This window comes from Allobosea sp. TND4EK4 (assembly GCF_900156025.1).
GTDB lineage: Bacteria > Pseudomonadota > Alphaproteobacteria > Rhizobiales > Beijerinckiaceae > Allobosea.
This window is the reverse complement of the sequence record NZ_FTMO01000023.1, coordinates 1-47,970: the sequence shown is the minus strand read 5'-3', so window position 1 is coordinate 47,970 and position 47,970 is coordinate 1. Positions and strand designations below refer to the sequence as shown.

Here is a 47,970-nt window from a genome sequence, read left to right as displayed (position 1 = left end):
ACGGCCACCCGCAAAGCGGCGTCGAAGATCTCATGCCGTGGCGCTTCCGGAAATCCTCAACCCCTAATCCATAGGGTGCTGGCGGGGCGCTTACGTTGCAGCGCAGCATGAAGCATCAGATCGGCGCATGGCTGGACAAAGCTTGAGCATCAAGATGCAACTCCATGATTAAAGACGTTCGGTTGCACCGAATAGACGCTTATGATACTGGAGAGAGCGGCTATTTGGAGATAAGCGTATGAGCGCGCGCAACGGGACGTTGGCGGCTGCGGCATTGGCTTTTGCGGCGACGTTCGGCAGTGCACAAGCCGCATGCGTGTCGCCATCTCCAGCCTCTCCGGCTGCGATCGAGGCTTTCAAGGCAAATCCGCAGGCGTTCCTGGCACGTTTCCCCGAGGCCGGCGGAGCGCTGGTTTCGGAGGTTCGGAATCTCGCCACCTCGGACGCCTCCGTTATCGCGGCACTCGCAGGGATGAGCCGCGGCAGCACGCCTGGACAGGCGGGAAGCATTGGAACGGGCCTCGCTCAAGCAGCAGCCATATGCGCTTCCCGCGAGCCGCAGACAGCGCAACTCATTCAGACCAGTGCGCTGGGCACAGACAGCGCGTCGCTGATCCTCGCCTTCCAGGCTGCTGCCGGCGATGTGCGCACGACGGCAGTGGGTGCGGGTGCTGGCGGTGCCGCGGGTGGCGGCGGCTCCCTGGGTGGAGCAGGACTTGGCCAGGGCGGCGGAAGCTCGGGCGGAGGCGGCGGGTTTACGCGAACCTCCGATTCCAGCACGGTTGCGGGCTCCGCTTTTTCTTTCAGCACCGGCTCCGGAATTGCGCCGACTCTCACAACACGACGGGCTGTGACTTCGGTCAGTCCATGAGTCTGCATCCGGCGCGATGGGGCGGCGAAGCGGCCCAGCGAAGAATGACGGATAGGGGCGCATGCTGACACGCAATCCGGACGCGTACGGAAAAGGCGATGCCGAATTCCGCGTCGATCCGATCCTGGCGTTGTTCGACATCGGCGCGGTCATCGGTACGCTGCGCCGGCAGTGGCCGCTGATCGCGGGTTCTGTCGCCCTGTTTCTGTTGCTCGGCGTCGGCTATCTTTTCACCGCCGCCCCGAAATTCACCGCGACGACCACGGTGATGATCGACGCGCGCAAGAACCAGTTGCTGCAGACGCAGCAGGTGGTAGGCGACCTGCAGATCGATGCCAGCGCGATCGAGAGCCAGACAGAGATCCTCAAATCGGAATCCGTGGCCCTGTCCGTCATCAAGGATCTCAAACTGACCTCGGATCCGGAATTCAACGGTCAGGGGGGCAAAGGGCTTGTCCGGACGGTCCTAGGCGCGCTCCTTCCCTCCGGCCCGCCGCCCTCCGACTATCACGTCGAGCGGCAGGCCATCGGCTATTTCCTGCGCAATTTGACGATCAAGCGTGTCGGAACCAGCTACGCGATCGACATCTCCTACACATCGTTGAATCCGGCTCGCGCCGCGGAAATCGCCAATGCCATCGCGGATGCGTACATGGTCGGCGAGCTCGATGCCAAATATCAGGCCACGAAGCGGGCAAGCCGCTGGCTTCAGGATCGGATGACCGAGCTCAGAACGCAGGCCAGCCAGGCCGATTCGGCGGTACAGGCGTTCAAGGCTGAGAACAACATCGTCGATACAGGCCGAGGCCTGATGAGCGACCAGCAACTGACCGATGTGAACACACAGATCGTGGCGTCCCGGGCTGCAACGGCGGAAGCCAAAGCCAGGCTCGACAGGATCGATCAGATCGCAGCCAGTGGCGTGCCGGACGCCACGGTCGCCGACGCTTTGAAGAACGACGTCATCACGCGGCTGCGGGCGCAGTTTCTCGATCTGTCGGCGCGTGAGGCGGACTGGTCAGCCCGTTATGGCAGCGCGCATACGGCAACGGTCAACCTCCGCAACCAGATGCGCGAGATTCAGCGTTCCATCGCAGACGAGGTCCGGCGGATCGCGCAGACCTATCGCAGCGACTACGAGATTGCGCGGGCAAGGGAAGCATCGCTCGACATGAGCCTGGCGTCTCTCGTCGGCCAGGCGACCTTGACTGGACAGGCCCAGATCAAGCTGCGCGACCTGGAGAGCACCTCGCAATCCTATCGCAATCTGTACGACAACTTCCTTCAGCGCTTCATGGAGGCGACGCAGCAGCAGACCTTCCCGATCAGCGAAGCGCGCGTCATCACCGCCGCCACCGAGCCGCTCTCGAAGAGCGCTCCGAAATCGGCGCTCGTGCTCGGCGGCAGCCTTGTCCTGGGCCTGTTGATGGGCTGCGGGGCAGCGATCGCGCGCGAGCGTCTCGACAACGTCATCCGAACTTCCGCCCAGGTGCAGCAGTATGCCGGGGTCGAATGCCTCGGCGTCACGCCGGACCTGCCCAAGACCGCCGTGTCGGCGGGCGAGGCCAAAGCCGATACCGCCAATCGCCGGCTGGCCCCGTCGCTCGGCCTGCTGCGTTACGTCGTCGATGCCCCCTTCGCGCGCTTTACCGAAACGCTGCGGAGCGCAAAGGTGGCGGTCGACATCAAGCTTTTCGAGCGGCCTTCGCGCATTGTCGGCGTCACCTCTGCGGTCCCCAACGAGGGCAAGACGACGATTTCCAGCAATATCGCCCAGTTGATCGCGCATACCGGCCAGCGGGCGATCATCCTCGATGGAGACCTTCGCAACCCGTCGCTGACCCGGGCGCTCACGCCGGATGCCACAGAGGGATTGATCGAGGTCCTCACCGGCAAGCGCAAGCTGGAAGAGGTTCTGTGGACGGACCCCGTCACGGGGCTGCATGTTCTGCCGGTCGTCGCGAAAGGCCGTATCAGCCATACCGCTGAGCTGATTTCCTCGCAGGCCATGGCTGATCTGTTGGCGCGGCTGCGAACCCAGTATGCCTATGTCATTGTGGACCTGCCGCCTGTCGCGCCCGTCGTGGACGTCAAGGCCGTCAGCCACCTGATCGACGGGTTCGTCCTGGTGATCGAATGGGGACGGACCCGCAAGGAGATGATCGAGGAAGTCGTGGGAAGCCACGAAGCCCTTCACTCCCGAGCCGTGGGAGCGATCCTCAACAAGGCCAATGCCACCATGCTGCGGCGTATCGAGAACTATAAAGGGCGATATTACCGCAATTACTACCATGAAGACGCCTAGGTCCCGGCTGGCCGAACGATACGCCAGGACTATCGGTGTGACTGTCGGATTGCTCGCGCTAGGCGCTGCCGCAGCTTCCCTTCCCGAGACCTTGCGCGCCTCGCCTTTCGCGGCTTTGTCCCCCCGGCTGATGATGAAGGAGCCTTTTCGCGAAGAGGCCCTCAGGGATTTTGCCGACCGGGCGGACACATTCCAGGCGGATCGCTGGTGCTCGGTTGCCGCCCTGCAGGGCGCCGCACTTCTGCGGGCCGTCTCAGCGGAGCGGGCATTGTCGGCCGGCGCCGCTGATGCCGACGCGGGGCTCGAAGCTCTAAAGCGCTCCGCCTCGTCCCTGCTGGGATGCTCACCAACGCTGGGCTTCGCGTGGTTTGCGCTGTACTGGGTCGAGGTCAATCGGTTTGGCCCGACCGAGCGGGCCCTGTCTTATCTTGAAATGTCCTATTCAACGGCCCCGCGTGAGGCTTGGACCGCTCTGATGCGCAACGAAGCGGCTACACGCGTCCTTGCACTGGTTTCCTCCCAGGTCAGAGCGGAGATCCTGGAGGAATGGCGCGATCTGCTGAAAGCCGGACTGTTCGACCATGCGTCGCGCGTGCTGGCCAGAGCCGATGTCGCCCGGCGCGAAACGTTGGTCGCCGCACTGACGGGACTCGATCCGGACACATTGAAATGGTTCCCTTCCTATCTGGGGCGTGTGGGCTTGGAACTCGAACTACCCGGAATCCGGGATGATCCGTCGGCCGAACGGGACCGCGCTCGCCGTTTTCGCTAGCCGCGGCGCATGGGACGGACATGAGCAGCAGAGCCTCCACGTTCTTTCGGCATCGCGCATCGTCCTCTGGCCGGTCGCCGATACCGGTGCGGCCAAGCCCGCCCGGCGCGATAAGCGCCTTCTACCGCCGCATGCGCGGGCGCCCGCCCGCCAATCGCCCAGCGGAAGGTCAGGCTGCTCCCGCAAGGCTGTTACAGCCGCGCATTCCGGAAGGCGAACGCATCTACGCTATTGGGGACATTCACGGTCGCGCCGACCTGCTCCGCCAGAAATTCGCGGCGATCGACGCTGACATCGCTGCGCGGCCGGCACAGCGGCCGACCACGATCCTGCTTGGAGACTACGTCGACAGGGGCCCGCAATCGCGCGATGTTCTCGAATTGATTTTGCAGCGGCGCCAGACCTCCAGGGTCGTTGCGCTGGCAGGCAATCACGAGGCGATCCTGCTCGGCTTCCTGAGCGATCCGAAAACCTACGCCGATTGGAAGCGGCTCGGCGGAGCCGAGACGCTGATGTCCTACGGTATCCTTCCACCGTCGGGCGACGATCCCAGTCGGTTCCCCGCTTTGGCGGAGGCTTTTCGTCGCGCGATGCCGGATGCGCATCTCGACTTCTTGAAAACGCTGCCGCTCACGCAGATCTGTGGCGACTTTCTCTTCGTTCATGCCGGCGTGCGCCCCGGGGTGCCGCTGGATCAACAGGTTTCGGACGATATCCTATGGATCCGGGACGAGTTTCTTACCCATGGCGATGACTTTGGAGCGATGATCGTGCACGGCCATTCGCGCGTCGTCCAACCGGAAATCCACGCCAATCGCATCAACATCGACACCGGTGCCTACATCACCAGCCGCCTGACATGCCTGGTGATCGACGAGAGCGAGTTGTCTTTCATCTGACGGCCCGCTGCCTTGAGCGCGACGCCGAAAGCGAACGTCGCGTGCAGGGACCATCGCCATCGCGCAAAAGCGGGCTGCGATCTAGCGATCTCGCGTGACGCTCTCGTACAGCTGCGCCAGTCTCGGCAGCGCGGCTTCAGCACTGTAATGAGTCACGATGCGCTGGCGGGCCGCCTGGCCGATCGCTTTCCGGGCCTCTTCGTCCCGGCAGAGATCGACGATGGAGGCACGAAGCGCATCGATGTCTCCCGGCTCGATCAAAAGTCCGTCGACGCCGTCGGTGATCGCTTCGGGCAGGCCGCCGACGCGCGTGGTGACCGTGGCAATGCCATATGACATCGCCTCGAGGACGCTCATCGGGAGGCCTTCATTATGGGATGGCAGGACATAGATGGCAGCCTTCGACAGGAGCGCATGCTTCTCCTGTGGTCCGACCCAACCCGCCATGCGAACGCTATCTCCCAGCCCGAGCTCGTCGATGAGCCTCGACGCCTCCTCGATGTCACCGTTTCCACCGATGGTCAGGTGCATCGCGGGGAAGTCCTGCCGCGCCTTGGCGAAGGCGCGCAGCAGGTCGAATGTGCCCTTTCGCGGTCCGACGAGTCCGAGGAACAGAATCTCAACGGGCGCCACGGCGGGCTTGGCTTCCGGACCGACCTCGACATAGTTCGGCACGACGGTGACCCTCGCCCCCGGTGCCACGTCCGCGACGAAGTCAGCCCAGCTGTCGGACAGCACAACGACATGGCTGGCGCGGGTCAGGACGCGGCCGATGAGCCGCCTGCGCCAGGAAGGCTGCTGGCTGTAGAACAGCTTCATCTCGGAGCCGTGCAGATGGAAGATCACCGGCACGCGAAAAGCCGCGGCGAGGCGCGCGATCATCGCCTTCCGCCAGAAACTTCCGCGGGCAGCGGCGTGAATATGCGCAAGACTGGCCCGGCCGGATACGAAAGCGCGCAGGCAGGCCGCCAGCGCCTGGAGGAAGATCAGCTGACGGCGGAGGAACCCCGCATCGCGATAGGTCTGTATGAAGCGCGTATCGGCATCGGTGAAGCCGCTCGCGGCGTAGTTCTCGACGACGGTGAGGATTCCGCCGCGGGCCGCCGGATGGATCATCAACCTCACGTGACCTTGCCTCCCAGCCTGTTACCGTGCCTGGGCAAAGGACGGCTCCGGAGCGCAGTGCACGCTGAACAGGCTGCACGCATTGGCCGCACCTGTCTGCCCGGCGCCAGACGAGGCTTGCACCCCCCGAACCTTACGTTATGGTGCGAAGCAACATCGCACGCAAGGTCGCCTGCCATCTCTGCTGGCATCGCGGCGCTGTCGACCTTCCTGCCCGCCTATGGCCGCGACCGGGACCTGAGATCACGTGCAGCCCACTCTGACGTCCGACAGGTCGAGCAGCGCGGAGAATGCAGCCTCTGTGGCGGCCCATCCCGCCACGCAGGCGGAAGGCGGCACCAGGCCAGGACGGCAGATCTTCACCGGCATCGAGCTCGGCCGCGGCGTGGCGGCGGCCCTCGTCGTGCTTCATCATGCCGGAAACATCGTCGCACAGCCGCGCTTTTTCGGGCACGAGGCCTTCGGCAGCCATCTGGAGCGCTTTCATGTCGGGGTGGATTTCTTCTTCGTCCTGAGCGGCTTCATCATCTGCTGGATGCATTTCGACGATCTCGGACGCAGGAATCGATTGGGAAACTATGCGCAGAAGCGCTTCCTGAGGATCTATCCGCCCTATTGGGGCATCCTCTTGCCGCTTATCGTCCTGTATCAGCTCTTTCCCGCAGCCGGCATTCCCAGCCAGCGGGACGCCGCAAACGTCGTCATGTCGACGCTTCTGCTGCCCTATCCCCTGCCACCCGTTCTCGGCGTCGCCTGGACCCTCGTCCACGAGATCTTCTTCTACGCCATCTTCGGCGCGATCATCGTCGCCGGACGCGCCGCCTTGTGGCTGCTGCCGCTATGGACGATCGGCATCGTCGCAGCACAGGCCATCGGCGACCTGCCCTTCGCACTCTCCTTCGTCCTCAGCCCTTATAACCTCCAGTTCGTCATGGGCGTCGCCGTTGCGCTGCTGCTGCGGCGCTGGCGCGTTCCGGCTCCGCCATGGCTGTTTTGCGCCGGGATCGCGGTCTTCATGACGGCGATGCTGCTGCCGACCCCGATGTCCACCCATCCCTTCTGGGGCCGCGTCGTCTTCGGCGCGGCGTCAGCGGCGATGCTGGCGGCCATTGTCGAACATGAGAGGAAGCGCCCCATCATCCTGCCGCCCATGCTGCGCCTCTTCGGCCGCGCGTCCTATGCCGTCTATCTCGTGCACCCGGTTGCGCTGTCCCTCGCCGTGCATGGCGCCAGCCGCTTGCGGCCGGATGTTCCGTTGGAGGTGGTGGTGGTTGCCCTCGCCAGCGTCGCGATCCTGGCCGGCATCGCCTATCATGTCGCCGTCGAGGGGCGGCTCGTGACCCTGTTCCGGCATCTGCTCCGGGCAGCCTCGCCGAGAGGTATGTCGTGATGCCCCGAACCACCGCGGCATCGACAGCCGCCGGTTCCATGCCTGCGTCGGCACGCAAGGCCGCCCCGGCGAGGTCGAGCCGGGACACCGTGGGCTCTCTGGAGCATGCTTTCCTGCTCTTCCTGATCGTCTTCCCGGCCATGGGGACGCTCGTCCTGCCCGCCTCTTCTTTCAGCGAAGGCGGAGCCCCCTCTCCGCTCGCCGCGTTCGATATCGGAAAGCTCACCTTCTATCCCAGCGCCGCTGGGCTCGCGATGCTCTGCTTCGCGCGCTACAAGCCTGTGCTTGCGACGGTGATCAAGGCCCTGCCGATATTCGCCTTCATCATCTGGGCATTCGTGACGTGCCTGTGGGCGCCTACACCGACGGCTGCCTTCAATACGACCGGCCGGGTGTTCGTCATCGTTCTCGGCGCAGCCTATATCAGCGCCCGGATGAAGCCCGCGGAGATCATCAGCCTCCTGACGCAAGCCTTCGCGATATCGATCACCATCTCGCTCATCTGCATCGTTGCGTTTCCGCGCATCGGGTACAACAGCACTCTGATGGGCTACGAAAGCGCTTGGCGCGGCGCCATGATGCAGAAGAATTTTTTGGGCGCCCTGATGAATTATGGCTTCATCGTAGCATACTACTCTAATTTCTGGAAAACAAACTATAAACATATTCGACTATATTTATTATTCATGTCTCCCATAATGTTGGTGATGTCGCAATCCGCAACGGCGATGATTGCGACGATAAGCACGGCAGCATTTGTCATTCTTTTGGCGATGGTGAACAATTCTTCCAGTAAATTCGAGAAACTCGCCAGCCTGTGGGTATTTTTTGCCACAATGACCGCGATTTGCGTCGGTCTGGTATTTTCGGAGGATATCTTCGCTTTGATCGGGCGATCCACGACGTTGACCGGCCGATCCGAAATCTGGCCGATGATCATCGAGCTCATCAAGGAGCGACCGATCATAGGTTACGGCCACGCCTTCTGGAACGCTGATTCCGCGATAAGAGCGAATCTATGGGCACGAGGTGGCTGGCTGATTGCGCACGCGCACAACGCCTATCTCGACATCTGGTTCCAGACTGGGCTTGTTGGCTTCTGCATCGCGTTGTTCTTCATTGTGAAAGGGCTTTTCGACCCTCTTGCAATGGCGGTGCGCGGCATGCCCCCCTTGGGATTCTTCTGGACGGCCTTGTTCTTCGCGACTTTCGCCAGAAGCTTCACGGAAACGCAGTGGATCGACCCCAATGGCGGGACGCTGTTCTGGACGACGCTGGCCTATATCGGGATGCAGAACGTGAAGAGAGAGATCCAGAGAAGAGGAGGCGCTTCCTAGGAGGCGTCTTCCCGCAACTCGACCCATCCCCTGCTGGGAGCGTCAAGATCCGGCCGCTTGCCGGGGCGGCCATCAGCTTCCCATCGCTCTACTTCTGCGAAATTGCGCAACCGCCACGCCTTCATGGCGAGATCCTTCGCTAATGCCGGATAGGTCAACAGCGTTCCCTGCTTTTGCGCATCGGCCGGCTCTTCCCGGTCTCCCCACTGGATTCTGACGGAGCCGTCATCCTCTCCAGGGCCGATCCTCGAGATGGCGAGGATCTCATGAATCGTGGCCACCGTTCCAGGCCGGCCGGTAAAGCGCTCCATCTCGTCGAGGCGACGCTCCAGTTCATGGCGAGGTATGTCGCTCGTGAGAGCCGACGGCACGCGGTCTATGCGGCCGTGCATCGTAGAAGCGTCGATTACCCCGTTGCGGACTCCGGCAGCGAGCCAGGTTTGGTCCTTGTCCCGCCAGGCGATCATCTTGGCGATCGCGATGTCGTTGAGGTCAGGTACGATAGCGACCACATCGGGGCATCCCGTCCCATGATATTCCAAGGTTCGGGATGGCCAGTCGAAAGGCATCTTGCTCGTTGTGGGGCTGACGCCATCGATGTGGCATCGGTTCACATCGGCGAACACGGTCCCCTCACCCAGGAAAGCGGAAAGATCTTCCGACACCGCTTCGATATCCTCGGCGTCCGGCGCGTAGATGTCGATCTCGTTCGTCATCAGCATGACGGCCGGGATGTTCTTGGCGCGAACAAGGACCGCGGCCGAGCCGACGAGCACGAAACGGTTCTGCTTGGAGCGATGGGCCGCCGCCTTCAGGAGGAGGTCGAGTTTTGCCCGATTCATCGCCATGACGTCAGCTGTCCGAACCGTAGACGACGAGGCCTAGGACCTCCTGCCGGCGACGTTCAGCGATACAGGCGACGATCTCGGCTTCATCGAGGACGATGCCAGGAGGCATCGTGTCGCGCGCCAGTTCGCCATCTTCGTCGAGAGCAGTGATGCGCTGCACGACGGCGTCAGCCCCCTGCGCGAGGATGTCGTCCCAGACGCGAATGGTGAGCGCATCGCCCGGATCATCGCGCCAGGCATCGAGGTGGCGCCTGAGATGCAAGAGCGTGCTCGGGTCATTCTGGATCCGCCGCGCCGCGAGGTTCGCTTTGAGCCAGGACATGTGCTTGTTGCGGTCCCAGAACCGCAAGGGCATCTGCGTCATGGATGGAAGCAAGAATTCTCTCCCAGCGATCTGATTTTCGGCAGCGGTCGAGGCCGCTCCACCTTAAGTCCTTATACCACAGTTCGGCTCAACCGCGTGGTTTGGTGTGGCTGCCATGTGCCTGCCCGTAGGAGCTTTATCGGGGTCCCTGCAATCGGCGTGCAACGGCATCGCGAAAAGCGGCGCGATGCTGCTGTCAATCTTTCCGTAGCTGCCGGTAATACGATGCTAGCCGGCGCAGCGAGATCGGAGCGAGCAGGGCTGCGAAGGGCATGGCCACGGTCCAGAGCCCCAGTTGCTGCCAGAAGAGCCCGATCGCCGCTGCGCCCCCCCACACGGCGGCCAGGCGATAGTCCGGCGACCCGATTTCACGGGCGAGCGCCATGTGAACGGCGCCATAAGCGAGGATCGCGGCGATCTCGCCCATCCCGTAGCCGATCATGCCGTAGCGCGGGACCGCGAGATAAGCCACGGAGGCGAAGAGCGCGACATGGATCGCGAATGCGACGGCCAGCGCCTTGTTGCGGTTAAGGACAGAAAGCGCCGCCGAATGCATGTTGAACGGGGCCGCCGCGAGATAACCGACCGCAAGATACGGATAGACATCCATCACGGGCGCCCAGCGTGCCCCGAAGACCAGCGGCACGAGCACGCCACCCGTCCAACCGAACCCCAGCAGGATCGCGCCGACGGCCAGCACCTGCAGTTCCATGCCTTCCGTCACGGCCCTGCGCAGCTTGGCCGCGTCCTGCTGGAAGCGTCCGAGCATTGAGACGGACAGGCGCCACGCGATGGTCTTCACGATGCTGAGCATCTCCAGCAGGCCGATGGCCATGCCGATCAGACCGACGGCCTGTGCGCCGAGGGCCGGGCCGACGATCATCGGGTTCAGCAGCATGCGAAGCTGCCAGATCCAGTTCGCGGCAGAGAACGACACGGCGTATCGCAACATCTGCCGGGCGACAGACCGGTCGAAGGCAAAGCGTTGCCAGCCTCGCGTCGCGACATGGCTGAGCACGAGGACGATCGCGTTCTGGACGATCAGGGAGATGGCCAGCGCCTCCGGCCGGGCCTGGAACCACACAAGCAGCAGCGCGACGGCGTAGTAGCAAGCCTGTCCGACGATCTCGATCAGCGCGATCGGCTTGTAGTTCAGCGCCCTCTCGAGCCGCACATTGGCCGGGATGGTGAGCAGTTGCAGAGGCAGCGCAAAAGCGATGATGGCGGCCACGCTCTCGAACCCATCCACCCCCATCCAATGACCGAAGGCGCGCCGGCCCAACTCGATCGCGGCGAACAGGATGATGGCGAGGCCGGCGAGGAGGACATACATCGTCCCGTAGGCCGCCTCCCCGACCTCGCCCTGCATCCTCAGCAGATAGACGCCGATGCCGGCGGAGCCGAGTGCGATCGCGTACTGGTAGAGAGCGAAGGCCGCCACATAGGCGCCATAGGCCGATGGCCCGAGCGCGCGGGTTATCAGCAGCACGCCGATGAGCTTCAGGCAGACCGAGAGGACCTGTCGGCCCATCAGGTAGGCGCCGCCGGTCAGGACGACCCGGCGCAGGCTCGACGGGGCTGCGGAAGGGTTCTCGGGAGCAGTCAAGACAAAGCCTTATCAGGATATCGGCCGCAGAACACACTGCCGAACGTTTCGGCTCCTGCGAAAGCCGGCGCGCCCGTCATGCCCTCAGGCGTTGTTCAGCACATCGACGCGCCATGGCTTCGGAGCAAGCCGCTCATAGGCCCCGACGAAGCGCTGTGCCTCGCGACTCCAGTCGAAACGGGCATCCGCCAGAGCTTTCGCTTCCAGGCCTTTACGAGCGCGCAGCGCGTCGTCGTCGATCAAGGTTGCGCAGGCTCGCGCGAGACCGTCGCTGGTCGCGTCCTCGGCATAGGTCCCGGCCTCGCCCAGCAGCCGGCGGGTCTCCGTCAGGGCGTAGGACACCGGGGGGATCCCCAGTGCCGAATACTCGAACACCTTGTTCATGCTGATCTTGTCATTGTACTCGTTCACCGGGTCGGGAATGACGCCGATGTCGAAGCTGCTCATCGCCGCCAGCAGCGCGTCCCCCCTGAGATAGCCGGTGAAGGTGATGCGGTCCTCGACCTCGAGCTGGCGGGCGAGCTCGCGCACGCTGGCGAGGGCCGGCCCGTCGCCGACGATCACGGCGCGGATGTCCTCGCGGCCCTCGACTTTGGACAGCCGATGCATGCAGCGGATGAGATGATCGACCCCGTCCTGATCGCCGATAATGCCGATATAACCGAGCACCACGCGCGCGCCGGCGCGCAGGGCCTCATCCTGCGGGACACGACGGATGCGCGATCTGTCCGGAACGCTGTAGACGGTGACGACATCGCCGGGAGCCTTGCCGCCGCGCTCGATCGCCAGCTGGCGATAGGTCTCGTTGGCGCTGATCACCAGGTCGGCTGAGCGAAAGCTGCTCCGCTCCGCGAGAAGCAGGAGGCGGTTGAGCAGCCCGCGCCCGCCGAATTTTGCTTCGAAGAGCTCCGGGCAGACATCGTGATGATCGAACACGAACTTCTTGCCGAAGAGCTTGAACGGAGCCGCGACGAGAAAGATCAGGTCCGGCGGATTGCAGGCCTGGATGACGTCGAACCCTCTGCGCATTCGGATCTTGAGCAGCAGCCGCAGCTGGTGGAACAGCGCAGCGCTGTACTCCAGCAGGAAGCCGAGCTTGCCGCGCGCCTCGGTCGGCAGCGAGTGACGAAAGATTTCGATGCCGTCGATCTCGACGAAGCTTTCGGGATACTGCGCCGTCCGCGGACAGATCACCGACACCAGCCAGCCCGCATCGCGAAGCGCCAGCGCTTCCTGCCACACACGCCGGTCGAACGGCACTGGCAGGTTCTCGACGATGATCACGCAAGACCGGGTATTCCCGACCGCGTCACGGTCCACGCTCATGGCGTCTCGTTCCTAACCGTTGCGTCATCACGGCCCTGCCGCAGAAGAAGGAGGCTTATCGCCGGCCTTCCAACGCGAAACAGAAGACGAAATGATCAAAACCTTCGCCTGACCCGTCTACAGATGCTCGTCTGAAATGCTGAAGCCCGACACGCACACACTTTTCCGAGGAGCCTTTTCAAGGGGCGCTCGATCTATGTTGCACTGCAACCGCTTGTCTCGTCAAGGTAAGGACGCTATTGCGGAACAGTTACTCTCGACTGATGCCTCCACGCCACGGGAGGCATCGGCTTGATCTTGGGACGGCCGTGAAAATCTTCCAGATCCTTCCAAGACGGATGCGTTTCAGCCGCATCAGGGCATCTTCGGTCGAACTTTGCGTGTCCGAATGGGTCGGCGGGAGCCGGTTTCGCGATCAGACGACGGTGTTCGCCGAAGCCGGATCGGATCCCCTGGTCGATGTTGCAGTGCACAGATGGCAACCTGCTGAACGAGGTGTCAGCTGGCAGACGGCCCTGGAAATCCGCCGCGAAGCGGCGCGGCGGGGCTGCGATCTCATCATCGTTCAGCAACACATTGCGACGGCGGCCCGGATCGCCCGATTCAACTCCAATATTCCCGTCATCTTGAGCACCCACAATTACGTCGAACGCGCAGCCACGACATTCCCTCGAACGCTGCGTAATCTTCTTGTCCAGCAACGCCTGCGCCGCCTGGGCGGGATCACGCTGATCAGCGAGGCGACGCGGCAGGATTTTGCGGAGAACTGGCCGGGGGTGCAGATTCCCCGGGCGGTCGTCTCCAACGGGTTCGACTTTTCCGCCTGGCAGCCGAGGGCCCAGCGGGACCGCCTGATCCTCGTCGTCGGCCGTGCCACCGAGGAGAAGGGCCTGCTCGAAGCGGCCCAGGGTATCGCGACCTTCCTCGCTGACCACGCGGATTGGAAGGCTGCCCTCGTCCTCTCGGAAGCCGAGCGGAATCCCGCCTATTCGCAGGCCATCCGGGCGGCCCTCTCGCCTTGTGCGGAGAGGGCGGAGCTTTTGAGCGGTATCCCCTATGCGGAGGTCAGGAGCCTCTCCGAGCGCAGCGCCATCGCGATAGTCCCGTCGAAGTGGAACGAGCCGTTCGGCCGGACCGCTCTGGAGGCGCATGCGGGCGGGGCGGCGCTCATCTCCTCCGGCACGGGTGGCCTTCGCGAGATCAGCGGCGAAAGCGCCGTTTATCTTCGATCGGTCAACGGACCGGCGATCGACGAGGCCTTGCGCGTTCTCTCGGCGGACGAAGATCTGCGGCAGAGCCTCGCCCGCTCAGGAGCAGACCGCGTGCGCAACCTGTTCCGGATCTCCGGGCCGAGTGGCTCCACCGAAGCGGTTCCCAGCATCTGCGAGCGGCTCGACCGGTTTTGCGAGAGCGTCGTCGCGCGCAGCCATGGTTTTCCGCCTCGAGAAGAAGGCGGCTCGCCATGACATCGACGATGCGGCGACCCGCGCTCGCGATCTACCTGCCCGATCTCGGCGGAGGCGGCGCCGAGCGCCTCCACATCAACCTGGCACCGTCTTTTGTCGCCGCCGGCTACGACGTGACGTTTCTCCTCGACCGCCGCCGTGGCGAGTTGCTGAATCGCCTGCCGGAGGGCTGCTCGGTCGTCGCCCTCGACGCGCCGCGCCAGCTGAAGGCGGTCGTCGCGCTTGCCCGCTATCTGCGGACAACGCCGCCCGACATCCTCGTTGCGAACATGGAGCACATGAACCTCATGGCGCTCGCAGCCCGGGCCGCGGCTCGGGCGAAGACCCGCATCGTCGCGACCCAGCACAACACCGTGTCGGAGCAGGCCAAGCGACCGAGCTGGCAGTTTCGTATCCTGCGCCCGCTCTATCGCGCTTTCCTGCGTTTTTCGGATGCCATCGTCGCAGTGTCGGCGGGTGTGGCCGATGATCTGGCCCGCTTCGCACAGCTCGACCGCAGCCGCATCGAGGTGGTCTACAACGGCGTGATCGAGCCGAACCATGCCGAACGCGCGGCCCGCAAAGCGGTGCATCCCTGGTTCGCCGAGGGCGCACCGGTGGTCGTTGCGGCAGGCCGCCTGACGGGGCAGAAGGATTTTCAAACCCTCCTGAGGGCCATCGCACAGGTCGATCGTGCGCCGCCGGTCAAGCTGTTGTTGCTGGGCGAAGGCCCCCTGAGAGGCGAGCTGGAAACGCTCGCCAGTTCGCTTGGCCTCGCGGAACGCGTCGCGATGCCCGGCTTCGAGGCGGATATCCTGCCTTCCCTGCGCGCCGCCCGCATGCTGGTGCTGTCTTCGCGCTTCGAGGGCTTCGGCAACGTCGTTGCCGAAGCCCTCGGCTGCGGCACGCCGGTGGTCAGCACAGACTGTCCGCATGGTCCCGGCGAAATCCTCGACCATGGCCGTTACGGCCGGCTCGTTCCGGTGGGCGACAGCCAAGCCATGGCGCGTGCCATCGAGCAGGCACTTGGAGAAGAACCCGACCGGCAAGCCCTGATCGCCCGCAGCATGGATTTCACCGTCGAGACATGCGCGAACGCCTATCTTGCGATCTTCGACCGCCTGCGCGGCACCCACACCCAACCCTGATCGCAACGCCAGCGTCTTCAGCGACCACAGTCGCGTCCGGTGATCGCCCGGACGATAGCGGGGACCATCACCTCGGCTGCGGCGCCCGGCACGGGGTGGAGCCCGTCGGGGATGGCTGCCCGCAACTGCTGAGCCGGTAACGCCGCCCAGGCGGGTCGATGATCGATGAAGTGCCCTCCGGTCCGCAAGGCGAGCTTGCGGTGCAGGTTTTCGTAGCTGTCGAGGAACAGGCGATCCAATCCCCGCACACCGGAAACGGGGCTCATGGCCATGTTGAACACGCGCGGGGCCGGCTTCGCCGAAGCGAGCGCCTGGAAGATGAGGCTCATGTTCCGCCGGCTCGCGGACAACGAGATCATGCGATGCAAGGCAGCGTCATTGGCAGCCATTTCGACCAGCACGACATCTGGCCTGGCAGCCAGAACCCTGTCCAGCGCTCCGGCGGCCCAATCCGAGGTCGCTCCGGGCTGAGCAACGGTCACGACCGCGACCGAGCGATCGAGGCATTGCCGCAGCGCCGCCTGAAGCGCCTCGGGCCACCCTCCCCGCGCCGTCAGGCTCGTGCCGAACGCGACCACCGTCATGTCGGCGGCACCGGCGGAGGCGCCCGCCGAGCAGAGGCTCGCAGCCATGGCAATCGACAAGGCTCGGCCGGCGAGACGCTGCCGAGATGCAGGGGGCATCATCTCGTGATGGGCCTGGTCGCCTGGATGGGGGCGACCGGAGCGACATGTCCGTCGAGAGGCGTCCGGATACTGCGACCTAGCGCCGTATCGGGCCCAGCGTCTTGGGCGGGCCGGATCATCTGCTGGCGCAAGGTCTGCGCGCGGAGGGCCTCCTCCACCTCGTTCAGAACGTCGTCCCTGGACTTGTAGGACTTCTCGAATTCGCGAAGAAACGCGGGGTCGTTGTAGGATTTCGCCGTTCGCTCGATCATCCTTGCGGCGGCGGACTGCTGCTTCCGGTCACAGAGCTTGGCCGCAATGGCAAGCCCGCCGCCCGTTGCCTGCCGTTGCTCGACGTTGCCGGTTCGCACCAGGCGCATGATGATCGGGAGCGATGCCTTGCTGGAAGCCGCGATGACACTGACCCTGTAGCGCATGGCGTCGCCGCCGCGCGGAAATTCCCGCATCAGCGAATCCTGCTGGAACATGAAGTTCGTCACGAGCAACTGCGTTCGTTCGAACGATCCGATCGAGCAATCTGCCCGCGCGTGGTCGGCCGGGGCCATCGCCATGAGAGAACCGGCGAGAATCGCAGCACGACGAAGGACGCTCATGCGCGACAAGAACCCTCCACCCTCAGCTCGAGCCTGTCGGACCGTGCCGACGATGACCGCCACCTCTGCGTGGTGCAATGCCGGAGGCTCCGGCACGCCGCAACCCAGTATGCGCGAACGGATTGACCAGACCTCGACGGATATCGTCAGGCACGCGGATCAGTAGACCTGCTTGACATTGAACAGAGTGATGAACGTCCGCGCAATGATCCGAATGTCGAGCCAAACGCTCGCATTCTCGACATACCACAGATCGAGCCTGATCCGCTCGGCCATGCTCTCTGTCGTCGGCGTCTCGCCGCGGCTTCCGTTGACCTGCGCCCAGCCGGTCAAGCCCGGCTTCACATGCTGCCGATAGGGATAATCGCCGATCAGCTTCTCGTAATGGATGTCGTGGGCAAGCGCATGCGGACGCGGTCCAACGATGGACATCTCGCCGCGCAACACGTTCCAGAGCTGCGGCAGCTCGTCGATGCTCAGCTTGCGGATCCAGCGGCCGACCTTCGTGACCCTGTTGTCGTGGCGGGAGGCCTGGCGAATCTGTCCGCCGTCTTCCAGCACGCGCATGCTGCGGAATTTGAGGATCTGGAACGGCTGATTGTTGAACCCGTTCCGCATCTGCTTGAAGAGGATGGGGCCGCGGCTTTCGAGGCGGATCAATATCGCGACCATGATCATGAGCGGCGCGATGAGCAACAGCGTCGGACCAGCGATGGCAATATCGAGGGCCCGCTTGGCGCAGCGCTCTGCGAGCGTCATGGGCGCACGGTGCATTTCGACCGCGACGAGCCCGGGGCCGAAATGATGAATGGGCCGTCCGACGAGATCGACCAACCGCTTGTCCAGCATCAATTTGATCGGCAGGGGAAGAATCCTGAGGCCGGCAACGATGCGGTCGGCCAGCCCAAGCCGACCCGTTCCCAGCGCGACGACGATCTCCTCGATCTGGCTGCCCCGGATACCCGCGACGATATCGGCGATTGCCGCGGAGGTGGCAGCCTCATCGTCGATCCCGGGGGAAAGCCTCACCCGCGCGGCCACGGCCAGTCCGAAGGGCGCCAGCCGCTGTGTGAGCTGGCCCCTTTCGAGCCCATCATCATCCCCGATCACGACCACCCGCCGGCTGGCGAATTTCCCCTTCGCGAGCGCGCGCCTCATGAAGGCGTGCCAGAACACCCGAAGGCCGGCGACACAGACAAAACCGAGGAGAACGAATGAGATCGCGGCCCCGCGGGACACCGCTGCCCCAGCCTTCAGGGCGAACCCCATCACCGTAAGGAAACCTGCCACCACCAGCCAGACCACGATGGCATTCCACAACTGCCGCAGAGGCTGCAGCAATTCCAGGGGGCCGTACAAGCCACGCAGACGCGTGAGCATCACGAACAAAACGGCGAACAACGTTCCCAGTGCCGCAGACTCGTTGATGTTGAAGGAGCCGACCCTGAGAAAATCATAGGCGAAGCCGCAGATGATACTGGCGAAAACGATTACCAGAACGTCGGACGCCAGAACGATTGGGCCGGCAAGATCATAGCGGAACCAATGACCGCGCTGCTCGGTCATGTCGCCAGGCGCGATGAAGTCGATCGCCATGTGCAGATCCCAGCCTCTAATCCAGCGCAGCTTTTCGTAAGGTATTTTAAGAAATTTGCAACGATATTATGATATCTGCAAAGAATTGAGGCTGAATCGCGCTCCGCGCGCCGGCAGCTTGCACACTAGTTGAGCATCGCCGCGCAGGTTGGCCGGCATAATGATCCATCCGGGCATGCGACTGCTGACTGTAGCCAGCGAGCTTCTGTCGAGCGCAGGGGATTGATCGGGTTCGCCCTCCTCCCAGGAGGCGCTATACCACCGCGACAACAACGACATGTACCATGAGGTCACCATGTCGCGTGACACCCGTCCCGAAGCGGGATAGTGGCAGGCTTCCTCGCGAGCGCCCCGGCATGACCAGCTTGAAATTCGGAACCTCCGGCCTGCGCGGCCTCGTCATCGAACTTGTCGGCCTGCCCACCTACGCGCATGTCCGCGCCTTCTGCGCGATGCTGCGGGAAGACGGCGTGGCGGGAGAGGTTCTGATCGGCCGCGACCTGCGCTCCTCCAGCCCGCTGATCGCCGCGCAATGCGCGCAGGCTGTCGCCGATGCGGGCCTTGCCCCCATCGATTGCGGCGCGGTCCCCACGCCTGCCCTCGCCCTGGCGGCGATGAGCGCCGGCAGCCCCGCGATCATGGTCACCGGCAGCCATATCCCGGACGACCGCAACGGCCTCAAATTCTATCGCGCCGAGGGCGAGATCGATAAGAGCGACGAGCAGCGCATCCTCGCGCTGTCCGCTGCGCTCGGCTTGAGCGCGGCTCCCGATGTCTCGGTGAAGCCGCCATCGCGCGACGTGCTGGCCGGCTATGTCGCGCGCTATGCTAGGTTCTTCGGGCGCTCGCTCGAGGGGATGACTGTCGGCGTCTACGAGCATTCCTCGGTCGGCCGCGACGTCATCCGCGAGGTCCTGTCCGCGCTCGGAGCCACCCCCGTGAGCCTTGGCCGGAGCGACCGCTTCATCCCTGTCGATACCGAGGCCCTGCGGCCCGAGGACAGCGAGCTGGCCGCGTGCTGGGCCGCTGAGCAAAAGCTCGACGCGATCGTCTCGACCGATGGCGACGCCGACCGCCCGCTCGTCGCCGATGAGGCGGGCCTCTTCCTGCGCGGCGATCTGGTCGGCGCGCTGACGGCCCGCTTTCTCGGCGCCGACGCCATCGTCACTCCGGTGACGTCGAATTCCGCGTTGGACCGGCCCGGCCTGTTCGCGCGCGTGGTCCGCACGCGGGTCGGCTCGCCCTATGTCATCGCCGGCATGGCCGATGTGAAGAAGGACGGCGCGCGCATCGTCATCGGCTTCGAGGCCAATGGCGGCGTGCTGCTCGGCTCGGCTGTCACGCGTGGCGGAAAGACACTCGCTGCCCTGCCGACGCGAGACGCCTTGCTGCCGATCCTGTCGACGCTGTCCCTCGCGCGCGAAACCAGCCAGCCCCTGAGTGCGATTGCCGCCGGGGCCCGCTTCGCCATCGCGCTGTCGAACCGCCTGCAGGAGATCCCGCAGGAGCGCACCGCCGGCCTGATCGCGCGGCTCGACGCGGACGACGCGGCGTTCCGCCAGCAAGCCTTTGCAGCTCACGGCGGCGTCGCTGCGCGCGACCGGAGCGACGGGCTGCGGCTGACGCTCGGCAGCGGCTCGACCGTCCATTTCCGCGCCTCGGGCAATGCGCCGGAGCTGCGCGTCTATGTCGAGGCTCCGGACCGGGCCCAGGCGGAGCGCCTGATGCAGGAATACCTGGCTTTCGCCGCGGCTCAGACCCAAGCTGGCTGACGGGCGCGACCGCGATGTCAAAGCCGGCGAAATGCTCTAGCTTGATGGACCGTCCGATGTTTCGTGAAGCGATCCTGCCTTGAGCCGCGCCCTGCCCTATCATCGCGTCCTTCTGACCGGCGCAGCCGGCTTCGTCGGCTTCCACGTCACGCAGGCCCTGCTCGATGCCGGCGTCGAAGTACTCGGTATCGACAATCTCACGCCCTATTACGATCCCGCCCTCAAGCAGGCGCGGCTCGACCGGCTGCTGGCGCGCAACGGCTTCTCCTTCGAGCGGCAGGACATCGCGGACTATGACGGCTTGGAAGCCAGCTTCGCCGCCTTTCGCCCGCAGGTCGTGATCCATCTGGGGGCACAGGCCGGGGTCCGCTATTCGCTCGACAATCCCCGCGTTTATGCCAGTGCCAATCTCGACGGGTTTCTGTCCGTGCTGGAGGCCTGCCGGCGCCATCCCGTCCAGCATCTGGTCTATGCCTCGTCGAGCTCGGTCTATGGCGCCAATGCCAAGGTCCCGTTCAGCGAGCATGACGGGGCGGACCACCCGGTCTCGCTCTATGCCGCGACCAAGCGCGCCAACGAGCTGATGGCGCATTCCTATGCGCATCTCTACCGAATTCCGACGACGGGGCTGCGCTTCTTCACCGTCTATGGGCCATGGGGACGGCCGGACATGGCCTATTTCAAGTTCACCAAGGCGATCCTCGAAGGCCGCCCGATCGACGTCTATGCGGAAGCGCAGATGAGCCGCGACTTCACCTATGTCGACGACATCCGCGAGGCGATCGTGACGCTCGCCGGCCTCCCGGCGGAGCCTGATCCGGACTTCGATCCCGCGAGGCCCGATCCGTCCACGGCGGCCGCTCCGTTCCGGATCTACAATATCGGCAACCACACCCCCGTGCGGCTCGACCGCTTCATCGCCGTCGTCGAGCAGGCCTGCGGGCGCCAGGCGGTCAAACGCCATCTGCCCGCCCAGCCCGGCGACGTGCCGGCGACCTATGCCGACGTTTCCGGCCTCGCCGCTCGCACCGGCTTCAGCCCCGAGACCCCGATCGAGGTCGGCATTCCGCGCTTCGTCGACTGGTACCGCGACTTCTACCGGATCTGACGCTGCACGAACCTAGAGCTCGGCATCGAGCGCCATCGCCGCAAAGGCGGCGCGCACGCGCCCGAGCCCCTGGGCGGTGACGAATCCGTGCACGACCTCCGGCGACTGCGCGATCAGGCCCCGGTCGAGGCCCTGGATATTGATCTCCTGCGAGACGCTGCAGCTCACCATCGGCGTCGTCCGCATCGCCACCGGCAGCGCGAGGGTCTGGCGCAGCGTGGCTCCCGCCTCCTGATAGCCATCGACCATCAGAGTGCCGGCCGGGCGCCAATAGTAGCGGCGGCAGAGCAGTTCCTCCATCACGCGCGGCCGCGGTTGCCACCCCGTCGCGAGCGCGCCGAACTCGAGCTTGGGCCGCTGGAAGCTGAGACTGCCGCCCGCTGCGGACAGGCTGACCGCGAGCGGCCCGCTTTCAGCGACCGTCAAGGTCACACCCCGCCGGCCCGGGCCGGCCGGGATCGTCCCGCTCTGGCTGCCGATGGCGACCGCCACAGCGCCGCTCGGATCGTTCACCGACAGCGTCATTGGCAGCCCGGCGAAGGAGCCGAGGCCCCACAGGCCGGGTTCCACCACCTGCACGATCGAGCCGGCGGCCAGGGTCGCCGACAGCCCCGCCAGCGTGAGATCAGCCCCTCCGGCACCCGCCTTCCAGCGATCGAAGCCATAGGCGCCGGCCGCGAGCGCTCCGCCTGCAAAACCGCGCTGGTTGATCTGCATGTCGCCGTTGACGAGCAGGTTCTGGCCGGCCGCCCAGGCGGAGCCGGGCAGCCCGACGGCGCCGCTCGACCGATCGATCGCCAGCGCATCATGCCAGCCGCCACCATCGGCACTGACCTTGATGCGGAAATCGTCGTCTCCCGCCAGGCCGAGTTCCGCCCGGCCCGACCAGCCATCCTGGAACAGCAGGCTCGCGGTATGGCCGGCCTCGGCCTTGTTCAGCTTCAGCCGATGGTCGCCGCCGGCATGGTTGAACAGGCTCGCCTCGGAGGAAACCGCGAGGCGGTTCGTCGCGTCGGCGGTGGCGTTCACGCCCCAGCGCTCGGCCCCGAGGCTGCTGAGCGGGCTGGCCCTGCGCCATTCGCTGCCGGTCCAGAGATGATGCTCCGCCTCGTCGGAGACCCAGGCCTGCCAGCCCGTCCGCGGCGGCAGGAAGGTCCAGCCGCCATCCTCGTACAGCGCCACCTCGTCGGCGTGCCCGGCGAAGGCACCCGTCGCCCCGGCCGGCACGATATGGGCCGAAAGCTCCGTCGGTGCCGGAGGCGGGGCTGCCTGCGAGCGGCTGTCGACCACGAGATGGATCAGCGCGTCGAGGCGAGTCAGGGCGTCGTTGTGGGTGACGTGCTTCTGCGCCTGTCCGGCGGCGAGCAACGGCAGGGCAAGACGGGGGGTGACGATCATGGGACCTCGCAGGCGGGGCGGCTGGGCGAGGTCCATTATCCCCGCCGTTCCGGCAGCGGGGATAACCCAGGCCGCCTCAGCCGAAGCGGCGCGGGCGCAGGCCGCCGTGGAACCAGCTGATCAGCGAGTAGATGTCGTAGGTGGGCCGGCCCGTCGCGGCCTGAACCGCGGCCGCATAGGGCGGCATGTTCGTGCATTCGAGCACGATGGCGCCGACCTGCGGGTGACGCGCGACGAGGCCCTGCGCCGCTTCGACGACGTCCTGCCGGGCAAGATCGATGTCCATGTCTTCTTTCTCCGCCTTGATGAGGACCCTGAAGAACTCGCGTCCGTCCTCGGTCCCGGCGATGGGGGTATCGAGCGGCACGCCGGCGGCAGCCAGATGAGCCTCGGTGAGCGTCGCCGCACTGACGGTGACGACGCCGACGCGCTGGCCGGGCGGCAGCGTCGCCTGCACCCATGGCACCTGCATCAGCGCCGATGTCGCCACCGGGACATGGATGGCGGCTGCCAGCTCCTGCTGAAACAGCGAAAGGAAGCCGCAATTGGTCGTGATCGCTTCGGCGCCGAGCCTCACCAGATCCCGTGCGCCCGCGATGAAATCGGGCAGGAGCCCCGCGGCGCCGCGCATCACCACCTTGTCGGGGCTGGCCCCCGCGATGACGCGGTACAGCACGGGAAACGGCCAGGTCGTGCCATTGCCCATATCGCCGGGGATGCGCGGGAAGCGCGCCTCCAGCATCAGGATACCGAGCGGAACGCCATAGATCGCCTTGCCGCCGGTTGCGATATGAGGTCTACGCTCCTCGGCCATGCCGCGCTCCGTTCAGTTCCGTGACCCGGTGATTTTGCCCGAACACGCGAACGGAGCGTAAAGCGATTCGCGGACAATAATCGGTCCGTCATGGCTTCGCCTCTATCGGCGCTCCTTGGTGGCCGAAACTCCTCGCGGTCCGCGTCTTGCGTGCGCGGACCAATTTTTGCGCCGGAACATCGTTTTGCTTCATCCTGTTGACCACCTGCGTCGTGCCGCCATCATCCTTGGATGGGCAGCGGTGGCGCTGATCCTGTTCTCCACCCTCTCGCCCATCGACATCAGGCCGCATCTCGCCGAGTGGAGCCCCGACACGGAGCGATTCCTGGCTTATGCCCTGGCAGGCAGCCTGCTCTGCTTCGCCTATCCGCGTCAGCGCTGGTTCGTCCTCGCCGCCATCGTTGCAGTGGCCCTCGGTCTCGAATGGGCCCAGACTTGGGAGGCGACCCGCCACGGCCGGCCGCATGACGCGGTGGTGAAGCTGCTGGGCGCGACCGTCGGGGCAAGCATCGCCTTCCTGCTCGACCAGATGATCGCCCGGCTCCGCCGGGCATCCTGAGCTGTTCCGCAACGGGACAGGTCAAGCGCGACTTTGACACGCGAGGCGGCCGAGCCTCGGCCGGAGGGACGCCGGCGCGGCCGATCGCGCCGATCCGATGCGAGAGGGGCCGGCACGGTTATTGCTCATTCTGGCTGGCGCGTGACCCGGCGGCTCAGGGCCAGACGGCACGCGGCGACAGGCAGGACCGGGACCGTGGCCGATACGAGCATCGAAAACCTCGGGGATGTGCGCCCGACCCGCATCGAAGGACCCTTCCGGACCTCGCGCCATTGGCTCGGGCCCCTCATGGCGGCGTTCGACGGTGCGGTGGTCGTCGCCCTCGTCTATGCCGTCTGCGCGATCTATGCGCTGGCCGTCTACGACAGCTTCGGCCTGAACCGAGGTACGCCGGAACTCGCCGGCATGCTCGCGGCCGTCTTCGTCTTCGTCAACCTGATGCGCGGCCGCTACCAGCTCTCCAACTATCTTTCGGTCAAGGGGCAGGGCTCGGCCGCGATCGCGGCCTGGACCATTACCCTCCTGGCCCTGGTCGTCTTCCTGTTTCTCGCCAAGATTGCCGACCAATATTCGCGCGGTGCCATCGCCGCCGTCTATCTCGTCGGGATTCCGGTGATCGCGGGCTCGCGATCACTGCTGGTCAGGACCGTGGCTGCCATAAGCCGCTCCGGCCGGATCACCGCGGAGCGGATTTTCCTGATCGGACACGAGGCGCAGGTGATGTCCTTCGTCGAGCGCCACAAGCCCTGGCATCTCGGCGCGACCATCGTCGATGCCGCCTTTCTGAAAGCTCCCGTCCCCGGTCGGGATGCCCGCGCCAAGCTCGCCGCCGATCTGGCTGCCGCGGCCTCGATCTGCCGTGGGAAGCGCGCCGACGCGGTCTTCATCGCCGTCCCCTGGTCCGAGCAGGAGACGATCGAGGCCTGTATCGACGCCTTCATGACCCTGCCTGTCGCGATCCATCTCGCGCCCGAGAAGGTGATGGACCGGTTCGCGCAACCCCATATCGTCAGCACCGGCTCGCTCTCCAGCCTGCGCCTCACCCGCCCGCCGCTTACCACGACGGAAATCGCGGCCAAGCGCCTGTTCGATCTCGTCACGGCCTGCGGGGCCCTGTTGCTGCTGCTCCCGCTCTTCGTTGCGATCGCGGCGCTGATCCGGCTCGATTCGCCCGGCCCGGTGCTGTTCCGCCAGCGGCGCCACGGCTTCAACCAGCAGGCCTTCCGCATCTTCAAGTTCCGCAGCATGACCACGACCGAAGACGGCCAGGTCATCAGGCAGGCGACGCGCAACGACCCGCGTATCACCCGCGTCGGGAGGTTCCTGCGCCGCTACAATCTCGACGAGCTGCCGCAACTGCTGAACGTCATCACGGGAGACATGTCGCTGGTCGGCCCGCGTCCCCACGCGCTGGCCCATGACCGCGAATTCGAGCGCAAGATCGCGCTCTACGCCCGCCGCCACAACGTCAAGCCCGGCATCACCGGATGGGCGCAGGTCAACGGCCTGCGCGGCGAAACCGATACGGACGAGAAGATGGCCGCGCGCGTCGCCTGCGACCACTGGTACATCGATAACTGGTCGTTCTCGCTGGATATGGCGATCCTGTTCCGCACTGTCTTCAGCCCGAAGGCGTTCCGCAACGCGGGCTGACGCCGGCTGCGGTCAGCCTGGCCGGCCTGGACCCGCCTGGCCTGGTGCCGGGGCCTGCCCGCCGGCGCTGCGGCAAGCCTGGCGGAACACGATGCCGGCAAAGCGGACCGCGGACACGACACGCTTGGCCGCTTTCGCGAACGGTCGCGGCGCGGTGGCCAGCCATGCGGCACCATCCCGCTTTCCCGCGTAACGCGCGAAGCTGCTGGGCCGGTTGATCACCGTGAAGCGCAGCCCTGCCGCCGCCACCTCTGCAACCAGTGCGCGGTGGCGCGTCGGCGAAAGATCGACCACCAGCACATCGGGCTTGCAGGACGCGATATGGCCGAGGATGGCCGCTCCGGCGGGACCGGAAAAATCGGCATCGCAGATGCCGGCGATCCGCAAGCGGGGGTGATCGGAGGCCACACGCTCGCGCACCATCCGGATGCTCGTGGCGTCGCCGCCGAACAGGAAGACGGAACGCCCGGTTTGCTCGCATCGAGCCAGCGTCTCGCCGAGCGCCGACAGCGCCCCCGGTTCAACGGCATCGGCGACCGGATCAAAGGGGCTGCTGATGCTGTCCGTCGCCACGCCAGTCCCAATCCGGTTGCAGGCCGCTCGAACGTGGAACCTAGGGAACCTCTCGCCGCCTCGACCGAACGATATGAACGGCGAGTTCGTTAAAATTTTAACTATCGGGATGTCGGGACGCAAGCCATCGGCTGACACCGCTTCGGGGATGGAAGCGACCGTGACGTGAAAGGCAGAGCTGCTTCTGCTTCGGCAGGAAAAGAGCCGGCTGCCTTCGCGCCCGGCACAGCCTACTCCATCACCATGGCATGATCGTCGGCCGGTGCCGCCTGGCGGCGCGGCGGCTTCAGCAGGACCAGAAAGGGCAATGCGGCGAGGCACAGGATCATGAGCAGCTTGAAGTCGTCGATATAGGCGATGATCGTTGCCTGCCGCGTCACGACCTCGTCCAGCGCCGCCCGCCCCGCGAGCGTCGCCGGATTCCAGGCATTCTTGATCGCCGGAATCTCGAAGAGCCGGTTGAAGGGCGTGACGTAATTGGCGATCTCGGCATGGTTCACCTGCAGATTTCGGGTCAGCAGATAGCTCACCAGCGAGATGCCGACGCTGGATCCGATATTGCGCGAGAGATTGTAGAGCCCGGTGCCGTCCCCGCGCATCTCGGCCGGCAGCGTCGCGAAGGTGATCGTCGTCAGCGGCACGAAGAGCAGGCCAAGCCCGGCACCCTGAACGAAGCCGGTCATCATGATCCGGTTCTGGGAGACGTCCGGCGTCCAGCCCGCCATGTCGTACATCGCCCAGGCGCTGACGAGGAGCCCCCCTCCCAGCAGGAGCCGCGTATCGACCTTGCCGATCAGCCGCCCGACCAGGAACATGCAGGCCATGGTGCCCAATCCGCGCGGGCCCATGACGACGCCGGCCGTGACCACCGGATAGCCCAGCAGCGTCTGGAGGAAGGGCGTCAGCAGGGCGAGCGAGGCGAGGTAGCAGATCCCGACGATGAAGATGAAGATCAGTCCGACATTGAAGTTCCGGTCGAGGAACATGCGCGGTTTGATGAAGGAGTTCCGCGCGGTGAAGGTGTGGACCACGAGGATATAGCTCGCTGCGACACACACCGCTGCTTCGACGATGATCTCGAAGGAGTCGAACCAGTCCAGCTGCGCCCCGCGGTCGAGGAAGAGCTGCAGGGCCGCGATGGCGATGCTGAGCGAGCCGAAACCGATCCAGTCGAGCTTGGCTTGCGCGCTCTTGGCGGTTTCCGAGACGAAGATCGAGACGCCCGCGAAGGCGAGGACGCCGAGCGGCAGGTTGATATAAAAGACCCAGCGCCAGGAGATGTTCTCGGTCAGCCAGCCGCCCAGCACCGGGCCTAGCACGGGCCCGACCATGACCGAGACGCCGAACAGCGCCATGGCGGAGCCACGCTCCTCCGGCGTGTAGATGTCGAGCAGGATGCTCTGCGAAAGGGGCACGAGCGACGCGCCGAAGAAGCCTTGCAGCAGGCGGAAGCCGACGATCTGGGACAGTGACTGCGCCGCACCGCACAGGATCGAGGCGAAGACGAAACCGGCGATCGCCACCGTCAGCACGCGCTTGCGCCCGAAGCGCGCGGCCAGGAAGCCCGAAGGCGGCGTCATGATCGCGGCGGCGACGATATAGGAGGTCAGCACCCAGTTGATCTGGTCGGCGCTGGCCGAGACGCTGCCCTGGATATAGGGCAGCGCGACATTGGCGATCGTGGTGTCGAGCGCCTGCATGATCACCGCCAGGATGACGCAGGCGGTGATGGCGCCGCGGTTGGCGACGGGCGTCGCCGCTGCGGCCGGGGATGCACTGGCCATGACGGGCCTCGCTCTATCTGGCGCTCTTGCCGAAGGCCGTGCTGGTGAAGCCGGGCACGCCGCGGGCATGGCCCGTATCGACGTCGAGGGTCACGCTCATGCCGGCGCGCAGTTGCGGCTGGTCGGCGGGCGTCTCGATCTTCACCCGCATGGCGATGCGCTGCACGACCTTGACCCAGTTGCCGCTGGTATTCTGGGCGGGCAGCAGCGAGAAGCTCGCCGCCGAGGCCGGGCTGATGCTGTCGACCGTGCCCGTCCAGACGGCGCCGGGATAGCTGTCGACATAGACTTCGGCCGTCTGGCCAGGCAGCACCCAGGTCAGCTCGGTCTCCTTGGGATTGGCCTGGATCCAGACATGGTCGGTCGAAACCAGGCTGAAGGCCATGGTTGCGGCCGCGAGATACTGGCCCTTTTGCAGCGACGGCACGTTGGTGACGACGCCGTTCATCGGTGCACGCACGATCGTGTGGTCGAGCTGGCGCTGCGCTTCGGCGCGGGCGGCGACCGCGTCCTTGTAGCGCGGATGCTGCTCGATGGGCGCGTCGGGCTTGCCGTTGAGGCTGGCGGCGATTCCGGCGAGCTGGCTCTGCAGCTGGGCGAGCCTGGATTTGGCGCCATCGTAATCGTGCTTGGCCTGGTCGAAGGTCGCCTGCGAGGCATAGGACTTGCCGGCGAGATCCTGCTGGCGCTTGAAACTCGTCTCGTAGAAGGCGATGTCGCTTTGCGCCTGTGCGATCTGGCTCTGCATGGTCTGGTAGCTCGCCTTCAACGCCTCCAGATCGTTGCGCACCACGCCGATCTGGGCGTCCGCCCGCTCCAGCGCGAAGCGGAACTGCGCGTCGTCCAGCCTGAACAGCAGGTCACCGGCCTTGACCGGCTGGTTGTCGCTCACCTCGACCGCGCTGACGGTGCCGGCGACATCCGTCGAGATCCCGACGATATCGGCCTGCACATAGGCGTTGTCGGTCGACATCACCTGCCCGCCCCTGACGTACCAATAGCCGCCGACGACGAGCGCCACCGGCAGCAGCGCGAACAGGATGGAGCGGACGGGGCGGCGCTCGCCTTTCGGCGCAGCAGGCGCGACCGGCGCCGCCTGGGCCTGGTCCTGCGCCGAAGCCTTCGCCTCGGGCCGGCGCATCTCGGTCACGTTGGTGCCTGCGGAGGCTTGCCCGGCTTCCGCCTTTTCGGCTGTGTCATCCATCTTGTGCCTGCCTTTCGGCCACCGGCATCTGGCAGGCGGCCGTGAGATTGGTCTTCATGCTCAGGAGCGTCTGGAGAAGCCGCTCCCTCTCAGGGTCTGGAATGTCGAGAAAGGCTTCGGAGCGGGTCAGTTCGCCGATCTGGCGCATCTGGACCAGCTTCGGCCCCGCTTTCTCGGTCAGATACAGCTGCCAGATCCGGCGATCGGTCGGATGCGGACGCCGCTCCACCACGCCGCAGCTTTCCAGCTTGTCGACGATGCGCCCGACGGTGATCGGCTCGACATCGATCAACTCGGCCAGCGCCCCCTGCTGGATGCCGGGGTTGCGGTCGAGATAGGCCAGCACCTGCCATTGCGAACGCGTCAATCCGAGTTCGCGCGCGCGCTGTTCGAAGCGCTTGCGCAACAGCCGCGCGACGTCGTGCAGCAGAAAACCAACCGTCGGCGGCGGAATCTTAGGCTTGCTGGTCATAAGCATCTATATAATAGAGATGCTATTGCGCATCCAGCACATGCACGACATGACCATGCGCGCCCGATGCGCAGCGAACGCATGACGAAAGCCGGGTCTCTCTGGACCTATGAAGCGTGGAAAACGGGCTCAGCCGCCCCGGCAGCGCCGGAGCCGCGAGCGCTTCAGCGGATGCCGGCCCGCATGAAGGACTGCACGAACTGCCGCTGGAACAGCAGGAAGCTCAGCAGGAGCGGCGCCGCCGTCAGCAGGGTCGCGGCGCTGATGATCGCCCAGTCGATGCCCTGGTCGGTCGAGGCGAAGACCGCCAGGCCGACCGTCAGCGGCCGCGTATTCACCGTATTGGTGATGACCAGCGGCCACAGGAAGTTGTTCCAGTGATAGGCGACCGAGGTCAGGCCGTAGGCGAGATAGGTCGGCCGTGCCAGCGGCACATAGACCTTCCAGAGGATCGCCCAGGTGCCGCAGCCCTCGACGCGGGCAGCGTCCTCCAGTTCCTTCGGCACCTGCATGAAGGTCTGCCGCAGAAGGAAGATGCCGAAGCCGGAGGCGACGTAAGGCAGGCCGATGGCGAAGATCGTGTCGACCAGCCCGAGCGCCCGCATGGTGCGGTAGTTCTCGACGATCAGCATGTCCGGCATGATCATCAGCTGCACCAGCACCAGCGCGAACAGCAGCCCCATCCAGCGCGAGCGGCTGCGCGCGAAGACGAAGGCCGCGAGCGTGCAGAGCACGAACTGCGCGCCGGTGACGAAGGTGACGAGCAGCACCGTGTTGAGGAAATAGCGCGGGAACGGCGCCGCATGCCAGGCGGCGACGAAATTGTTCAGCGTCAGCGGCGCCGTCAGCTCGAAGCGCGCGGCATAGCCTGTCGGATGGAAGGCCGCCCAGACCGCATAGAGCAGCGGCGCCGCCCAGATGATCGCGAGCAGCCAGGCCGCCGCCGTCTCCAGCCAGTGGCCGAGATCGAGCCCGCCGCGGCGCACCGGCCCGGACGATGTCGGGATCGCGCTCATCGATAATGCGTCCGCCGGCCCATCAGCAGGAACTGCGCCGCCGCGAGCAGGCACAGGATCAGGAGCAGCACCACCGTCAGCGCGGAGGCGAGCGCCGTGTCCCAATAACGGAAGCCGACATCATAGATATAGGTCAGCAGCAAGGCCGTGGCATTGTCAGGCCCGCCATGGGTCATGACGATGATGTGGTCGACGAGCCTGAACCCGTTGATGACGGCATTGACCGCGATGAACAGCGTCGTGGGGCCCAGCAGCGGCAGCGTCACCCGGCGGAAGGTGTAGAAGCGCGAGGCGCCTTCCACCGCAGCGGCCTCGTGCAGCACCGGCGGAATCGCCTGCAGCGCGGCGAGGTAGAAGATCATGAAGAAGCCGGCTTCCTTCCAGATCGCGACCATCATCATCGCGCCCAGAGCCGTTTCCTGCGAGCCGATCCAGTTGGTCGGCCCCCAGCCGAAGAGCAGCCGCGTCATCCTGTCGATCAGCCCGTAATCGGGCGTGTAGAAGAACAGCCAGAGATTGGCGACCGCGATCATCGGCAGCACGGTCGGCACGAAATAGGCCATCCGCATCGCCGCCTTGCCGCGGATGCGCCCGTTGACCCACAGCGCCATCGCGAGCGCGATCCCGATCGAGAGCGGCACGGTGCCGAGCGCATAGATCAGGTTGTTCTTGAGGACGAGCCAGAAGACCGGATCATCCGCCAGCACGGCATAGTTCTCGGCGCCGATGAAGCGCGCGGGGCGCGCCCCCTTCGGCGTCGAGAAGAAGGAATGCCAGATGGTCGCCAGCGCCGGATAATGCGTGAAGGCGACCAAGAGGATCATGGCCGGGGCGAGCATCAGCCAGGCGTGGAGCGTCGTCCGCTCCCGCCCGAAACTTCCGCCGATGCCCGCAGCACGCGCCATCAGCGATAGCTGCGCAGGATACGCTCGGCCTCGGCCTGCGCGGCGGCCAGCGCCGGCTGCGTCTCCTTCTGGCCGGTCAGCACCGCCTGCAGCGCGTTGTTGAGCGCCTGCGTCACGCGCTGGTTCTCATGCGTCGAGAGCTCCGCGACGGCCGAGGGCAGCTGGTCACGCGCCACGGCGGCGGGCGGGAAGCCGGCGACATAGTCCTTCATCTTCTTGGTTTCCCAGGCGGCCGGGCTCACCGCGACATAGCCGGTGTCGATGCCCCACTGCGCCGCGCGCTCCGGCGCCGTCAGGAACTTGGCGAACTTCACCGCCGCCTCACGCTTGGTCGCCGAGGCAGCCTTGAAGACGTAGAGATTGCCGCCGCCGGTCGGGCTGCCCGGCTTCTTCCCGGCCGGGAGCATCGCCACGCCGAAGGGGAATTTGGCGTTGGCGCGGACATTGGTCAGGTTGCCGGTGGTGGTCCACATCATCGCGACCTTCTTCTCGAAGAAGTCGCGCGGCGTGGTGCCCCACTCGACGATGCCGGGCGGGTGGACCTTGTACTTGGTCACGAGGTCGCGCCAGTAGTTCAGCGCCTCGGCCACCTTCGGGTCGTCATAGAAGGTACGGTTGCCCTCGGCATTCATCAGGCGGACATCGGCCTGCGTCGTCAGCGCCTGGAACAGCCAGTAGGGGAACCCCGAGGACGGGATCTGGATGCCCCATTGGGTGACGTTGTCGCCCTGGCGCACCGTGAGCTTCTGCGCGTACTCGATCTGCTGCGCCCAGTTCTTCGGCGGCGTCTCGGGGTCGAGCCCGGCGGCCTTGAAGGCGTCCTTGTTGTAGTACATCACGATGGTCGAGCGCTGGAACGGGATGCCCCAGGTCTTGCCGCCGGTGCGGCTGTTTTCCATGAAGCCGGGATAGAAGCTGTCCGTCCAGGCCTTGTCGACGCCGGGCAGCTCGTCCCAGGAGACGACGACGCCCTCGTCGATCAGCGTGAACATGTCGGTCGAGAGCAGCACGGCGACATCCGGCGCATCACCGCCCTTGGCCGCCGTCAGAGCCTTGGTGATCGAATCCTGATAGGAGCCGGTATAGACCGGCTTGATCTTGATGCCGGGGTTTTCCTTCTCGAAATCGGCGCAATAGCCGTCGATCACCTTGGTGATCGGACCGCCCACCGCGACCGGATAGTTGAAGGTCAGCTCGACCGGCGCTTGCGCCCGGACGGCGGGAGCGGCGATCAACGTCGAGGCGGCGAGGCCGCCCAGCGCCATACGGCGGGTCATCTGCATGTCGCATTATCCTTGCTGGAGAAAGGTGAAGCCAAATTCGAAGGAAAATCCTCGATCCGCCGCCCGGTCGCGTCGTCGAAGAGATGGAGCGTCTGCGGCAATCGCAGGCGGACAGGTGTTCCCACCGGCAACGCGCACAAGCCCGGCACGCGCACCTGCAGCACCTGCGTGCCGGTTCCGATCACGCAGCTCAGCACGGTCTCGCCCCCGAGGAACTCGGCGCCCGCAATGCCGGCCGGGAGCCCCTCGGCGTCGCTCAGCACGATCTCTTCCGGCCTGACGCCGAGCCACTGCCCGGCCGCCTGCGCGGGAGCGAGGACATGTCCGGGTGCGCCCTCGAGCACGGCCCCGCCTTCGCCGGCCGTGAGTCGGACCAGCGACATCGGCGGGGTGCCGATGAAGGTGGCCGCGAAGCGGGTGGCGGGCCGGGCGTAAAGCTCGGCCGGGCTCGCATCCTGCTCGACATGGCCGTCGCGCATCAGCACGACCTGATCGGCCATGCTCATCGCCTCCGCCTGGTCATGCGTGACATAGACCATCGTCAGCTTGAGGCGCTGCTGCAGCGCGCGGATCTCGCGGCGCATCTCGTTGCGCAGCTTCGCGTCGAGGTTGGAGAGCGGCTCGTCCATCAGGCAGATCGGCGCCTGCGCCACGATGGCCCGCGCCAGCGCCACGCGCTGCTGCTGCCCGCCCGAGAGCTGCGAGGGCCGGCGCTCCAGCAGATGCCCGAGGCCGACCAGCGCCGCAGCGTCCTTCAGCCGTGCCGCGCGGTCCGCAGCCGGGACGCCGCGCGCCTTGAGTCCGAAGACGATGTTCTCCGCGACCGACAGATGCGGGAACAGCGCATAGGACTGGAACACCATCGAGATGCCCCGCTGCGCCGGCGGCAGCCGGGAGACGTCCCGGCCGGACAATTCGATGGTTCCCGAGGTGGCCTGCTCGAGGCCAGCCAGGACCCGCAACAGCGTGGACTTGCCACAGCCGGAGGGCCCCAGCAGCACCACGAAGCTGCCCGGCTTCGCCTTCAGGCTGACGCCGGCCAGCGCGGCAGTGTCGCCGAACTGCTTGCGGACATCCGCAAGGCGGATCGCATCATCGGGATGGGAAGCGAAACTCATCGCGCGGCAGCTAAGGTCGGCCGATGACAGTTTGATGAAGGCCCCTCGCGCGTAGCGCCGGCCGGCAGTCGCACCATCGTCATCGCTTGTCTCGTTCCCGTCCCGCCTCCGATATAGCCGGGCTTTTTGCCGGCAACAAATCCTGACCGGCAGGCAGCGGACGCGCTTCAGCGATTTCGATAGCGCCCCTGCACGATGAGGTGTGCGACCGCCGTGAGCAGGATCGTCGCGGTCATCAGGATGAAGGAGATCGCGCCGCCGAAGGGCCAGTTGTTCTGCTGCGCGAACTGGCCGTAGACCAGCGGCCCCATCATCTGGAACTTGGGCCCGCCGAGCAGGACGGGCGTGGCATACGCGTTCATCGCCAGGATGAAGGTCAGGATCGTGCCGGCCAGCACCCCCGGCAGCGCCAGCGGCCAGAGCACCCGGCGGAACATCGCGCCGGGCGCCGCGCCCAGGCTGAAGGCCGCCTCTTCGACCTGCCGCGGAATCCCCTCGATCACGCTCTGCAGCGACAGCACCATGAAGGGCAGGTTGACCGCGACGATGCCGATCAGCACGGCGTTTTCGGTGAACATGATCTCCAGCGGCTGGTCGATCAGCCCCATCGCCATCAGCGACGCGTTCAGGGCTCCCTTGCTGCCGAAGGCCGTCATCCAGCCGGCCGCCCGTACGGCATTGCCGACGAAGAGCGGCAGGACGACGGCGATGACCAGCAGGTTCTTGAACCGGCTCTGCGTGCGCGCGAGCACATAGGCCAGCGGGAAGCCCATGATCAGGCAGGCGAGCGTGCAGATCACCGCCACGCGCACGGTCCGCACCAGCACGTTGAGATAATAGGTGTCGGTGAAGAACTTGACGTAGTTCTCGATCACCAGCCCGTCGACCATGAACTGGCCGGGCACGAACTTGTTGAGCGAATAGCGGAACAGGATCGCGAGCGGGCCGATGAGCCCGATCGCGACGAACAGAGTCGCCGGCACGACCAGCAGCCCGGCGAGGTTCTTGCGAGCGCCGGCGACGGCCTCGGGAGCGGTGGTGCTCATAGGCGCCCCCTGTCATTCCGGGGCATGCCGAAGGCATGAACCGGGAACCCACGAACAGGCGAGCGGCCGCGGAGGCGCAAGGCAGAGGTCTCGCCCGGTCGTGGTTTCCGGGTCCGCTCCTGTGGAGCGCCCCGGAATGACAAGGAAGGCATCACGCTTTGAAGACCTTGTCCCACCACTCCTTCATCGCCGAATCGTTCTTGGCGAGGAAGGCGTAGTCGAGGTCCTTCAGGCGCTTCTCTTCGTCCGGCGTGAAGCCGATCCGCTTCTGCAGGGCCGGATCGACGGCTAGCCCGGAAACGGTGCCGTTGTAGCCCATGTCGACGGCGAAGGCCTCCTGCGGCGCCTTGGCCAGCATCGCGTCCATGTAGGCGTAGGCGTTCTCCTTGTTGGGCGCGTTCTTGGCGATGACGAAACCCGAGACATAAACGGGGATGCCCTCGACCGGCGAGACGGCCTCGCAGGGGATGCCCGCGTTCTGCCACTGCACCACGCGCGCCTTCCAGATCGCGCTGATCCCGACTTCCTCGTTCTTCATCGCCTGGGCGAAGGCCTCGTTGGTCGGGTAGACCCGGCCACCCGCCTTCTTGACGGCCATCAGGACCTCCTTGGCCTTCTCGAGGTCGTTCATGTCCTTGCCGCCGGTCGCGGCGAGCGAGGCGGCGATGAAGACCGACTGGTACTGGATGTCGATGAAGCCGATCTTGGAACCCCATTTCGGGTCCAGCCAGTCCTTGAAGCCGGTCGGCGCCGGCGAGATCAGCTTGGGATTGTAGATGACGACGTTGCCGGAATAGATCTGCCCGATGCCATAGGGATACTTCATCGAGGGCAGCAGGTTCTTGGCGTTCGGAATCTTGGAATAGTCGAGCGTCTCGGTGACGCCGGCCTCGCTCATCTCGAACATGTTGGCGGCCGAGAAGCCCTGAACGTCGACCGTGCCGCGCGGCAGGCGCTTCTCAGCGACCATCTTGGCCCGGCGCGGCGCGTCGCTCGCCTGGTCCTGCACCACCTCGATGCCCTTGGCCTTGAGGATCGGGTCCTCGATGTTCTTGGTCAGCAGCCGCGCATAGTCGCCGCCCCAGGTGCCGACGACGACGCGGCCGCCGGATTGCGCGAGAGCGGGCATCCCCGTCGCGCCTGCGAGCGCCACCGCGCCGGCGCCCTTCAGAATCGTACGCCTGTCGAATGCAGTCATGATGCCATCCCCTGTATTATGTGGACGCCGATGAGGCTCATGCCCCGAGCGGATAGACGAGCCCGGCGTCGGCGGCCCAACCTATCGTCATGGTGTCGCCCGGCCGCGGCTCGGTCAGCCCCGGCCGGTTCGGGATCTGCAGCAGCATGCGCTCCTGCTCGTCCAGCGCAACCTGGACATCGAGCTGCGCGCCGAGATAGGAGGCGTGCACGACCTGCGTCTCGAAGCGGTTCGGCAGCCCCTGCGCCTCGCCGCCGACGGCGATCCGCTCCGGCCTCAGCGCGAGCGTGCCGGGCCCCGCGGTCTTCGCATCGGCGCAGGCGATCTCTCGCCCCCCTGCGGTGCGGAAGCGGCCGGGCGCCGTGACCTGCCCATCGAGGAAGGCGCTGCGTCCGATGAAGCCGGCGACGAAGCGGTCGGCGGGCTTTTCGTACAGCTCGCGCTGCGTGCCGATCTGCCGGACCTTGCCCTTCTCCATGACCACGAGGCGGTCCGCCATGGTCAGCGCCTCCTCCTGGTCATGCGTGACCATGATGGTGGTAAGGCCGAGATTGCGCTGCAGTTCGCGGATCTCCACGCGCACCTCCAGCCTGAGCTTGGCGTCGAGGTTCGAGAGCGGCTCGTCGAGGAGCAGAACCTGCGGCTGCATCGCGAGCGCGCGGGCCAGCGCCACGCGCTGCTGCTGCCCACCCGAGAGCTGGCGCGGATAGCGCTCGTCGAAGCCGCCGAGCTGGACGAGGCGCATCGCCTCGGCCACGCGGGGTCCGCGCTCTGCGGCGGGCACCTTGTGCATCTCGAGCCCGAAGGCAACGTTCTGCGCCACGGTCATGTGCGGGAACAGCGCATAGCTCTGGAAGACGAGGCCGCAATGGCGCTTCCAGGGCGGCAGATGCGTGACGTCGCTCTCTCCGATCGTGATGCGCCCGCCCGATGGCGGAACGAACCCCGCGATCATCCGCAAGGTCGTGGTCTTGCCGCAGCCGGAAGGGCCGAGCAGCACGAGGAATTCGCCATCCTCGACCGCGATGTCGACATCGTCGACGACGCTGAGATCGCCATAGGTCTTCTTCAGATGGGAAATCGAGAGCCGCGCCATGTCTATACCACCCGGCTCAGTTTGACGTAGCGATCAGTCACGATCATCGCCGCGCCGATCAGGACGATCTGGATCAGGGAAGCCGCCGCCACGGTCGGATCGATCTTCCATTCGAGATATTGCAGGATCGCGATCGGCAATGTCGTGCGCCCCGGTCCGACCAGGAACAGGCTCATCTCGAGATTGCCGAAGGAGGTGACGAAGCCGAACAGCGCCGCCGCCACCAGTCCCGGCCGGATGCTCGGCAAGGTCACGCGCCAGAAGGTCGTGAACGGCCCGGCCCCCAAATTCTGCGCTGCTTCCTCGATCGAGCGGTCGAAGCCGGCGAGGCTCGCCGTCACCAGCCGCACGACCCAGGGGATGACCACGAGCGTATGGGCGGCGATCAGCCCGCCGAGCGAGCCCATCACCGGGATCTGCGTCGCGATTTCGACCTCGATCTGGAAGACATAGGTCGCGGTGCCGAGCACGATGCCCGGCATCACCAGCGGCAGCAGCAGGAGGGTGGAGACGCCGGGCCCCAGGGGGATGCGGTGCCGCACGAGGGCCAGGCTCGCAGGCACGCCGAGTGCCAGCCCGATCAGCGTCGAGACGACCGCGACCTCCAGGCTCAGCACGAAGCCGTCGATGAAGGGCTTGTTGTTGGCGGCCGCCGTGAACCATTGCAGCGAATAGCCTTCCGGCGGGAAGGACGGGATCTCCTGGCGGAAGAAGGCCAACCAGGTCACGAAGATCAACGGTAGCAGGATGAAGCCGAGCGAAAGCCCGGCTGCGCCGTTCAGCGCATAGCGCCCGAACCGTACGGCGTTCATTGCGCCGAACCCTCACGCCGCGGAACGCCGCTCAACACGCTGCTCGTCATCGCCACCAGGATCACTACCCCTCCGTCATCGGCGCCGCTGAAGCTGCGGATTCAGTTACAAACAGTCAAGCCGGTTTCTTATCCACCGCCTGACCAACAGGCAGGCATGTCCGGCCCCTAGTGCAGCGTGTTCTTATGGAAGACTCCGCCCTTCATGACCGCCGCCAGATGCTTGCCCTGCTCCTGGAATAGTCCGAAATCCTTCAGCGGGTCGCCATCGACAAGGATGATGTCGGCATAGGCGCCGGCCTGCACCGTGCCGAGCTTGCCTTCCATGCGCAGGATTTGGGCACCGACCGTCGTCGCCGAGCGGATGATCTCGATCGGAGACAACACCTCGCGGCGCAGCAGGAACTCGCGCGACTGCTCGACCTGCAATTGGCCGAGGAGGTCGGAGCCGTAGGCGACCGGCACGCCGGCTCGCTTGCAGATCTCCAGAGAGCGCAGGCCGCCATCGATGACCAGGTCGTTCTTGGCCAGCATGTCGCCGGTCATGCCGAACTCCGCGGCCCGCTCCTTCATCGCGTAATAGGCGACGAGGTTGGCGGTCAGGACCATGTTGTTCTGTGCCATCAGCTTGGCCGAGGCATCGTCGATCAGGTTGCCGTGCTCGATCGCGCGGACACCGCATTCCGCAGCCCGCGTGATCGCCTCCGGCGTATAGGCATGGGCACAGACATAGCGGCCGAAGGCTTTCGCCTCCTCCACCGCAGCCTTCACCTCATCGACACTGAACTGCATCGAGTCGAGCGGATCGTAGGGGCTGGCAACACCGCCCGACATCATGATCTTGATGTGGTCCGCGCCCAGCCGCATCTGCTCCCGTGCCGATTTGCGCACCGAGGACACGCCGTCGGAGACGTTCATCGTATAGGCCATGGCGTTGCAGCAATGGCAGCGGGCGCCGAAATCGGTGCGCCGGCGCGGGTCGCTATGGCCGCCGGTCGGGCCGATGGCGGCACCGGCGATGAACAGGCGCGGCCCCGCGACATCGCCCTTCTCGACCGCTTCCTTGATGCCCCAGTCGGCGCCGCCGGTGTCGCGCACCGAGGTGAAGCCGCGGTCGAGCATGCCCTTCATCAGCCGGACGGCGCGGGCCGTCATCAGCGTCAGCGGCATGCTCTCCATCGTGCGGATATAGACCTCGGAGAGGAAGACATGGACGTGGCTGTCGATCAGCCCGGGCATCAATGTGCGCCCGCCGCAATCGATGACATCGGCGGCAGCCGACCTGATCGGCTTGTCCGAGAGTTCGCGGACCCTGTCGCCTTCGACCAGAAGCTCATAGCCGCTGCGCAGTTCGCCAAATTCCGGCTCGAGCAGGGCGAAGTTCTTGAAATGCAGCGCCATCACACCGGCCTCCCCATCATCGCCGGCCGGCCGATGGCCGAGCCGAATATCCTGATATATTAGGCATGCGCCATCGGCTTGTCGACGGCTGCGCGCGGGTTCAGTTCAGGCTTGAGCGCTTCACGAGCGCGCCGCCCTTCATGATCACCGGCATGTGGCGGCCCTGACGCGTCAGCAGCGACAGGTCCTTCAGCGGATCGCCGTCGACCACGATCAGGTCGGCATGGGCGCCGGGTGCCACCGTCCCGATCTTGCCTTCCAGCTTCAAGAGCTTGGCGGCGATGAAAGTGGCCGAGGCGATCACCTCCTGCGCCGGCAGCGCCTGCCCGCGGATGACGAATTCCTCGGACTGGTAGCGGTGCATCTCGCCGAGCAGGTCGCTGCCATAGGCCATAGCCAGACCGGCCTTCTGCATGATCCGCAGCGATTCCATGCCCGCCGAGCGCACGACATCGACCTTGGCAACGGAATCCGGCGGGAAGCCGAGCTTCGGCCCGTCCGCGACCAGCTTGTCGTAGGTCACGAGCGTGGGCACGGCGACGGCGCCCTTGCCCGCGGCGAGCTTGGCGGTCTCGGGCTGGATCAGGTTGCAATGCTCCAGCGAATGGACCCCGGCCTCGACGCAGCGGCGGATCGCCTCGTCGGTATAGACATGGGCCGAGACATAGGTGCCCGCCATCCGTGCTTCCTCGACGATGGCCTCCAGCTCGCTCACGGAATAGCCGAGAAAGTGGATCGGGTCGGTCGGCGAGGCGCAGCCGCCATTGGCCATGATCTTGATGAAATCGGCCCCGCCCTTCAGCTCCTCGCGCGCGGCGCGGCGCACATCCGGCACGCCGTCGCAGATGCGCCCGAGCGAGCCCAGCCGGTGGCGCTCGATCACGCTCGGCCGGTCGTCATAGCGGCCGCGGAAATCGGCGTGGCCGCCGGTCTGGCTCAGCGCCTTGCCGGAGATGACGAGTCGCGGTGTCGGGAAATGCCCCTCCTCCGTCGCCTGCTTCAGGCCGAAATCGGCGCCCCCGACATCGCGCACGGTGGTGAAGCCGCGCATCAGCATCTCGCGCATGATGACGAAGGACCGCGCCGTCACCAGCGAATCCGGCAGGCGGGCATTGGCACCGAGATCGGCGACGCCGGCGACGACATGGACATGCGCGTCGATCAGCCCCGGCATCAGCGTCCGGCCCTTGAGGTCGATGGTCTTCGCCTTGGCGGAGGCCACCGTCTTGCCGACCTCGCGGATCGTGCCGCCCTCAACGAGGACATTGACCGGAGCGCCCGGTTCGGGCGCCGAGCCGTCGACGATGCGGGCATTGGTGAAGAGGGTGGCGGCCACGGGCTGTTCCTTGAATGCGAAAGGCGAAACGGAGAGCGAAAATCAGGCCGCGCCGGCTTTGGCGCGGGCGGCGAGGAAGGCCGGCACCAGCATCGGCGCCAGCCGCTCGACAGGCGCGACATGCTCCTCGCGGTAGTGATGCTCCGGCGCCAGCAGGTTGATCGTGCCGACCACCTTGCCGTCATAGATCGCGGGGATGTTGATGACCGAGCCCAGCCCCATGCTCTCGATCAGCGCGTGGTCGAAGAAGGCCCAGCGGATCCCGGCCTTGTCCTTGCCGAGATAGGGCTTGCGCTCGTCCAGCACATGTTTGCCCCAGGGTGTCGGCCCCATCGTCTTGCGGCCGGAGACCGGGTACTCGGTGGGGCGGTTCGAATAGATGCGCGCCACCTCCTGCCCGTCCACATAGAGCAGGGTGAAGAGCTGGTGGCCGACGAGGCGCTGCGTCGCCTCCTCGAACGCCTTGAACAGCGTCTCGGGCTGGCCGGGCTGCGCGATCAGGGCCGCGAGGGTGGCGAGGTCGTCGGACATGGGTCTCTCCGGAAATCAGGCGGATGCGGGCGGAGCCGGGGCCTTCGGAATCTGTTCGGGCAGGATGCCCTGCGGCTTGAGATGCAGCACCAGGATCAGCGCGAGCCCGATCAGCATCTCGCGCATGGCCGCGAGCTGGACCGGCTGAAGACCGGGCACCCACTCCGTCATGAAGCGCGTCGCCTCGAGGAAGATCACGACGGCATAGGCGCCGAGCACCGCCCCGCTCGGACGGCCGACGCCGCCGGCCGTGACAGCCAGGAAGATGTAGATCGTGATCAGCGGCTGGAAATGGTCCGGCGAGATATAGGACTGGAAATGCGCGTAGAGCGCACCCGCCAGCGCCGCGATCGCGGCCGAGAGCGCGAAGGCCTGCAGCTTGAAGCGCAGCACGGGCTTGCCGGCGAAGGCGGCAAGTTGCTGGTCCTCGCGGATCGCCTTGAGCGCGCGCCCATAGGGCGAAAGATCGAGCCGGCGCAGCAGCAGCCAGACGAGGCCGAGCACCAGCGTCACCAGCCCGAGATAGAACAGCGCGAAATTCTGCGTCCCGAATTCGGCCTTGAGCGGCGCCTTGATGCCGGAGATGCCGTCCGAGCCGTTGGTCAGCCAGCGCTCGTTCAGCGCCACCAGCCGGATCACCTCGGCAAAGCCCAGCGTGACGATGGCGAGGTAATCGTCGCGCAGCCTCAGCGTCGCGAAGGTCACCAGCAAGCCGACGACAGCGCCCACCGCCAGCGCCGCGCCCCAGCCGAGCAGCACGGGCGCGCCCGCCCCCGTCGCCAGCGCCGAAGCATAGGCACCGACCGCAAAGAAGCCGGCGAGGCCGAGATTGACCAATCCCGCCCCGCCCCAGATCAGGTTGAGGCTCAGGGCCAGCAGCCCGTAGATGGCGCAGAGCGTCAGCGTGAAGACGATATAGGACAGCATCAGGCGGCCCTCTCGCCGAGCAGGCCACGCGGCCGGAAGGTGAGCATCAGCAGGATCGCGACGAAGCCGACCGCCGTGCGGTATGTCGCGGGAACCGCGAGCAGCGCCAGTTCCTCGGCGATGCCGAGCATCAGCGCGCCCGCCACGGCGCCGGGGATCGAGCCAAGCCCGCCCAGCACCGCCGCGGCAAAGACCGAGAGCAGCACGCGATAGCCGGTCAGCGGGTCGATCGAGGTGTCGAGCCCGATCAGCACGCCGCCGACGCCGGTCAGCCCTGCGCCAAGGAACAGAGTCACGATGGCGATCTTCGCAGGGTCGATACCCTTCAGCCGCGCCAGATCGGGGTTGTCCGCGACGGCCCGCATCGCCTTGCCGAAGCGCGTATAGCGCAGGAACAGGAACATCGCCGCCATGATCACCACGGAGAGCAACAGGCTCTGCAGTTGCTGCGGACCGACGCGCAGATCGCCGAAGCGCAGGTCCCGCGCGATCGGCAGGTCGTAGCCGCGCATCTCGTTGCCGAAGAGAAAGCGCACGATGTTCTCCAGCACGAGATTGAGCGCGATCGAGGCGATCGCGACAATCAGCGCGCCGTTGCCGCGCAGGCGCTTCAACGCGGTCTCCTCAGCGGCCACGCCGACCACGCCCGTGACCGCGAAGGCGACGGCCAGCGCCGCCACGATCGGAAGGCCGAGAACGACGTTCGCCCACCAGGCGGCGAAGGCGCCGATCGTCGCATAGGCGGCGATGGCGAAGTTGGGGTAGCGCAGCACCGCGAAGATGGCCGAGAAGCCGATGGCCGGGACGGCGATCAGCGCCCCGGTCATCACGCCATTGAGCAGCGCCTGCAGCAGCTGGGTCACGCGATCTTCACCAGCGTGAGCTTGCCGCCCTGCACCTGCTCGTAGCGGAACTTCGAATCGATGATGTCGCCGATCGCATCGAAGTCGCATGGCCCGCTGGCGCCATCGTAATCGACCGGCTGCTTGGCCGCGATGGCCTTCAGCCCGTCGACCGCGTTGTCGACCTTGGTGCCGCCCTGTGCCTGGCTGACCTTGCGCACCGCGTCCTTGATCGCGGTGCCCGAGGCATCGCCGGCGAAGGCGATCGCCATCAGCACGAGGTTGATCTGGTCGTAGATCTGGGTGGTGTAGGGATCGGGCGAAGCGACGCCGATCAGCTTGACCAGCCGCTCATAGGCCTTCGAGCCTTCGGCCGGCGAAGGCGAGATGGTGTAGGTCTTGTCGACGACCTCGGCCGGCACGCTCTCGATCAGCTTCTGGTTCACGGAATAGCCGAAGGCGACCTTCAGCCCGCTGAAACCGGCACGGTAGACATCCTTCAGCATCACGGCAGTGTCGGGCGTATAGCCGCCGAAGACGATGGCGTCGGGCTTGAAGCGCAGCGCTTCGTCGACTTCGGTGCGATAGGACGGCTTCTTGTCGTCATAGACCAGAGAGCCGGTCTCGCCCCCGGCCGCCTTCACCGCGGCGGTGATGTTGTCGAACTGGCTTTTGACGAAGGGCGTCTGCGGCGAGACGAAGAAGACGCGCTTGGCCTTCTCCGCGATGCAGAACTCGCCGAACTTCTTGCCCTGCAGGGTCGTGTTGGGCTGGGTGCGGATCAGATAGCCCTGATGTGGCAGCTGGGTGATGGCATCGGCACCGGAGACGGTGGCCAGGAAGGTCTTGGACTCCCAGCACAAGGGCGCCACCGCCGTCGTCACCGAGGAGGCCCAGGTGCCGAGGATCGCCGAGACCTTGTCGACGTCGATCATCTTGCGGGCGGCGCGCACGCCTGCTTCCGGATTGGTCTGGTCGTCCTCGGAGATGAGCTCGATCTTGCGGCCGAGCACGCCGCCGGCCGCATTGACCTCGTCGACCACGGCCTTCACCGCCTTGACCATGACCGGTCCGTAGGGGCCGCCCGAGCCGGTGAGCGGAGTCAGCGTGCCGATGCGGATCGGGCCTGATTGCTGCGCAAGGGCGAGCCCCGGCAGGCCGGCGATGCCGGCGAAGGCCGCGGTGCCGGCAAGCAGGCGGCGGCGGTCGATGGTCAGTTGCGTCATGACGGATCCCCTGGGTTTGGTCTTGTCGTTGGAACGGCTTCCCGGCCTCTAGCCGCCGAGGAAGAGCTTGCGGATGTCCGGATCGTTGGCGAGTTCCGGCCCGCCTCCTTCGCGGCTGTTGCGGCCGGAGACGAGGACGTAACCGCGCGTCGAGATCTCCAGCGCCTCCAGCGCATGCTGCTCGACCATCAGGATCGGCAGCCCGCCCCGATTGAGCGCGACGATGGCGTCGAACAGTTCATCGGCCGCTTTCGGAGACAGCCCCGCCGTCGGCTCGTCGAGCAACAGCAGCGAGGGTGCGTTCATCAAGCCCATCGCCATGGCGAGGATCTGCCGCTGCCCGCCCGAAAGCGTGCGCGCCAGCGCCTTGCGCTTCTCCGCAAGCATCGGATAGCGGCCATACATCTCCTCGGCTCGCGCGGTGACCGCCCTGGGGTCCTGGAAGCCGCTGATCTCGAGGTTCTCGGCCACCGTCATCGCGCCGAAGACGTTGCGCTCCTGCGGGACGAAGCCGATGCCGGCCCGCGAGCGGCCGAGCGCATCCGCCTTCGTCACGTCGCGCCCGCCGAGCCGGATCTCGCCCTCGCGCGCCGGGACGAGCCCGGCCAGCGTCTTCAAAAGCGTCGATTTACCGGCCCCGTTCGGCCCGATGATCGAAACGATCTCGCCCGCCGCGACATGCAGCGAAGCGCCCTTCAGGATCTGCTCCGCCGCGCCATAGCCGGCAACGATGCCGGAGGCGGAAAGCACGGTGTCAGCCGCCGGGCTCAATGCCGCCTCCCGAGATAGGCTTCCTGCACGCGGGTGTCGGAAGCGACCTCCTCGAACGTGCCCTGCGTCAGCGTGCGGCCCTCGGCCATCACGATCACGGGCGCGCAGAGCTGGCGGATCAGCGCCATGTCGTGCTCGATCAGGCAGATGGTCAGCCCGCTCTGGTTGAGCGCGACGAGGTGCTCCGCGATCTGCTCGGTCAGGCTTGGATTGACGCCGGCCATCGGCTCGTCGAGCAGCAGGATCTTCGGCTCGGCCATCAGCGCCCGGCCGATCTCGACCAGCTTCTTCTGGCCGCCCGAGAGCGCCGTGACCGGATTGTCGAGAACATGGTCGAGCCGCAGCCGCCTGGCGATGCCGAAGGCCCGCTCCGCCAGTTGCTCCTCGCGCTGCCGCGCCGCGCGAGAGCCGAACAGGCCGGCGAGCAGGCCCTCTCCCGGCTGCGCCGCGCCATAGAGCATGAGATGCTGGAAGACGCTGAGCTTGGGAAAGCCGCGCGCCAGCTGGAAAGAGCGCACGAGCCCGGCCGCGACCAGTCTTTCGGGGCTGAGTCCGGTGGTCTCGGCCTCACCCAGGCGCACCGAGCCGGCATCCGGCCGGTACAGACCGGAAACCGCATTGAACAAGGTCGACTTGCCCGCGCCGTTCGGGCCGATCAGCCCTGTGAAGGAGCCTTCCGGCACGGCGAAATCGACGCCGCGCAGCACATGGACGCCATAGAAGGCGAGCGTCAGCCCCTCGATCGTCAGTGCGGCGGTCATGAAGCGGCCTTGCGCGGCGTGGCGGCCGCCACGGGCTTGATCGGGAATTGCTGCCGCACCTGCCCCTTCCAGAACTGCAGCATGCCTTCGTAATAGGCCGGATCGCCCGGCCGGAGCACGGTCTGGCTGATCATGCCGCGCACCAGGCACATCGTGGCGTTCATCACCGTGCGGGCGTGATCGGGATCGGTGCCGGCGCGGACAGCGAGCGCGGTCCAGATCGCGTCCAGCCCGGCATGGAACTCGCGCACGGTCGGGATCAGCTGCGCCTTGAAGTCGCTGTTGTGGCGCGCCTCCGGCAGGTATTCCATCGTCACGTAGAACAGCCGGTCGTCCATCATCCGCCAGATGTAATCGACGATCTCGTCGCTCGAGCCGCCGCGCGCGATGAACTCCTCGGCGAAGCGGTGCAGGTCCCGCGCGGTCTTGCTGAGCAAGTCGGCGACGGACGCGCTGATGATCGCCTCGCGGCCGGCGAAATGATGCGTCAGCGCCCCGCGCGAGACGCCCGCATGGCGTGCGATGTCGGAGGTCGTGGTCCGCGCCAGCCCCTGCTGATGCAACAGGTCGATGGTCGCTCCCATCAGCCGCGCCGACATCTCGGCGCTCCGCTCCTGCTGCGATCGTCGCTTGGTCATGCCGCGCGCTTCCCCCCTGAACAGGAAGGTCACTCGAAACTTGCAAACAATCAAGATTGTTTTTTAGTCGCGACAGCCCATCGTTTAAGCCGAGCTTTGTGTAGCGCCACCCGCCCCACGGCAGGCGCTACGCCCGGATCACCCTGTTCAGCAAGACGGGCTTCGGCACGGTGTAGCCTTCCACCAACGTTCTCAGCAGATCGCTGATCTGCCGATCGTCGCAAAAGACGATCACGAGCCAGATCTCCCCGGCCAGCTGTAGAAGCAGTTCTTGAGCTGCTTCAGGGTTAAGGCCGTCGAAATCGAAGCCGTTTGGCCTTTTGCGCGCAGCAGCCCGGAATGGATGGAGCCGCTGGGTGATCGTTTCCAGCGTCGTCATGACCTCAGCTGCCTCAGCTGCCTCGGAGAGACGAGCGGCAAGAGCCAGCCCTTCCGCTGTCAGGGACAGCATGCGGCGGATGAGGATGTCCCGTTCAAGCGGCCTCATGACCTCCAGGTTCTTGCGAACCCGTGCGGAAAACGCAGCCTTTTGTGTCGCATCGCGGACCGCCACCGGGGGTGGATCTGCCTGGAGAGAGGGAGCGGGCGTGAAAAACTCCAGGTCGCACGCGGTGCCGCTGCACCAGACTCTCTGCGAGCTGATTTTGACCGTGAGCGCTCGCCCCATGGCTGTTCGAATTTCGGCGGTTTCCGTATCGTAGAACCCCCGGGTTTCCAGCAACCAGAGCCGCCGATCACGCTGCGGACTGCTGATTGCGGAGCCGCTCGTGACGAGGTTCCTGTTCTCGAGCTCGGCCCAGATTCGTTCGACCATCTTGAGGTAGCCATCGTTTGCCGCGACGTAGCATGCCTCGGAGGGGCCGATCGTCGACAAGCAAGCCGGGACGTCCAGCGTCTTGACCAGCTTGGCTGTCAGGGACCTCGTGGAAAACATCGGCAGGGGCCCGTTGATGACGCAAGGGCAGTATCACGATCTGGCTAAGGAAACCTTGAATCGTTCCAAGAGTCGAGAACAGGCGCGGCCGCTGTTGCGTAGGACATTCGGATATAGGCCCTTTGGCCGGGCGTCAGATTTCACAGCCGTTCGACCTGTCTCAGCGAGGCGTCGGGCGATCCATTCGCCCCCTTGCAGCGGCGCAGGCGTTCCGCAGATCGGCCGGCAACGGCCGGTGCAGACCGGACCGACGAGATGGCGAGCCGCCTCATCCACAGGACATGCGGCTCGCGCCCTGACCCGGCCGGCGTCAGTACGCATGGTCACAGCGATGTCGACTATCCCGGCTTGTCGACGTGAAGGGCCCTTAAGCGCCATCAGCCATGCGGGGGCTCACCAGCTGTAGCGAAGTGCGCCCTTGCCGCCGAAGCTGCGGGAATTTCTGGCGAATTCACCCTCGAACAGCGCCGCGAGCGCGAGGC

General features: G+C 65.7%; 44 protein-coding genes. 12 read left to right on the top strand and 32 right to left on the bottom strand.

The window, feature by feature from the left end; genetic code table 11:
- Positions 1-238: 238 nt before the first annotated feature.
- From BW981_RS22760 to BW981_RS20095, 4 genes are all read left to right on the top strand, one after another.
- Positions 239-871: a hypothetical protein gene (locus BW981_RS22760; RefSeq protein ID WP_139333866.1), complete on the top strand. Its 633-nt coding sequence runs from the start codon at positions 239-241 to the stop codon at positions 869-871.
- Between the two features lie 61 nt (positions 872-932).
- Positions 933-3,176, top strand: coding sequence for a polysaccharide biosynthesis tyrosine autokinase (locus BW981_RS20105; protein ID WP_076442450.1), 2,244 nt, complete (start codon positions 933-935; stop codon positions 3,174-3,176).
- A 91-nt stretch (positions 3,177-3,267) separates the two neighbouring features.
- The gene (locus BW981_RS20100; protein WP_139333865.1) at positions 3,268-3,948 is read left to right on the top strand and encodes a hypothetical protein; all 681 of its coding nucleotides are present in this window, start codon (positions 3,268-3,270) and stop codon (positions 3,946-3,948) included.
- 20 nt (positions 3,949-3,968) lie between these two features.
- Entirely contained in the window at positions 3,969-4,847 is an 879-nt protein-coding gene (locus tag BW981_RS20095) for a metallophosphoesterase family protein (RefSeq protein ID WP_244560399.1), read from the top strand.
- 81 nt (positions 4,848-4,928) lie between these two features.
- Here the strand turns inward: BW981_RS20095 and BW981_RS20090 are convergent, their stop codons facing one another.
- The gene (locus BW981_RS20090) at positions 4,929-5,963 is read right to left on the bottom strand and encodes a glycosyltransferase family 4 protein (RefSeq protein ID WP_244560400.1); all 1,035 of its coding nucleotides are present in this window, start codon (positions 5,961-5,963) and stop codon (positions 4,929-4,931) included.
- Between the two features lie 256 nt (positions 5,964-6,219).
- Here BW981_RS20090 and BW981_RS20085 point away from each other — a divergent pair, with 256 nt between their 5' ends.
- Both BW981_RS20085 and BW981_RS20080 read left to right on the top strand, forming a co-directional pair.
- A complete protein-coding gene (locus tag BW981_RS20085; RefSeq protein WP_083712519.1) occupies positions 6,220-7,362 on the top strand; it encodes an acyltransferase family protein in 1,143 nt (380 codons plus the stop codon).
- Positions 7,362-8,699 carry an O-antigen ligase family protein gene (locus BW981_RS20080; RefSeq protein ID WP_083712518.1) on the top strand — a complete coding sequence of 446 codons (1,338 nt, stop codon included), beginning with the start codon at positions 7,362-7,364 and terminating at the stop codon, positions 8,697-8,699. The genes BW981_RS20085 and BW981_RS20080 overlap by 1 nt, the downstream gene beginning before the upstream one ends.
- Here BW981_RS20080 and BW981_RS20075 read toward each other — a convergent pair.
- The 4 genes from BW981_RS20075 to BW981_RS20060 form a co-directional block, all read right to left on the bottom strand.
- Positions 8,696-9,547: a DUF6036 family nucleotidyltransferase gene (locus tag BW981_RS20075; protein WP_076442440.1), complete on the bottom strand. Its 852-nt coding sequence runs from the start codon at positions 9,545-9,547 to the stop codon at positions 8,696-8,698. The two genes, BW981_RS20080 and BW981_RS20075, sit on opposite strands and share 4 nt — an antisense overlap.
- A gap of 4 nt (positions 9,548-9,551) precedes the next feature.
- Positions 9,552-9,911, bottom strand: coding sequence for a hypothetical protein (locus BW981_RS20070; RefSeq protein ID WP_076442438.1), 360 nt, complete (start codon positions 9,909-9,911; stop codon positions 9,552-9,554).
- Between the two features lie 196 nt (positions 9,912-10,107).
- Entirely contained in the window at positions 10,108-11,517 is a 1,410-nt protein-coding gene (locus tag BW981_RS20065) for an oligosaccharide flippase family protein (RefSeq protein ID WP_083712517.1), read from the bottom strand.
- 84 nt (positions 11,518-11,601) lie between these two features.
- Positions 11,602-12,843, bottom strand: a complete 1,242-nt coding sequence (locus BW981_RS20060) for a glycosyltransferase family 4 protein (RefSeq protein ID WP_083712516.1) — start codon at positions 12,841-12,843, stop codon at positions 11,602-11,604.
- A gap of 308 nt (positions 12,844-13,151) precedes the next feature.
- Here BW981_RS20060 and BW981_RS20055 point away from each other — a divergent pair, with 308 nt between their 5' ends.
- Complete coding sequence (locus BW981_RS20055) at positions 13,152-14,309, top strand: glycosyltransferase family 4 protein (protein WP_175624181.1); 1,158 nt, start codon at positions 13,152-13,154, stop codon at positions 14,307-14,309.
- On the top strand, positions 14,306-15,436 hold the full coding sequence (locus BW981_RS20050) for a glycosyltransferase (protein WP_076442434.1): 1,131 nt from the start codon (positions 14,306-14,308) through the stop codon (positions 15,434-15,436). Before BW981_RS20055 ends, BW981_RS20050 begins: the two co-directional genes overlap by 4 nt.
- A gap of 17 nt (positions 15,437-15,453) precedes the next feature.
- On the opposite strand, the gene BW981_RS20045 is transcribed toward BW981_RS20050, so the two are convergent.
- The 3 genes from BW981_RS20045 to BW981_RS20035 all read right to left on the bottom strand — a co-directional run bounded on the left by BW981_RS20045 (position 15,454) and on the right by BW981_RS20035 (position 18,311).
- Entirely contained in the window at positions 15,454-16,068 is a 615-nt protein-coding gene (locus BW981_RS20045) for an SGNH/GDSL hydrolase family protein (RefSeq protein WP_083712522.1), read from the bottom strand.
- 50 nt (positions 16,069-16,118) lie between these two features.
- Positions 16,119-16,724 (bottom strand): hypothetical protein, encoded by a 606-nt coding sequence (locus tag BW981_RS20040; RefSeq protein ID WP_139333864.1) that lies wholly within the window; start codon positions 16,722-16,724, stop codon positions 16,119-16,121.
- 150 nt (positions 16,725-16,874) lie between these two features.
- Complete coding sequence (locus BW981_RS20035) at positions 16,875-18,311, bottom strand: undecaprenyl-phosphate glucose phosphotransferase (protein WP_083712514.1); 1,437 nt, start codon at positions 18,309-18,311, stop codon at positions 16,875-16,877.
- A 356-nt stretch (positions 18,312-18,667) separates the two neighbouring features.
- Here BW981_RS20035 and BW981_RS20030 point away from each other — a divergent pair, with 356 nt between their 5' ends.
- Together BW981_RS20030 and BW981_RS20025 are read left to right on the top strand one after the other, a co-directional pair.
- On the top strand, positions 18,668-20,083 hold the full coding sequence (locus tag BW981_RS20030) for a phosphomannomutase (protein ID WP_076442426.1): 1,416 nt from the start codon (positions 18,668-18,670) through the stop codon (positions 20,081-20,083).
- 79 nt (positions 20,084-20,162) lie between these two features.
- Positions 20,163-21,191 (top strand): NAD-dependent epimerase, encoded by a 1,029-nt coding sequence (locus tag BW981_RS20025; RefSeq protein WP_244560398.1) that lies wholly within the window; start codon positions 20,163-20,165, stop codon positions 21,189-21,191.
- A gap of 12 nt (positions 21,192-21,203) precedes the next feature.
- Here the strand turns inward: BW981_RS20025 and BW981_RS20020 are convergent, their stop codons facing one another.
- Together BW981_RS20020 and BW981_RS20015 are read right to left on the bottom strand one after the other, a co-directional pair.
- Positions 21,204-22,589: a DUF2793 domain-containing protein gene (locus BW981_RS20020; RefSeq protein WP_076442424.1), complete on the bottom strand. Its 1,386-nt coding sequence runs from the start codon at positions 22,587-22,589 to the stop codon at positions 21,204-21,206.
- A 76-nt stretch (positions 22,590-22,665) separates the two neighbouring features.
- The gene (locus BW981_RS20015) at positions 22,666-23,403 is read right to left on the bottom strand and encodes an aspartate/glutamate racemase family protein (protein ID WP_076442422.1); all 738 of its coding nucleotides are present in this window, start codon (positions 23,401-23,403) and stop codon (positions 22,666-22,668) included.
- Between the two features lie 184 nt (positions 23,404-23,587).
- On the opposite strand from BW981_RS20015, the gene BW981_RS20010 reads away from it, so the two are divergent.
- Both BW981_RS20010 and BW981_RS20005 read left to right on the top strand, forming a co-directional pair.
- Positions 23,588-23,962, top strand: a complete 375-nt coding sequence (locus BW981_RS20010; protein WP_076442421.1) for a VanZ family protein — start codon at positions 23,588-23,590, stop codon at positions 23,960-23,962.
- A gap of 195 nt (positions 23,963-24,157) precedes the next feature.
- Positions 24,158-25,615: an undecaprenyl-phosphate glucose phosphotransferase gene (locus BW981_RS20005; protein WP_076442418.1), complete on the top strand. Its 1,458-nt coding sequence runs from the start codon at positions 24,158-24,160 to the stop codon at positions 25,613-25,615.
- Positions 25,616-25,627: 12 nt separating this feature from the next.
- Here BW981_RS20005 and BW981_RS23185 read toward each other — a convergent pair whose 3' ends face one another.
- The 22 genes from BW981_RS23185 to BW981_RS19895 all read right to left on the bottom strand — a co-directional run bounded on the left by BW981_RS23185 (position 25,628) and on the right by BW981_RS19895 (position 47,428).
- Positions 25,628-26,188 carry a WecB/TagA/CpsF family glycosyltransferase gene (locus BW981_RS23185; protein WP_076442416.1) on the bottom strand — a complete coding sequence of 187 codons (561 nt, stop codon included), beginning with the start codon at positions 26,186-26,188 and terminating at the stop codon, positions 25,628-25,630.
- A gap of 230 nt (positions 26,189-26,418) precedes the next feature.
- Entirely contained in the window at positions 26,419-27,972 is a 1,554-nt protein-coding gene (locus tag BW981_RS19995) for a DHA2 family efflux MFS transporter permease subunit (RefSeq protein ID WP_076442414.1), read from the bottom strand.
- 13 nt (positions 27,973-27,985) lie between these two features.
- On the bottom strand, positions 27,986-29,176 hold the full coding sequence (locus tag BW981_RS19990) for an HlyD family secretion protein (RefSeq protein WP_076442412.1): 1,191 nt from the start codon (positions 29,174-29,176) through the stop codon (positions 27,986-27,988).
- Positions 29,169-29,648, bottom strand: coding sequence for a MarR family winged helix-turn-helix transcriptional regulator (locus BW981_RS19985; protein WP_076442410.1), 480 nt, complete (start codon positions 29,646-29,648; stop codon positions 29,169-29,171). The genes BW981_RS19990 and BW981_RS19985 overlap by 8 nt, the downstream gene beginning before the upstream one ends.
- Before the next feature lie 164 nt (positions 29,649-29,812).
- A complete protein-coding gene (locus tag BW981_RS19980; protein WP_083712510.1) occupies positions 29,813-30,664 on the bottom strand; it encodes a carbohydrate ABC transporter permease in 852 nt (283 codons plus the stop codon).
- Positions 30,661-31,569 carry a carbohydrate ABC transporter permease gene (locus BW981_RS19975; RefSeq protein WP_076442409.1) on the bottom strand — a complete coding sequence of 303 codons (909 nt, stop codon included), beginning with the start codon at positions 31,567-31,569 and terminating at the stop codon, positions 30,661-30,663. The genes BW981_RS19980 and BW981_RS19975 overlap by 4 nt, the downstream gene beginning before the upstream one ends.
- Complete coding sequence (locus BW981_RS19970; RefSeq protein WP_076442407.1) at positions 31,569-32,852, bottom strand: ABC transporter substrate-binding protein; 1,284 nt, start codon at positions 32,850-32,852, stop codon at positions 31,569-31,571. The genes BW981_RS19975 and BW981_RS19970 overlap by 1 nt, the downstream gene beginning before the upstream one ends.
- Positions 32,843-33,970 (bottom strand): ABC transporter ATP-binding protein, encoded by a 1,128-nt coding sequence (locus BW981_RS19965; protein ID WP_076442406.1) that lies wholly within the window; start codon positions 33,968-33,970, stop codon positions 32,843-32,845. Before BW981_RS19965 ends, BW981_RS19970 begins: the two co-directional genes overlap by 10 nt.
- A gap of 167 nt (positions 33,971-34,137) precedes the next feature.
- Positions 34,138-35,016, bottom strand: a complete 879-nt coding sequence (locus BW981_RS19960; RefSeq protein ID WP_076442404.1) for an ABC transporter permease — start codon at positions 35,014-35,016, stop codon at positions 34,138-34,140.
- A gap of 151 nt (positions 35,017-35,167) precedes the next feature.
- On the bottom strand, positions 35,168-36,214 hold the full coding sequence (locus BW981_RS19955; RefSeq protein ID WP_076442402.1) for an ABC transporter substrate-binding protein: 1,047 nt from the start codon (positions 36,212-36,214) through the stop codon (positions 35,168-35,170).
- Positions 36,215-36,251: 37 nt separating this feature from the next.
- Positions 36,252-37,310, bottom strand: coding sequence for an ABC transporter ATP-binding protein (locus tag BW981_RS19950; protein WP_076442401.1), 1,059 nt, complete (start codon positions 37,308-37,310; stop codon positions 36,252-36,254).
- 2 nt (positions 37,311-37,312) lie between these two features.
- The gene (locus tag BW981_RS19945; protein ID WP_076442399.1) at positions 37,313-38,122 is read right to left on the bottom strand and encodes an ABC transporter permease; all 810 of its coding nucleotides are present in this window, start codon (positions 38,120-38,122) and stop codon (positions 37,313-37,315) included.
- Between the two features lie 167 nt (positions 38,123-38,289).
- Entirely contained in the window at positions 38,290-39,522 is a 1,233-nt protein-coding gene (locus tag BW981_RS19940; RefSeq protein WP_076442398.1) for a metal-dependent hydrolase family protein, read from the bottom strand.
- Positions 39,523-39,622: 100 nt separating this feature from the next.
- Positions 39,623-40,858, bottom strand: coding sequence for a metal-dependent hydrolase family protein (locus tag BW981_RS19935; protein WP_076442396.1), 1,236 nt, complete (start codon positions 40,856-40,858; stop codon positions 39,623-39,625).
- 42 nt (positions 40,859-40,900) lie between these two features.
- Positions 40,901-41,389, bottom strand: coding sequence for a GAF domain-containing protein (locus BW981_RS19930; RefSeq protein ID WP_076442394.1), 489 nt, complete (start codon positions 41,387-41,389; stop codon positions 40,901-40,903).
- Positions 41,390-41,404: 15 nt separating this feature from the next.
- Positions 41,405-42,316 carry a branched-chain amino acid ABC transporter permease gene (locus BW981_RS19925; protein ID WP_076442392.1) on the bottom strand — a complete coding sequence of 304 codons (912 nt, stop codon included), beginning with the start codon at positions 42,314-42,316 and terminating at the stop codon, positions 41,405-41,407.
- Positions 42,316-43,179 (bottom strand): branched-chain amino acid ABC transporter permease, encoded by an 864-nt coding sequence (locus BW981_RS19920; protein WP_244560397.1) that lies wholly within the window; start codon positions 43,177-43,179, stop codon positions 42,316-42,318. The genes BW981_RS19925 and BW981_RS19920 overlap by 1 nt, the downstream gene beginning before the upstream one ends.
- The gene (locus tag BW981_RS19915) at positions 43,176-44,384 is read right to left on the bottom strand and encodes an ABC transporter substrate-binding protein (RefSeq protein WP_076442390.1); all 1,209 of its coding nucleotides are present in this window, start codon (positions 44,382-44,384) and stop codon (positions 43,176-43,178) included. Before BW981_RS19915 ends, BW981_RS19920 begins: the two co-directional genes overlap by 4 nt.
- A 48-nt stretch (positions 44,385-44,432) precedes the next feature.
- Positions 44,433-45,155, bottom strand: coding sequence for an ABC transporter ATP-binding protein (locus BW981_RS19910; protein WP_244560396.1), 723 nt, complete (start codon positions 45,153-45,155; stop codon positions 44,433-44,435).
- The gene (locus BW981_RS19905) at positions 45,152-45,916 is read right to left on the bottom strand and encodes an ABC transporter ATP-binding protein (protein ID WP_076442388.1); all 765 of its coding nucleotides are present in this window, start codon (positions 45,914-45,916) and stop codon (positions 45,152-45,154) included. Before BW981_RS19905 ends, BW981_RS19910 begins: the two co-directional genes overlap by 4 nt.
- Positions 45,913-46,554: a TetR/AcrR family transcriptional regulator gene (locus BW981_RS19900; protein ID WP_076442386.1), complete on the bottom strand. Its 642-nt coding sequence runs from the start codon at positions 46,552-46,554 to the stop codon at positions 45,913-45,915. The genes BW981_RS19905 and BW981_RS19900 overlap by 4 nt, the downstream gene beginning before the upstream one ends.
- Before the next feature lie 127 nt (positions 46,555-46,681).
- Positions 46,682-47,428, bottom strand: coding sequence for a hypothetical protein (locus tag BW981_RS19895; protein WP_139333863.1), 747 nt, complete (start codon positions 47,426-47,428; stop codon positions 46,682-46,684).
- Positions 47,429-47,970 lie beyond the last annotated feature (542 nt).

Coding starts and splice junctions, on each gene's coding strand:
- BW981_RS22760 (WP_139333866.1), top strand. CDS start 239: ATGAGCGCGCGCAACGGGACGTTGGCGGCTGCGGCATTGGCTTTTGCG.
- BW981_RS20105 (WP_076442450.1), top strand. CDS start 933: ATGCTGACACGCAATCCGGACGCGTACGGAAAAGGCGATGCCGAATTC.
- BW981_RS20095 (WP_244560399.1), top strand. CDS start 3,969: ATGAGCAGCAGAGCCTCCACGTTCTTTCGGCATCGCGCATCGTCCTCT.
- BW981_RS20090 (WP_244560400.1), bottom strand. CDS start 5,963: ATGATCCATCCGGCGGCCCGCGGCGGAATCCTCACCGTCGTCGAGAAC.
- BW981_RS20080 (WP_083712518.1), top strand. CDS start 7,362: ATGCCCCGAACCACCGCGGCATCGACAGCCGCCGGTTCCATGCCTGCG.
- BW981_RS20075 (WP_076442440.1), bottom strand. CDS start 9,547: ATGGCGATGAATCGGGCAAAACTCGACCTCCTCCTGAAGGCGGCGGCC.
- BW981_RS20070 (WP_076442438.1), bottom strand. CDS start 9,911: ATGACGCAGATGCCCTTGCGGTTCTGGGACCGCAACAAGCACATGTCC.
- BW981_RS20060 (WP_083712516.1), bottom strand. CDS start 12,843: ATGAGCGTGGACCGTGACGCGGTCGGGAATACCCGGTCTTGCGTGATC.
- BW981_RS20050 (WP_076442434.1), top strand. CDS start 14,306: ATGACATCGACGATGCGGCGACCCGCGCTCGCGATCTACCTGCCCGAT.
- BW981_RS20045 (WP_083712522.1), bottom strand. CDS start 16,068: ATGGCTGCGAGCCTCTGCTCGGCGGGCGCCTCCGCCGGTGCCGCCGAC.
- BW981_RS20035 (WP_083712514.1), bottom strand. CDS start 18,311: ATGGCGATCGACTTCATCGCGCCTGGCGACATGACCGAGCAGCGCGGT.
- BW981_RS20030 (WP_076442426.1), top strand. CDS start 18,668: ATGACCAGCTTGAAATTCGGAACCTCCGGCCTGCGCGGCCTCGTCATC.
- BW981_RS20020 (WP_076442424.1), bottom strand. CDS start 22,589: ATGATCGTCACCCCCCGTCTTGCCCTGCCGTTGCTCGCCGCCGGACAG.
- BW981_RS20015 (WP_076442422.1), bottom strand. CDS start 23,403: ATGGCCGAGGAGCGTAGACCTCATATCGCAACCGGCGGCAAGGCGATC.
- BW981_RS19995 (WP_076442414.1), bottom strand. CDS start 27,972: ATGGCCAGTGCATCCCCGGCCGCAGCGGCGACGCCCGTCGCCAACCGC.
- BW981_RS19990 (WP_076442412.1), bottom strand. CDS start 29,176: ATGGATGACACAGCCGAAAAGGCGGAAGCCGGGCAAGCCTCCGCAGGC.
- BW981_RS19985 (WP_076442410.1), bottom strand. CDS start 29,648: ATGACCAGCAAGCCTAAGATTCCGCCGCCGACGGTTGGTTTTCTGCTG.
- BW981_RS19980 (WP_083712510.1), bottom strand. CDS start 30,664: ATGAGCGCGATCCCGACATCGTCCGGGCCGGTGCGCCGCGGCGGGCTC.
- BW981_RS19975 (WP_076442409.1), bottom strand. CDS start 31,569: ATGGCGCGTGCTGCGGGCATCGGCGGAAGTTTCGGGCGGGAGCGGACG.
- BW981_RS19970 (WP_076442407.1), bottom strand. CDS start 32,852: ATGCAGATGACCCGCCGTATGGCGCTGGGCGGCCTCGCCGCCTCGACG.
- BW981_RS19965 (WP_076442406.1), bottom strand. CDS start 33,970: ATGAGTTTCGCTTCCCATCCCGATGATGCGATCCGCCTTGCGGATGTC.
- BW981_RS19960 (WP_076442404.1), bottom strand. CDS start 35,016: ATGAGCACCACCGCTCCCGAGGCCGTCGCCGGCGCTCGCAAGAACCTC.
- BW981_RS19955 (WP_076442402.1), bottom strand. CDS start 36,214: ATGACTGCATTCGACAGGCGTACGATTCTGAAGGGCGCCGGCGCGGTG.
- BW981_RS19950 (WP_076442401.1), bottom strand. CDS start 37,310: ATGGCGCGGCTCTCGATTTCCCATCTGAAGAAGACCTATGGCGATCTC.
- BW981_RS19945 (WP_076442399.1), bottom strand. CDS start 38,122: ATGAACGCCGTACGGTTCGGGCGCTATGCGCTGAACGGCGCAGCCGGG.
- BW981_RS19940 (WP_076442398.1), bottom strand. CDS start 39,522: ATGGCGCTGCATTTCAAGAACTTCGCCCTGCTCGAGCCGGAATTTGGC.
- BW981_RS19930 (WP_076442394.1), bottom strand. CDS start 41,389: ATGTCCGACGACCTCGCCACCCTCGCGGCCCTGATCGCGCAGCCCGGC.
- BW981_RS19925 (WP_076442392.1), bottom strand. CDS start 42,316: ATGCTGTCCTATATCGTCTTCACGCTGACGCTCTGCGCCATCTACGGG.
- BW981_RS19915 (WP_076442390.1), bottom strand. CDS start 44,384: ATGACGCAACTGACCATCGACCGCCGCCGCCTGCTTGCCGGCACCGCG.
- BW981_RS19905 (WP_076442388.1), bottom strand. CDS start 45,916: ATGACCGCCGCACTGACGATCGAGGGGCTGACGCTCGCCTTCTATGGC.
- BW981_RS19900 (WP_076442386.1), bottom strand. CDS start 46,554: ATGACCAAGCGACGATCGCAGCAGGAGCGGAGCGCCGAGATGTCGGCG.